Source organism: Stenotrophomonas sp. FR012 (assembly GCF_047520565.2).
GTDB classification, from domain to species: Bacteria; Pseudomonadota; Gammaproteobacteria; order Xanthomonadales; family Xanthomonadaceae; genus Stenotrophomonas; species Stenotrophomonas sepilia.
Genome location: NZ_JAXBQL020000004.1, coordinates 1 through 57,671, shown reverse-complemented (window position 1 = coordinate 57,671; position 57,671 = coordinate 1). Strand labels below are relative to the sequence as shown.

Annotated in this window: 44 protein-coding genes (1 of these 44 running past the window's edge); 27 read left to right on the top strand and 17 right to left on the bottom strand. The window is 65.0% G+C overall.

Annotation, left to right across the window (positions count from 1 at the left end; genetic code table 11):
- Positions 1 to 1,398 carry the 3' portion of a GGDEF domain-containing protein gene (locus tag ACM0O9_RS08465; RefSeq protein WP_235649748.1) on the top strand. The gene continues 18 nt to the left of window position 1, outside the view, so only the last 1,398 of its 1,416 coding nucleotides appear in the window; its start codon lies off the left edge, out of view; it ends in the stop codon at positions 1,396 to 1,398.
- Between the two features lie 95 nt (positions 1,399 to 1,493).
- Here ACM0O9_RS08465 and ACM0O9_RS08460 read toward each other — a convergent pair whose 3' ends face one another.
- A complete protein-coding gene (locus ACM0O9_RS08460) occupies positions 1,494 to 2,714 on the bottom strand; it encodes an MFS transporter (protein ID WP_374083022.1) in 1,221 nt (406 codons plus the stop codon).
- Between the two features lie 75 nt (positions 2,715 to 2,789).
- Between ACM0O9_RS08460 and ACM0O9_RS08455 the strand changes: the two genes are divergently transcribed.
- From ACM0O9_RS08455 to map, 15 genes are all read left to right on the top strand, one after another.
- Positions 2,790 to 3,239: a winged helix-turn-helix transcriptional regulator gene (locus ACM0O9_RS08455; protein ID WP_111202235.1), complete on the top strand. Its 450-nt coding sequence runs from the start codon at positions 2,790 to 2,792 to the stop codon at positions 3,237 to 3,239.
- A gap of 73 nt (positions 3,240 to 3,312) precedes the next feature.
- Positions 3,313 to 4,440 carry a metallophosphoesterase gene (locus ACM0O9_RS08450; protein WP_235649746.1) on the top strand — a complete coding sequence of 376 codons (1,128 nt, stop codon included), beginning with the start codon at positions 3,313 to 3,315 and terminating at the stop codon, positions 4,438 to 4,440.
- 132 nt (positions 4,441 to 4,572) lie between these two features.
- Positions 4,573 to 5,256: a response regulator gene (locus tag ACM0O9_RS08445; protein ID WP_008265770.1), complete on the top strand. Its 684-nt coding sequence runs from the start codon at positions 4,573 to 4,575 to the stop codon at positions 5,254 to 5,256.
- Positions 5,253 to 6,632: a sensor histidine kinase gene (locus ACM0O9_RS08440; protein ID WP_235649745.1), complete on the top strand. Its 1,380-nt coding sequence runs from the start codon at positions 5,253 to 5,255 to the stop codon at positions 6,630 to 6,632. The genes ACM0O9_RS08445 and ACM0O9_RS08440 overlap by 4 nt, the downstream gene beginning before the upstream one ends.
- 80 nt (positions 6,633 to 6,712) lie before the next feature.
- Positions 6,713 to 7,549 carry an alpha/beta hydrolase gene (locus ACM0O9_RS08435; protein WP_005415777.1) on the top strand — a complete coding sequence of 279 codons (837 nt, stop codon included), beginning with the start codon at positions 6,713 to 6,715 and terminating at the stop codon, positions 7,547 to 7,549.
- 1 nt (position 7,550) lies between these two features.
- Entirely contained in the window at positions 7,551 to 7,910 is a 360-nt protein-coding gene (locus ACM0O9_RS08430; RefSeq protein WP_065186714.1) for an EamA family transporter, read from the top strand.
- Complete coding sequence (locus ACM0O9_RS08425) at positions 7,907 to 8,305, top strand: DMT family transporter (protein WP_235649744.1); 399 nt, start codon at positions 7,907 to 7,909, stop codon at positions 8,303 to 8,305. The genes ACM0O9_RS08430 and ACM0O9_RS08425 overlap by 4 nt, the downstream gene beginning before the upstream one ends.
- Before the next feature lie 10 nt (positions 8,306 to 8,315).
- Positions 8,316 to 9,518 carry a DegT/DnrJ/EryC1/StrS family aminotransferase gene (locus ACM0O9_RS08420; RefSeq protein ID WP_065179650.1) on the top strand — a complete coding sequence of 401 codons (1,203 nt, stop codon included), beginning with the start codon at positions 8,316 to 8,318 and terminating at the stop codon, positions 9,516 to 9,518.
- A 174-nt stretch (positions 9,519 to 9,692) separates the two neighbouring features.
- Positions 9,693 to 10,409: an MtnX-like HAD-IB family phosphatase gene (locus ACM0O9_RS08415; protein WP_005415773.1), complete on the top strand. Its 717-nt coding sequence runs from the start codon at positions 9,693 to 9,695 to the stop codon at positions 10,407 to 10,409.
- Positions 10,410 to 10,473: 64 nt separating this feature from the next.
- Complete coding sequence (locus ACM0O9_RS08410; RefSeq protein WP_005408663.1) at positions 10,474 to 11,874, top strand: aspartate aminotransferase family protein; 1,401 nt, start codon at positions 10,474 to 10,476, stop codon at positions 11,872 to 11,874.
- Positions 11,875 to 11,902: 28 nt separating this feature from the next.
- Entirely contained in the window at positions 11,903 to 12,967 is a 1,065-nt protein-coding gene (locus tag ACM0O9_RS08405) for a GNAT family N-acetyltransferase (protein ID WP_065179651.1), read from the top strand.
- 3 nt (positions 12,968 to 12,970) lie between these two features.
- Positions 12,971 to 13,855, top strand: a complete 885-nt coding sequence (locus ACM0O9_RS08400) for an arginase family protein (RefSeq protein WP_065196595.1) — start codon at positions 12,971 to 12,973, stop codon at positions 13,853 to 13,855.
- Positions 13,856 to 13,995: 140 nt separating this feature from the next.
- Positions 13,996 to 14,355 (top strand): bleomycin resistance protein, encoded by a 360-nt coding sequence (locus ACM0O9_RS08395; RefSeq protein ID WP_053498166.1) that lies wholly within the window; start codon positions 13,996 to 13,998, stop codon positions 14,353 to 14,355.
- A gap of 68 nt (positions 14,356 to 14,423) precedes the next feature.
- A complete protein-coding gene (locus ACM0O9_RS08390) occupies positions 14,424 to 14,636 on the top strand; it encodes a ParD-like family protein (RefSeq protein ID WP_005415768.1) in 213 nt (70 codons plus the stop codon).
- Positions 14,637 to 14,646: 10 nt separating this feature from the next.
- A complete protein-coding gene (gene map, locus ACM0O9_RS08385; RefSeq protein WP_170944914.1) occupies positions 14,647 to 15,429 on the top strand; it encodes a type I methionyl aminopeptidase in 783 nt (260 codons plus the stop codon).
- Here the strand turns inward: map and ACM0O9_RS08380 are convergent.
- Complete coding sequence (locus ACM0O9_RS08380) at positions 15,426 to 16,040, bottom strand: LysE/ArgO family amino acid transporter (protein WP_065186715.1); 615 nt, start codon at positions 16,038 to 16,040, stop codon at positions 15,426 to 15,428. The genes map and ACM0O9_RS08380 overlap by 4 nt on opposite strands.
- Positions 16,041 to 16,146: 106 nt before the next feature.
- On the opposite strand from ACM0O9_RS08380, the gene ACM0O9_RS08375 reads away from it, so the two are divergent.
- The 5 genes from ACM0O9_RS08375 to ACM0O9_RS08355 all read left to right on the top strand — a co-directional run bounded on the left by ACM0O9_RS08375 (position 16,147) and on the right by ACM0O9_RS08355 (position 21,827).
- The gene (locus tag ACM0O9_RS08375) at positions 16,147 to 17,040 is read left to right on the top strand and encodes a LysR family transcriptional regulator ArgP (protein WP_065196521.1); all 894 of its coding nucleotides are present in this window, start codon (positions 16,147 to 16,149) and stop codon (positions 17,038 to 17,040) included.
- A gap of 78 nt (positions 17,041 to 17,118) precedes the next feature.
- Complete coding sequence (locus ACM0O9_RS08370; RefSeq protein WP_414603944.1) at positions 17,119 to 18,525, top strand: TolC family protein; 1,407 nt, start codon at positions 17,119 to 17,121, stop codon at positions 18,523 to 18,525.
- Complete coding sequence (locus ACM0O9_RS08365) at positions 18,518 to 19,531, top strand: HlyD family secretion protein (protein WP_414603945.1); 1,014 nt, start codon at positions 18,518 to 18,520, stop codon at positions 19,529 to 19,531. The genes ACM0O9_RS08370 and ACM0O9_RS08365 overlap by 8 nt, the downstream gene beginning before the upstream one ends.
- Entirely contained in the window at positions 19,516 to 20,703 is a 1,188-nt protein-coding gene (locus tag ACM0O9_RS08360; protein ID WP_414603946.1) for an ABC transporter permease, read from the top strand. Before ACM0O9_RS08365 ends, ACM0O9_RS08360 begins: the two co-directional genes overlap by 16 nt.
- On the top strand, positions 20,700 to 21,827 hold the full coding sequence (locus tag ACM0O9_RS08355) for an ABC transporter permease (protein ID WP_235649739.1): 1,128 nt from the start codon (positions 20,700 to 20,702) through the stop codon (positions 21,825 to 21,827). Before ACM0O9_RS08360 ends, ACM0O9_RS08355 begins: the two co-directional genes overlap by 4 nt.
- Positions 21,828 to 21,871: 44 nt before the next feature.
- Here ACM0O9_RS08355 and ACM0O9_RS08350 read toward each other — a convergent pair whose 3' ends face one another.
- The 5 genes from ACM0O9_RS08350 to ACM0O9_RS08330 form a co-directional block, all read right to left on the bottom strand.
- The gene (locus tag ACM0O9_RS08350; protein WP_495495883.1) at positions 21,872 to 23,362 is read right to left on the bottom strand and encodes a hypothetical protein; all 1,491 of its coding nucleotides are present in this window, start codon (positions 23,360 to 23,362) and stop codon (positions 21,872 to 21,874) included.
- Between the two features lie 27 nt (positions 23,363 to 23,389).
- Complete coding sequence (locus ACM0O9_RS08345; RefSeq protein ID WP_005415760.1) at positions 23,390 to 23,758, bottom strand: glycine zipper 2TM domain-containing protein; 369 nt, start codon at positions 23,756 to 23,758, stop codon at positions 23,390 to 23,392.
- Between the two features lie 165 nt (positions 23,759 to 23,923).
- The gene (locus tag ACM0O9_RS08340; protein ID WP_235649737.1) at positions 23,924 to 26,146 is read right to left on the bottom strand and encodes a methyl-accepting chemotaxis protein; all 2,223 of its coding nucleotides are present in this window, start codon (positions 26,144 to 26,146) and stop codon (positions 23,924 to 23,926) included.
- Positions 26,147 to 26,746: 600 nt separating this feature from the next.
- Positions 26,747 to 27,634, bottom strand: a complete 888-nt coding sequence (locus ACM0O9_RS08335) for a hypothetical protein (RefSeq protein WP_414603947.1) — start codon at positions 27,632 to 27,634, stop codon at positions 26,747 to 26,749.
- A 180-nt stretch (positions 27,635 to 27,814) separates the two neighbouring features.
- Positions 27,815 to 28,294 carry a hypothetical protein gene (locus tag ACM0O9_RS08330; RefSeq protein WP_235649735.1) on the bottom strand — a complete coding sequence of 160 codons (480 nt, stop codon included), beginning with the start codon at positions 28,292 to 28,294 and terminating at the stop codon, positions 27,815 to 27,817.
- 29 nt (positions 28,295 to 28,323) lie between these two features.
- Between ACM0O9_RS08330 and ACM0O9_RS08325 the strand changes: the two genes are divergently transcribed.
- Positions 28,324 to 28,515 carry a hypothetical protein gene (locus ACM0O9_RS08325; RefSeq protein WP_065196529.1) on the top strand — a complete coding sequence of 64 codons (192 nt, stop codon included), beginning with the start codon at positions 28,324 to 28,326 and terminating at the stop codon, positions 28,513 to 28,515.
- Between the two features lie 18 nt (positions 28,516 to 28,533).
- On the opposite strand, the gene ACM0O9_RS08320 is transcribed toward ACM0O9_RS08325, so the two are convergent.
- The 8 genes from ACM0O9_RS08320 to ACM0O9_RS08285 all read right to left on the bottom strand — a co-directional run bounded on the left by ACM0O9_RS08320 (position 28,534) and on the right by ACM0O9_RS08285 (position 49,348).
- A complete protein-coding gene (locus ACM0O9_RS08320) occupies positions 28,534 to 28,878 on the bottom strand; it encodes a DUF596 domain-containing protein (RefSeq protein WP_065196596.1) in 345 nt (114 codons plus the stop codon).
- 674 nt (positions 28,879 to 29,552) lie between these two features.
- Positions 29,553 to 29,924, bottom strand: coding sequence for a ribonuclease toxin immunity protein CdiI (gene cdiI, locus ACM0O9_RS08315; protein WP_141239355.1), 372 nt, complete (start codon positions 29,922 to 29,924; stop codon positions 29,553 to 29,555).
- Between the two features lie 471 nt (positions 29,925 to 30,395).
- A complete protein-coding gene (locus ACM0O9_RS08310; protein ID WP_235649734.1) occupies positions 30,396 to 30,800 on the bottom strand; it encodes a Cdi1I family immunity protein in 405 nt (134 codons plus the stop codon).
- A 273-nt stretch (positions 30,801 to 31,073) separates the two neighbouring features.
- Positions 31,074 to 31,322, bottom strand: coding sequence for a hypothetical protein (locus ACM0O9_RS08305; protein WP_134955893.1), 249 nt, complete (start codon positions 31,320 to 31,322; stop codon positions 31,074 to 31,076).
- A 695-nt stretch (positions 31,323 to 32,017) separates the two neighbouring features.
- Positions 32,018 to 34,462: a VENN motif pre-toxin domain-containing protein gene (locus tag ACM0O9_RS08300; protein ID WP_495495882.1), complete on the bottom strand. Its 2,445-nt coding sequence runs from the start codon at positions 34,460 to 34,462 to the stop codon at positions 32,018 to 32,020.
- Positions 34,463 to 34,740: 278 nt separating this feature from the next.
- A complete protein-coding gene (locus ACM0O9_RS08295) occupies positions 34,741 to 35,286 on the bottom strand; it encodes a hypothetical protein (protein ID WP_146257799.1) in 546 nt (181 codons plus the stop codon).
- Positions 35,276 to 47,638: a hemagglutinin repeat-containing protein gene (locus ACM0O9_RS08290; RefSeq protein ID WP_414603949.1), complete on the bottom strand. Its 12,363-nt coding sequence runs from the start codon at positions 47,636 to 47,638 to the stop codon at positions 35,276 to 35,278. Before ACM0O9_RS08290 ends, ACM0O9_RS08295 begins: the two co-directional genes overlap by 11 nt.
- Positions 47,639 to 47,659: 21 nt before the next feature.
- Entirely contained in the window at positions 47,660 to 49,348 is a 1,689-nt protein-coding gene (locus ACM0O9_RS08285; protein WP_414603950.1) for a ShlB/FhaC/HecB family hemolysin secretion/activation protein, read from the bottom strand.
- A 422-nt stretch (positions 49,349 to 49,770) separates the two neighbouring features.
- On the opposite strand from ACM0O9_RS08285, the gene ACM0O9_RS08280 reads away from it, so the two are divergent.
- The 4 genes from ACM0O9_RS08280 (at position 49,771) to ACM0O9_RS08265 (ending at position 55,432) form a co-directional block, all read left to right on the top strand.
- A complete protein-coding gene (locus tag ACM0O9_RS08280; protein WP_053498144.1) occupies positions 49,771 to 50,163 on the top strand; it encodes a barstar family protein in 393 nt (130 codons plus the stop codon).
- A 133-nt stretch (positions 50,164 to 50,296) separates the two neighbouring features.
- Complete coding sequence (mutS, locus tag ACM0O9_RS08275) at positions 50,297 to 52,888, top strand: DNA mismatch repair protein MutS (RefSeq protein WP_206620216.1); 2,592 nt, start codon at positions 50,297 to 50,299, stop codon at positions 52,886 to 52,888.
- Between the two features lie 189 nt (positions 52,889 to 53,077).
- Complete coding sequence (locus ACM0O9_RS08270; protein ID WP_005415744.1) at positions 53,078 to 54,721, top strand: catalase; 1,644 nt, start codon at positions 53,078 to 53,080, stop codon at positions 54,719 to 54,721.
- Positions 54,722 to 54,829: 108 nt separating this feature from the next.
- Positions 54,830 to 55,432 (top strand): DUF937 domain-containing protein, encoded by a 603-nt coding sequence (locus ACM0O9_RS08265; protein ID WP_329841598.1) that lies wholly within the window; start codon positions 54,830 to 54,832, stop codon positions 55,430 to 55,432.
- A 38-nt stretch (positions 55,433 to 55,470) separates the two neighbouring features.
- On the opposite strand, the gene ACM0O9_RS08260 is transcribed toward ACM0O9_RS08265, so the two are convergent.
- On the bottom strand, positions 55,471 to 55,878 hold the full coding sequence (locus ACM0O9_RS08260) for an RNA-binding S4 domain-containing protein (protein ID WP_005415742.1): 408 nt from the start codon (positions 55,876 to 55,878) through the stop codon (positions 55,471 to 55,473).
- A 9-nt stretch (positions 55,879 to 55,887) separates the two neighbouring features.
- On the bottom strand, positions 55,888 to 56,127 hold the full coding sequence (locus ACM0O9_RS08255; protein WP_005415741.1) for a hypothetical protein: 240 nt from the start codon (positions 56,125 to 56,127) through the stop codon (positions 55,888 to 55,890).
- Positions 56,128 to 56,189: 62 nt separating this feature from the next.
- Between ACM0O9_RS08255 and ACM0O9_RS08250 the strand changes: the two genes are divergently transcribed.
- Complete coding sequence (locus tag ACM0O9_RS08250; RefSeq protein ID WP_329888082.1) at positions 56,190 to 57,650, top strand: MATE family efflux transporter; 1,461 nt, start codon at positions 56,190 to 56,192, stop codon at positions 57,648 to 57,650.
- The last annotated feature ends 21 nt before the right edge of the window (positions 57,651 to 57,671 follow it).

Here is a 57,671-nt window from a genome sequence, read left to right as displayed (position 1 = left end):
GACGATGCCAGCCAGCCGCTGGCCGAGGCCTGGCAGCACTGCCTGCAACAGGCCGGCCCTGCCGCCACCGCGCTGCTGCACGCCGCCGCAACCGATGCCCCGCCGGCGCTGGCCCAACGCTTCTACGAAGTGCTGTTGCAGGACGGGCGTGCACGCCGCTTCCTGTCCCACGATCAGGTCAAGCAACGCCTGCAACCGGCCATGCAGCGCTGGCTGGTGCAGCTGCTGACCACCGATGCCGACGGCATTGCCGCCACCGTTGCCTCGCAACGGGTGATCGGCGATGTGCATGCCCGGGTCGGCATTCCGGTCGACCTGGTCACCCGCGGCGCACGCGTACTCAAGCACGAGCTGTTCGTGCGCCTGCGCGACGACGCGCCCGACAGCGCCACCGCGTTCGCCGCCATCGACTGCCTCAGCGCGATCATGGACATCGCCATGGAAGGCATGACCCTGGCCTACACCCATGCACGTGAGCGCTCCACCCGCGCCGATGCTGCCTACCGGTTGTTCTCGCTGGTGCAGAATGTCGGTACTGAACGCGAGCGTCAGCGTGCACTGCTGCTGGACTGGGAGAACGCCCTGCTGTACGCACTCGCCGGCCACGTGCAGGCCAGCGAAAGCGCCAGCCTGGCGACCTCGGAATTCGGCCTGTGGTTCACCCACAAGGGCATCCCCAGCTTCGGCGAGAGCAGCGAAACCCAGCAGGTCGGCCAGCTGATGGCCCGCATCGACGGCAACCTGCAGCGGGCAAGCAATGACACCCCGGCGCAACGACTGGCGGTGCTGCCGGCCATTCGCGAGGACCTGGCCGCCATCCGTACCCTGATGACGCTGTTGTTCGAACGCATCGGTGAACTGGATGCCGGCAGCGATGCCCTGACCAACCTGCTCAACCGCCGCTTCCTGCCTACCGTGCTGCGCAGGGAGATCGAGCTGGCCACGCGCAATCGCACGCCGTTCTCGCTGCTGCTGCTCGACCTGGATCACTTCAAGGCGATCAACGACGGCCACGGCCACGATGCCGGCGACCGCGCGTTGCAGCACGTCGCCGGCCTGCTCGGCCAGCTGACCCGCGGCAGCGACTACCTGTTCCGCTACGGCGGCGAGGAGTTCGTGGTGGTGCTGGTTGCCGCCAGTGAGTCACAGGCCTCGGTGATCGCCGAGAGCCTGCGCCGGCAGATCGCGCAGTCGCCAGTGGCACTGGCCAACGGCCAAGTTCTGTCGCTGACTGCCAGCATCGGCGTGGCCGGCCATGATGGCCACCCGGACTACGAACGGTTGATGGCACGTGCCGACGCGGCGATGTACGAGGCCAAGCGCAGCGGCCGCAACCGCGTGGTGGTGGCCAGCGGGGACCTGCAGGAAGCCCCGGGCCGGCGTGCGTTGCAGCGATGACGACAGGACAGGTAGAGTCGACCGCTGGTCGACTATCGCGCGCAGCGCGGAATTTTTCGCACGCGGGGCGAAGAGCAGTCGACTGACAGTCGACTCTACCGACAGTCGACTTTACCGGTCCGCGCGCCAGCCGATGCATTGAACGCCACCACTCCCCACGCCGCCCACCACAGCAGCGCCAGCAGCGCGATGCCGGCGCCCAGCAGGCACACGGCAGGCCAGCCGTGCCGGGCCTGCACCCAGGGCCCGGCAGCCGCACCGGCACCACTACCCACCGCATAGAAGAGCATGTAAAGCGCCACCAGGCGTCCATGCTGCTCGCCCGGCGCGCGCAGCAGCAGCGCCTGGTTCGAGACATGCAGCGCCTGCCCACCCAGATCGAGCACGATCACGCCCAGCAGCAGCAACGACAGCGACTGCGGCAGGCCCAGCAGCGGCCACCACGCGACCAGCATCAACAGCAGCGCGCCAAGACTGACCCGATCGGCAAAACCGCGGTCCATCCAGTGCCCGACCCGCGACGCCATCAATGCACCTGCCACCCCAGCCAAGCCGAGCGCACCGATGGCCGCAGTGGACCACTGCAGCGGTGGGGCCGACAGCGGCAAGGGGGCCGCCGCCCAGAACACGTTGAGTCCGGCAAACAGCAGCAACGCCAGTGGACCGCGCTCGCGCAGCGTTCGATCCCGGCGCAGCATGCCCAGCATCGAGCCGATCAGGTCGCGCCAACGCGGCGGCACCACGGGTATCGGCACAGCCGGCAGGCGCCGCCACAGCAGTGCGGCCAGGGTCGCCATCAGCGCTGCCGACAGCAGATAGACTGCTTGCCAGCCGGCAATGGCCGCCACCGTGCCGGACAGCACGCGCGCCAGCAGCAACCCGATGAACACCCCGCCCTGCACCACCCCCACCACGCGCCCGCGCTGCGCGGCCGGAGCCATCGCTGCCGTGTAGGCGATCAAGCCTTGGGTCAGCGCGGTGCCCAACAGCCCGGCCAGCAGCAGGCCCGACAACAGCCAACCGGCCGTGCGTGCCGCTGCCAGCCACAGCAGGGCTGCCACCAGTGCCGCCATCTGCAGCCGCAGCAGGTGCCGTCGGTCACCGCGATCAGCCAGCGGCAGCAACCCGAGCAATGCCAGCACGCTGCCGGCCTGGGTCGCGGCCAACACCGCGCCGGCAACCGCCCGCTCCAGCGCGAAGGCGTGTGCAAGCTGATCCAGCAGCGGCTGCGCGTAATAGACGTTGGCAACGCTGGCGCCGGCGGCAACCGCAAGCAGCACCAGCAGGGGGCGTGGAATCGGCATGGCATTCGTCATCTGGTTTCATATTGAAACCAGATGCAGGCTAGCTACTTTGGTTTTAAACTGCAACCACATAGGACGGAGACCGCCATGCACGCAGACAGCCCCTGCCCCGTTGCCCGCAGCGCCGACCTGCTCGGTGATCGCTGGGCACTGCTGGTGATCCGCGATGCCTTCGACGGCGTCAGCCGCTTCGGCGACTTCCAGCGCAGCCTGGGCGCCGCCCGCAACATCCTCAGCGATCGCCTGCGCAGGCTGGTCGAGGCCGGCATCCTGCAACTGCAACCGGCCTCCGACGGCTCGGCCTACCAGGAATACGTGCTCACCGCCGCGGGCCAGGCGCTGTTCCCGGTGCTGGTCGCGCTGCGCCAATGGGGTGAGCGCCATCGCTTCGACGCGGGCGAGGCCCATTCGCAGCTGATCGAGTCCAGCACGCGGCGACCGCTGCCGTACATGCAGCCGCGCGGGCGCGACGGTCGGCCCCTGCAGGCCGCCGCCACCCGTGTGCGCAAGCTCAGGGACGACGGGCACAGCGCCTGACCCGCCCATTCGCGCACACCGCGACCCGGTCGCGCCGGTTAGCATCGGATGTTTCCGCCGCCGGACAACGACGATGTCGCGCTATCGCCCTTCCCTGATGACCGCCCTGCTGCTGCCGTTGCTGGCCTGCAGCGCCGGAACCACGCAGGCCCGCGAGGTTGCCGCACCCGCCGACCACGTGCAGGCCGATGGCCCCTATGTGTTCCGCCAGGGCGACCGGGTGCAGGCCAAGTGGATCTGCGCCGACAAGGTCGAATCGCGCACGTTTGCCTCCGGGGCAACAGGGACCGATATCGCACCGCGCTGCGGCTACGAGCACACCGTGCATGTGGCTGCGCCGAATGCAGCCTCGGTCTCGGTGCTGCCGGCCACACCGCGCATCGTCGCGCTGTCCGACATTCACGGCCAGTACGGGTTGCTGGTGCGCCTGCTGCGTGCCCATCACGTGATCGACGCGGAGGATCGCTGGGCGCTGGGCAAGGACACGCTGGTCATCGCCGGCGACGTGTTCGACCGCGGCCCGCAGGTGACCGAGGCGTTCTGGCTGCTCTACGGCCTGCAGCAGCAGGCGGCCGCCGCCGGTGGCGCCGTGCACTTCGTGCTCGGCAACCACGAAACCATGGTGCTGTACGACGACCTGCGCTACGTCAACCCCAAGTACCTGCGCAGCGCCCAGCTGCTGGGCCGCAGCTACCCGCAGCTGTATGGCGCCGACTCGGTGATCGGGCAGTGGCTGCGCACCCGACCGGTACTGCTGAAGATCGGCGATACCCTGTTCCTGCACGGCGGCATCTCGCCCGAGGCGGTGCAGCTGGCGCTGGACCCGGCACGCACCAACGCGGCCTACCAGGCCTCGCTGGGCCTGCCCAAGGCCGAAGTGAAGGCCGACCCGGCCACCGCACCGCTGTATGACGGCAAGACCAGCCCGATCTGGTACCGCGGCTATTTTGATGGCCGCCTTGACACCGCGGGTGTGCAGGCCGTGCTCGACCGCCTGCAGCTCAAGCGCATCGTGGTCGGCCATACGTCGATGCCACACGTCAGCAGCTTCCACGGCGACCGCGTGATCGCCATCGACAGCAGCATCAAGAACGGCGAGAACGGCGAACTGCTGTTCATCGAGGAGGGCAAGCTCAGCCGTGGCCTGCTGGATGGCTCCCGGATGCCGCTGGCGCTGGGTGAGCCGGGGCTGCAGGACTGAATGGAGGGAGAGCGTGACGGCGCCGGGAGGTGCCGGCGCGCTCCACCTTCACCCGGTTTGCGGCTACCCTTCGGCAGCCGAGAGGCCCGCCCCGTCCAGCCGGTGGGCCTGACCGTTACAGGAGCCCCGCGCATGCGCGTTCTGATTGCTGAAGACGACCCGGACATCGCCTCCGGCCTGTGCGCCTCGCTGCGCCGGCAGGGGCACGTGGTCGACCACGTCGACAACGGTGCGCACGCCGATGCAGCACTGGGCTCGACCCAGTATGCACTGCTGGTGCTGGACCTGGGGCTGCCGCAACTGGATGGCCGCGACGTGCTGCAACGACTGCGCCAGCGCGGCGATGGCCTGGCGGTGCTGGTGGTGACCGCGCGTGACGGCCTGGCCGAGCGGGTGCGCGTGCTCGACCTCGGTGCCGACGACTACCTGGTCAAGCCGTTCGCACTGGACGAATTCGAAGCCCGCGTGCGTGCACAGCTGCGGCGGGTCACCAGCAATGGCAATCCGGACCTGCGCATCGGCCGCTTGCGCCTGGACCTGGCCGGGCACCGTGTATGGATCGACGACCAATCACTTGAACTGACCGCACGCGAGTTCGGGCTGCTGTCGGCGCTGGCGGTACGCGCCGAGCGCATCGTGTCACGCGCGCAACTGGTGGAAGCGCTGTGCGACTGGGGCCAGGACCTGACCGACAACGGCCTGGACATCGCCCTGCACCGCCTGCGCCGCAAGCTGCAGCCGGGCGGCATGGGCATCCGCACCGTGCGCGGGCTGGGCTACATGCTGGAAGACGCGCAGGACGACAGCGCCCCGTGATCAGTGGACCGCCCAGCCTGCGCCGGCGCCTGCTCGCCTTCCTGGCGTTGCCGATGCTGGGCCTGCTCACCTTCAATACGATCCTGGCCTATTACGTTGCGCTGGACTATTCCAACCGCATCCACGACCGCAACCTGATCGACGACACTCACTCGTTCGCGCAGATGCTGAGCACCATGCCGGTGACCAGCGACCTGTCTCCGCAGGCGCGCTTCCTGATCGAGTACGAGCCCGACGGCCATCGCTATTTCAACGTCGACAGCAGCCGCCAGGGGACGCTCAGCGGCAATGCGGATTTCAGTGCCTACGCGCCTTCGCAGGAATGCACCGGCGTGGACCCCACCCTGTACGAGGGCATTCTCAACGGCCAGCCGGTGCGCATGGCCACCGTCTGCACGCGGGCGATGAACGATCCGCAGGACCAGCTGGCGGTGACGGTGGCCGAAAGCATGGCCGAACGACGCCAGCGCGCGAGAGAGATCCTGATGATCATCATCCCGCTGATGACCATGCTGGCGCTGGGCACTGCCGCGCTGGTCTGGTTCGGCGTGACCCATGGCCTGCGCATCCTGACCCCGCTGAGGACCCGCCTGGCACAGCGCCGCGGCGAACTGGCGCCGATCTCCGACGCCGACGTACCGGAGGAAATCCAGCCACTGATCAGCACCATCGACGATCTGTTTGCCCGCCAGGCGGAAATGATCACCCTGCAGAACCGTTTCATCGCCGACGCCGCGCACCAGCTGCGCTCGCCATTGGCCGGCATGGCCCTGCACGTGGACCAGGCACTGGCGCATGGCGACCCGGACACGGTGCGCGAGGCACTGCAGCACATCCGCCGGCTCAACCAGCGCACCGCGCGGGTCAGCACCCAGCTGCTGGCGCTGAGCCGGGCCCAGACCGTGCCGGAGACGGTGGAGGCACTGGACCTGTGCGAACGGGTGCCGCAGTGGGTCGGTACACGCGTGCCTGAAGCGATCCGCGACGGCATCGATCTGGGTTACCGCGGCAGCCCCCAGCCGCTGCGCGTGCTCGGCAACGGTGCCCAGCTGCAGGAAGCACTGGACAACCTGATCGACAATGCGCTGCGCTATGCCGGCCGCGATGCGACCGTCACCGTCGGCGTGCACGCGCTGGATGACAATGACGTCGAACTGTACGTGGAGGACAACGGGCCCGGCGTACCCGAGGACGTGATGCCGCGGCTGGGTGAGCGCTTCTTCCGCGCCCCCGGCACCACCGCCAGCGGCACCGGCCTGGGCCTGGCCATCGCCCACGAGGCGGTGGAGCACTTCGGCGGGCGCCTGACCTTCCTCAACCGCCCCGGCGGCGGACTCAAGGTCGCCATCACACTGCCGCTGCTGAAGGCCCCCTGACCCGGACCGGGGCGCTGAAAGGCTGGCGAAAATCGCGGTTGCGATCCTGACCCTCCCCACTGCCGTCCCGGAGCCGCCAGGTGACCGACTCGCACGACTTCTTCCTCCCCGGTGGCCCGCAGGGCGTGCTGCTGGTTCACGGCCTGACCGGTACCCCGGCGGAAATGCGCATGCTGGGCAAAGGGCTGAACAACGCCGGCTTCACCGTACACGGCGTGCAGCTGCCCGGCCATTGTGGCACCGTGGATGACCTGCTGGCGACCACCTGGGAACAGTGGTACCAGGGCGTGGAAGATGCGGCGGCAAGCCTGCGCGGCAAGGTCGACCAGCTGTTCGTCGGTGGCCTGTCGATGGGCGCGGTGCTGTCGCTGGCACTTGCTGCTCGACGACCGGACTGGGTGTCCGGCGTCGGCGTGTATGGCGCCACGTTCCGCTACGACGGCTGGAACATACCCGCTGTCGCCCGCCTCTCGTTCCTGCTGCCGTGGTTCAAGCGCTTCAATATCGGCCGCGACCGCATGTTCATGGAAGAACCGCCGTACGGCCTGCGCGACGAGCGCCTGCGTGCGCAGGTCAGCGCCGCCATGCTGTCCGGCGACAGCGCGGCGGCAGGCCTTCCGGGCAATCCCTGGCACGCGCTGGCCGAGATGCGTGCGCTGAGCAACTGGACCCGCCGCCACCTGCACCAGGTCACCGCCCCGTGCCTGGTGATGCACGCGCGCGAAGACGACGTGGCCAGCATGGGCAATGCCGAACTGGTGATGTCGCGGGTCAGTGGCCCGAAGGAACTGGTGGTGCTGGAGGACAGCTACCACATGATCACGATCGACCGCGAACGCCGCGAGGTGATCCGCCGCAGCGCGCGCTTCTTCACCGGGATCGGTGAACGCAGCGGCGTCCTCAAGGCGGTGGCCTGAGATGGGGGCACTTGCCACGCTGCTGTGGCTGACCAATGTCGTGCTCGATACCGGTGGCCAGCTCGCCTTCAAGGCCGCCGCCAGCGACCCGCAGGAGGGCGAGGGACTGCAGCGCTGGAAGCACATGCTCAGCCGCCCCTGGCTGTGGATCGGCATCGCCTGTTACGTGCTTGAGTTCGTCGCCTGGATCGCCTTCCTGTCACTGGTTCCGCTGTCCAAGGGCGTGCTGCTGGGCTCGATCAACATCGTGGCGCTGATGATCGCCGGCCGCATCCTGTTCCGCGAGAAGCTCACGCCATTGCGGGTGACCGGGATGCTGCTGGTCACAGCAGGCGTGGCGGTGGTGGGGGCCGGCTCATGAGGCGCCTGTATGTGATCGGCTTCCCCCTGCTGATGGCCTTCGACACCCTGGCCCAGCTGTGCTTCAAGTACGCCGGCGATGCTGCGCTGCCGGTCGAGGCCAACACCACCTGGCTGCTGCGCGTGCTGTCGCAACCATGGGTGTACGGCGCCATCCTCGGCTACGTGGGTGCGTTCTTCACCTGGATGAGCCTGCTGCGGCATGCGCCGATCGGCCCGGCATTCGCGGCCTCGCACCTGGAAGTGATCAGTGTGCTGCTGCTGTCGGCCTGGCTGCTGAACGAGCCGCTCACCCTGCACCACCTGGTTGGTGCGGTACTGATCGTGGCCGGCATCGTCTGCCTCGGCCGCGCGGAAGCGGACGACCCGCACAGCCCCGCCGAAAGCACCTCGTGAGCGGGCTGCGATGAGCCTGTTCGCGCGCGAACTGCCACCGACCGCCGGCCTGCCGATGCAGGCCAGCGACTTCCTTCCCGGTGGTGGTGACCTGCGCGGGATCCTGGCCAACCAGCTGGGCACGCCGCCGCTGCAGCTGACCTGTTCCGGCACGCACGCGCTGCTGATCGCCCTGCGCACCTTGCGCAAGCGCGCACCCAGGCGCGACACAGTGATCATGCCGGCCTACACCTGCCCGCTGGTGCCGATCGCGGTGCACAGCCTCGGCCTGCGCGTGCAGCTGTGCGATACCCGGCGCGGCCACTTCGACTTCGATCCCGGCCAACTCGAACGGTTGGCCGATGCGCGTACGTTGGCCATCCTGCCAACCCACCTCGGCGGTCGCATCGCCGATGTCGAACGGGCCTGCGACATCGCCCGCAGCGCCGGCGCCTGGGTCATCGAAGATGCCGCACAGGCGCTGGGCGCACGGGTGGGCAACAGCAGTGTCGGCCTGCGTGGCGACATCGGATTCTTCAGCCTGGCCGCCGGCAAGGGGCTGAGCCTGCACGAAGGCGGCCTGCTGGTCAGCCGCGATGACGAACTGCGCGCCGAACTGGCCGAGCATGCCGCCGAACAGGTGCGCTTCAACCTGCGCTGGGAGCTGCTTCGCAGTGTGCAGCTGCTTGGCCTTGCCGCCTGCTATCGCCCCTCGCTGCTGTCGCTGGTGTACGGCAATCCGCTGCGCAGCGCACTGCAGCGTGGCGATCTGGAAGACGCGGTCGGTGACATTTTCCCGCTGGACATACCGCAGCACCGGGTCAGTCGATGGCGACAGAACATCGGTGCCCATGCCGCGCGGCGATTGCCGGCGTTCCTGCAGGCCGGGCGCCTGCGCGCACTGCAGTTGCGCGTGCAGCTGGCACAACTGCCAGCGGTGGAGGTGGTCGATGGCCTGGCCGGCACCGGCGGCACCTGGCCGATGCTGATGCTGCTGCTGCCCAGCCAGCGCGCGCGCGATGCCGCGCTGGACGACCTGTGGCCGCGCGGCCTCGGTGCCAGCCGCATGTTCATCCATGCCCTGCCCGACTACGCCTACCTGCGTGGCATCGTGCCGCAGGAGGACGTGCCCAATGCACGTGACTTCGCCGCACGCATGCTCACCCTTGGCAACAGCGCCTGGCAGACCCGTGAGGAAACGGGCGAAATACTGCAGGTCCTAGCCCACGCCTGACCCGCACGTGCATGCGTGGCCTGCGCTCCGCGCATTCATCCATGTACTTTCCTGAACGCTTTCCCAGCCCGTCAAAAGCGCCGTTCAACAGGAAAGGAACGAGAAAGGCGGCCTGCCTACATTGAGCCTGCCCCGGCAATGTGCCGGACGCCTTTCTCATCGACGGACCTGCCCATGCACTGGAGCATCCTGTGTGACTTCGACGGCACCATCAGCCTCGAAGATGTCATCGACTCGCTGCTGGAAAAGTACGGCCAACCGGGCTGGCAGGAACTGGAAGACCAGTGGAAGGCGGGAAAGATCGGCTCGCGTGAATGCATGCAGGGCCAGGTGCGGCTGCTGGAACTGGATCCGGCCACGCTTGATGCCCATCTGGACCAGGTGCAGATCGATCCAGGTTTCGTCGCCTTCGTCGCTCGCACCGAGCAGCTGGGCCTGCCACTGCGCATCGTCAGCGACGGCCTGGACTATGCGATCCATCGCATCCTCGCCAACCACGGCCTGGCGCAGCTGCCGGTGGTGGCCAACCACCTGCGCTGGTGCGATGACCACTGGGAACTGGAATCGCCCTACCAGGCCGAAGGCTGCCGCAGTGGCACCTGCAAATGCGCCTGCGCCGCGCAGGCGCGCGCCAACGAAGCACCGCGCGTGCTGATGATCGGCGACGGCAGCTCGGACTTCTGCGTGTCCGAAGACGCCGACTTCGTGTTCGCCAAGCGCCGCCTGATTACCCATTGCACGAATGCCGGCATCGAGCATGCCGCCATCGACACCTTCCACGATGCAATCGCACTGCTGCCGCGCTTGCTCGATGGCAGCCTGCTGCAGCCACGTCGCCTCGACGCCAGCCCGCAGCCCGCCGCACTGCCCCTGCTGCTTGCCACCGCCTGAGCACTCCCTTCCAGGCGCGCTCCCCTGTTACCCCTTTCGAACGTCCTTCACGGAACCGAACTGCATGAATATTTTTGACAAGAACGCCGACGCCGCTGCCTCCGATGCGCAGCTGCTGGCCGACGAAGCCCGCTACAGCTCCTTCGGCGACACCGTCCACTACGTCGATCCGCCGAAGATCTTCCAGCGCGGCGAAGGCAGTTACATGTTCGACGGCGCGGGCGTGCCCTACCTCGACCTGCAGATGTGGTACTCGGCGTGCAACTTCGGCTACAGCAACAAGCGCCTGAACGATGCACTGAAGGACCAGATCGACACCCTGCCGCAGGTCGCCAGCCAGTACCTGCACCCGACCCGCGTGCAGCTGGCCAAGACCATTGCCGTGGACATGCACGAGAAGTTCGGCCTCGACGGCCGCGTGCACTTCAACGTCGGCGGTGCGCAGGCCATTGAAGACTCGCTGAAGATCGTGCGCAACGCGCGCGGCGGCAAGAGCCTGATGTTCGCCTTCGAGGGCGGCTACCACGGCCGCACCCTGGGTGCGTCGTCGATCACCTCCAGCTACCGCTACCGCCGCCGCTACGGCCACTTCGGCGAGCGCGCGATGTTCATCCCGTTTCCGTACCCCTTCCGTCGCCCGAAGGGCATGACCCCGGACGAGTACTCCGACCACTGCGTGTGGCAGTTCGAGCGCCTGTTCGAAAGCGAGTACAACGGCGTGTGGGATCCCAAGGTCGGCCAGGCCGAGTACGCCGCGTTCTACGTCGAGCCGATCCAGGGCACCGGTGGCTACGTCATCCCGCCGCGCAACTTCTTCACCGGCCTCAAGCGCGTGCTGGACAAGTACGGCATCCTGATGGTCGTCGATGAAATCCAGATGGGCTTCTGGCGCACCGGCAAGCTGTGGTCGATCGAGCACTTCGGCGTGACCCCGGACGTGCTGGTGTTCGGCAAGGCGCTGACCAACGGCCTGAACCCGCTGTCGGGCCTGTGGGCGCGCGAAGAGCTGATCAACCCGACCGTGTTCCCGCCGGGCTCCACCCACTCCACCTTCAATTCCAACCCACTGGGCACCCGCCTGGGCCTGGAAGTGCTGAAGCTGGGCAAGGAAATGGATTACGAGCGCACCGTGCCGGAAAAGGGCGCGTACTTCCTCGACGGCCTGCGCGGCCTGCAGAAGCGCCACCCGGAAATCGGCGACGTCGACGGCCTGGGCCTGGCGCTGCGTGCGGAAATCTGCCAGGCCGACGGCTACACCCCGAACAAGGAGCTGCTGGACCGCATGGTCGACATCGGCCTGGCCGGTGACCTGCTGCACGACGGCAAGCGCATGGGCCTCGTGCTCGACGTGGGTGGCTGGTACAAGAACGTGATCACCTTCGCGCCGTCGCTGGACATCAGCTACGAAGAAATCGACCTGGCGATCACCCTGCTCGACCAGGCGCTGACCAAGGCCAAGGGCTGAGGTCGATGCGCTGCCGGTTCCCGTGCCGATGGAGATGACGTCACGCCCCTCCAGCACCGCGCTGGAACCGACCGCGCTGCTGGAGGGCTTCCTGGCCCACCCGCCGCTCGGATTCGAGGCAGGCCGCCTTCCCAGCGGCCTGCCGACCTTCCGTGCGCCGCTGGACCTGACCACCACGATGGATGACGAACTGCGCAGCAGGCTACTCGGCCTGCCGCTGTCGCGCCTGTGGCGGCCGTGGATCACCTGGAAGACGCGCTTCGTCGGTGCCACCAGCACCGAGTACACCCCGCTGCCGGCACACGTTGCCCCGGAGGCGCTGGCTGAGGACGTGACGCGTCACGCGATCGGCGATACCCGGCTACTGGTGGTGAAGGACCTGGCAGTCGAATCACCGCTGCTGGACGACGCGGCCAACGCACACAGCGGCGCCTTCCTGCAGGCGCTGCTGGCACGCGGCTTCGTCGAACTGGAAGGCATGCCGCTGGCCTGGGTGGCGATCGATTTCGATTCGCTCGACGACTATCTCGGCCGCCTGTCGTCCTCGCGCCGCAAGAACATCCGTCGCAAGTTGCGTTCGCGCGATGACCTGCAGATCGACTGCATCGCCACCGGCAACCCGGCCCTGGCCGACCCGCAACTGCAGGCCGAACTGTACGCGCTGTACCTGGACGTATACGCGCAGAGCGCGGTGCATTTCGACCAGCTCGACCTGCCCTATTTCCAGTACCTGCTGGCCGACAGCCAGGGCCAGGGACGGATGTTCCTGTACCGCCACCAGGGCCGGTTGATCGGCTGGAACCTGTGCTACGTGCATGCCGGCAAGCTGGTGGACAAGTACATCGGCCTGGCCTATCCGCAGTCGCGCGAGCACAACCTGTACGCGGTCAGCTGGATGCACAACCTCGAGTACGCGCTGCGGCACGGCCTGAGCCACTACGTGGCCGGCTGGACCGACTCGCGCATCAAGGCCGAACTGGGTGCGCGCTTCACCTCCACCCGGCACGCGATCCACGCACGCTCCCCGCTGCTGCGCGCTGCGCTGCGCAGGCTGGCACCCTATCTGCAGGGCGAACCTGATGGAGGCGGTTGAATGATGCCGTTGCGTTCCCCGCTGATCCTGGACCTGGACGGTGGCGTGCTGCCGCTGCCACAGGCGCAGACCCTGGCCCTGCCGCAGTGGCATGACCCGCTGCGCTTTGCCTGCAGCAATGCCACCCTGGACCGTTTCGCCGCTGACGTGCTGGCACCACTGCCGGCCCAGCTCGGAACCGTCATGCTCGGCAGTGGCGACTTCCACCACCTCAGCCTGCCACTGCTGCGCCGCATGCGCGGGCAGGCCCCGTTCCAGCTGGTGGTGCTGGACAACCATCCGGACAACATGCGGTTCCCGCTCGGCATGCACTGCGGCTCGTGGGTGAACGCCGCCAGCAAGCTGCCGCAGATCTCGCACATCCATGTGCTCGGCATCACTTCCAGCGATATCGGCCTCGGTCATGCCTGGGAGAACCACTGGCGACCGCTGATGGGTGGACGCCTGACGTACTGGTGCATGGACGTGGACGTGGGCTGGGGCCACCGCCTCGGCATGGGCCGTGCGTTCCGACGCTTCGAGCACCCGGAGGCACTGGTCGCCGCGTTCGCCGCCGAGCAGGCCACATCCCCGCAGCCCACCTACCTGTCGATCGACAAGGATGTATTCGCCGAGGACGTTGCGCGCAGCAACTGGGACCAGGGCCGCTTCCAGCTGGAACACGCACTGGTGGTGATCGAAGCACTGCGCGCCGGTGGCCTGGTCGGCAGTGACATCACCGGCGAAGTTTCGCTGGCCAGCTACCAGAGCCGCTTCAAGCGCTGGCTGTCGTCGCTGGATGGCCAACCGGACATCAGGGCCGATGATCTTCCCGTCTGGCAGGCGCGTCACCAGAAGGTGAACCGCGAACTGCTGGCGGCAATCGCCGCCGCACCGACGGCCTGCTGACCGCGTCGGCAATGCCGGCCGTTGGCCGGCGTGGCTTCGGTAGTGCCGGCCGCTGGCCGGCAACCTCGTTGTTCCCGGGCTCACAGGAATGCCGGCCAGCGGCCGGCACTACACTGGACTCCCGACCCGGAGCCCTCGCCATGCCCCAGACCGTCATCCCGCAACTGCGCATGCGCCATGCCGATACCACCCTGCCGTTCTACGTGCAGGGGCTGGGTTTCGTGGTCGACTGGGAACACCGCTTCGAAGCCGGTTTGCCGTTGTTCGCCCAGCTCACCCGCGATGGCCAGACGATCTTCCTCACCGAGCACAGCGGTGACTGCGAGGTCGGCGGCGCGGTGTACTTCATCGTCGACGACGTCGACAGCCTGTACCGCGCCTTCAGCGCCGCCAACGTGCCGATCGAGCAGCCACCGCATGACACCGACTGGGGCAGCCGCGAGATGCTGCTGCGCGACCCCGACGGCAACCGCCTGCGTTTTGCCACCCACCTGGACTGAACAATGCGGACTTGAGGCATATATACGAAACATATATGCTTCGTATATCAACTCCGCCAGGACCGCCCATGGGCATCGTCAACATCGATGACACCCTGCACGACCAGCTGCGCCGTGCCTGCACTGTCTCCAGCCGTTCGATCAACGCCCAGGCCAACTTCTGGATCCGGGTCGGCATGCTGTGCGAAATGAATCCCACGCTGAGCTTCCAGGACATCGTCGCCAGCGAACTGCGGGCTGCCGGCGTGCAGCCGCCGCTGCTGGCACCGGGACAGGTCTGAGCAGATGGCGATCATCAAGCGCCCCGACGAGATCGCGCTGATGGCCGAATCCGGGCGCCTGCTTGCGCAGGTGTTCGCCGCGCTCGACCGGCTGCCACTGCAGGGCCGCAGCACGATGGAGATCAACGATTTCGTCGAACGCATGATCGTTGACGAGCTGCAGGCGCGGCCGGCCAGCAAGGGCCAGTACGGCTTCCCGTACGTGCTCAACGCCTCGATCGACAACGTGATCTGCCACGGCGTACCCAGCACCACCGACGTGCTGCGTAACGGCCAGATCGTCAACCTCGACATCACCCTGGAGAAGAACGGCTACATCGCCGACTCCAGCACCACCTACCTGGTGGGCGAGGTCGACTACGCCGCGCGCAGGCTGGTGCGGACCGCCTACCAGGCGATGTGGAAAGGCATCGCTGCGGTGCGCCCCGGTGCACGCCTGGGCGACATCGGCCACGCCATCGCCCGCCACGCGCGCAGCCACGGCTACAGCGTGGTGAAGGAATACTGCGGCCATGGCATCGGCCAGGAAATGCACGAGGAACCGCAGATCCTGCACTACGGCCATCCCAACACCGGCAGGGTGCTGGAGGAGGGCATGGTGTTCACCATCGAGCCGATGCTCAACCAGGGCAAGCCGGCCATCCGCCAGCAGCCGGACCAATGGCCGGTCTACACCCGCGACGGCAAGCTGTCGGCGCAGTTCGAGCACACGGTGGCGGTCACCCGCAACGGTGTGCGCGTACTGACCCTGCGCCCCGGCGAAGCGCCATTGTGCGCGGTGGATGCGGCCTAGAGCGGACGCAACAGAAGCACCGTTGCCAGGCAGAACATGAAGATCGCGACGCCCCCATCCAGCACCCGCCAGGCGTCCGGCCTGCGGAACACCGGCTGCAACAGGCGCGCGCCATAGCCCAGCGTGCAGAACCAGGCCACGCTGGCGGCGCACGCACCGGCGGCGAACGCCCAGCGCAGGTCACCCGGGTAACGCGTGGACAGGCTGCCCAGCAGCACCACCGTATCCAGATAGACATGCGGGTTGAGCAGGGTGAACGCCAGGCAGGTCAGCAGCACCTGCCGTCCGCTGCCGCCCTGCGCCTCGGTGGCGGCCAGTACGCCACCACCGCGCCACGCACGCAGTCCCGCCTGCACGCCATACCAGAGCAGGAACGCCGCACCACCGAAGCGCAGCACCTGCAGCAGCAACGGCCACTGCAGCACCAGCGCGCCCATGCCACCGACGCCGGCCAGGATCAACGCGATGTCCGCGCCGGCGCAGGCCAGCACCACCCTGCCCACATGCCGCTGCTGCAGGCCCTGGCGCAGCACGAAGGCATTCTGTGCGCCGATGGCGATGATCAGGCCGGCACCTGCGAACAGGCCGGCGGCGGTAGCGGCGATCCACATCAGGACAGGCCAGGCAGCGAGGGGACACGCAGGGTGAGGCCAATGGCGATGTTTAGACAATCTGATTTTTCTTTATCCTGTGCAGGAAAACTGAAGGGGCACCGGCATGGATCTGGTACATCCACAATTGGCCGCATTCGCTGCGGTGCTGGAAGAAGGCAGCTTCGAGGCTGCGGCACGCCGCCTGTCGATCAGCCCATCAGCACTGTCGCAACGGATCAAGGCGCTGGAAGACAGGCTCGGGCAGGTCCTGGTGGTGCGCCAGGCACCCTGCCGACCGACTGCTGCGGGGGAAGCGCTGCTGCGCCGGGTACGCCCGATGCAGGCACTGGAAGCCGAGGCGCTGGCCGAGCTGCTACCCGAGCGTGGCAACGACGCTACGCGTACGCCCATCCCCCTGGCGGTCAACGACGACTCGCTTGATACCTGGTTCGTGCCCGCCATCGCTGACCTGCACCAGCGCCATGGCTACCTGTTCGACCTGCGCATGGACGACCAGGACCACACCCTGCAGTTGCTGCGCGATGGCAGCGTGCTCGGCGCAGTGACCGCCGAAAGCCAGCCGGTGAAGGGCTGCAACGTGCACCCGCTCGGCGCCATGCGTTACCACGCGATCGCTTCGCCCGGCTTCGCCCGCCAATACTTCAACGATGGCATGCAGGCCGCGGCCCTGGCGCGCGCACCGATGCTGGTGTTCAACCGCAAGGATGAACTGCAATGGCGCTTCGTGCGGCGCCTGACCCGCGCGCGACTGCAGCCGCCGCTACACTACCTGCCCTCTTCCACCGGTTTCGTCGAAGCCGCCGCGTGCGGACTCGGTTGGGGCATGGCCCCGGAAACCCTGGTCGCGCCCGCCGTGCGCGCCGGCCGCGTGGTGGTACTGGAACCCCGCCGCTGGCTGGATGTGCCGCTGTACTGGCAACATGCCGCCGTGCGCTCAAGCACGCTGCAGCACATCACCCAGGCGCTGCGCACTGCAGCCAGCGGCACCCTTCGTTGAGGACAATCCGATGACCGCAGACTCGGGCTTCACGCCGCGCGCACTACCGTTTGCGCACTTCTTTACCACTGGGACGGCATGCGCGTGATCGGCCGACGTACAAGGATGCACCGCGCGAAGGCCGCGCTGGCGCTGGTGCTGGCGACCTGCCTGCCAACCGCTGCGTCCGCGCAGAACAGCAACGACACCCCCGCATTGGACTGGGAACAGGCACGCCAACGCCTGGAGCAGGTCTCCGATGCGCTGGCGGCGGCTGATGCAGCGGTACGCAACAAGCAGGACCTGCAGGACGCCACGCGCCTGCTGCGCCTGCCGGAGATCACCGGCGAAGTACGCCGCCTGCAGTTCCAGAAGACCCTGACCCTGCCACTGGGTTCGCTGGCGCCCGTGGCTGAAGCCTTCGGTATCGATTCGCCGCTGTCGTTCACCGAGCGCGACTGGCGTACACGCCCGGTAGTGACCGCGATGCTGCCGCTGTACACCGGCGGCGTGATCCCGGCCGCGCAACGTGCGGCCAGCGCCGCCCATGAGCAGGCCAACGCCGAGCGCGAGGCACAGCGCCAATCATTGACCGTGCAGCTGGCCCAGGCCTACTTCGGCCAGCGCCTGGCCGAGCAGGCGGTGGACGTGCGCCGCGACGTACGCGACGGCCTCAACCGCCACCTGTCCGATGCAGAAAAGCTGGAGCGCGAGGGCTTCGCCACCCGCGCCCAGCGCCTGCAGGCCACCGTGGCCCGCGACAAGGCCGAGCGTGAGTACCAGAAGACAGTGAACGACCTGGCCACGCTGAAGGCCGCGCTGGCCACGCTGCTGCGCAGTGGTGGCGAGGTGCAGCCGGTGTCGCCGCTGTTCGTGCAGCGCGTGCCGATGGAACCGGTGGCCAGCTTCGAGCGCACGGCGCAGGCGCGCCAGCCGCAGATCGCGCGCTTGCGCGCGATGGTGGCGCAGGCCGAACAGGGCGTGCGCGTGCAGCAGGCCAAGCTGAAGCCGCAGATCTTCGCCTTCGGCCAGTACGACTTCCGTCGCCGCGACGAGATGCTGACCGACCCGGACTGGGCGTTCGGCATCGGCCTGAAGTACACCTTCCTGTCGCCGAACTCGCGGCCGGCGCAGATCAGCGCCGCGCGTGCGCAGCAGGACCAGGCCGAAGCGGGCCTGCGCGAGGCCGAGAACCAGGTCGCACTGGGCGTGCGCAAGGCCTGGAACGAACTTGAGACCGCGCGCCAGCAGTTCGTGCTGCTCGACAGCAGCATCGCCCAGGCACAGGAAAACCTGCGCCTGCAGGAGCTGGCATTCCGCGAAGGCCAGGCCACCTCGCTGGATGTGATCGATGCGCGGCTCGGCCTGGGCGGCGCCCGTGTCGAGCGCGCACAGGCCGCCTACCAATACGACATTGCGCTGGCACAGTTGCTGGAGATCAGTGGACAGATGGACCGTTTCGAAGAATTCCGGCGGCGTGCGGACGAGGTGATCGACCATGAGTGATGTGCTGCACGACGATGCGACGACGCCCCCCGGCAAGCGACGGCTGGGACCGATCCTGCTGGTGGTCCTGCTGGTCGCGGTGGTGCTCGGCCTGTGGCTGGCCTGGCGCAGCCCGGCCGACCAGATCCAGGGCATGGCCGATGCGGACACGATCAACGTGGCCGCCAAGATCACCGCGCGCGTGGCCGAGCTGAAGGTGCGCGAGGGCGATCGCGTGCAGCCCGCGCAGGTGCTGTTCCTGCTCGACAGTCCCGAAGTGGCCGCCAAGGAACAGCAGGCGCACGGTGCATTGGCCGCTGCGCAGGCGGTGGCCGACAAGGCCGATGAAGGCGCGCGCAGCGAAGACATCCGTGCCGCCGAAGCGAACTGGAAGCGGGCCGAAGCCGGCGCGACGCTGGCCGAAGCGACCTACCAGCGCGTGCAGAACCTGTTCAACGAAGGGGTGATGACCCGGCAGAAGCGCGATGAAGCGCATGCCCAGGCCACCAGTTCGCGCGAACTGGCCCGCGCCGCCCGCGCGCAGTACGACATGGCATTGGCGGGCGCCCGAGAGCAGGACAAGCGCGCCGCGCAGGGCCAGGTACAGCAGGCGCAGGGCGCGGTGGCCGAGGTCAACGCCGCGCGAGCAGAAGTGGAAGGACGCGCGCCGGTGGCGGGCGAGATCAACAAGCGCATGGCCGATCCGGGCGAGCTGGTGCCAGCCGGCTATCCGGTGTTCACCCTGGTCGACATCGACCGCATGTGGGTGGCGATGAACCTGCGCGAATCGCAGATGCAGGGCCTGAAGGTCGGCAGCAAACTGCAGGGCAGCGTGCCGGCGCTGCGCCTGGATGGTGAGTTCGAGGTCTACTTCATCAATCCGGCCGGCGACTACGCAACCTGGCGTACCACCCGCCAGTCGTCCGGCTATGACGTCCGCAGCTTCGAGGTGCGGGTGCGCCCGGTACGCCGCATCGAGGGCTTCCGCCCCGGCATGAGCGTGCTGTTCGCATGGCCCCAGCACTGAGCCCGGACCGCAACGGCTTCGCCGCTTCGTGGCGGCGCGAGCTGCAGTCGCTGCGCAGCAACCGTGCCGACCTGCTGCTGGTCACCTTGCTGCCACTACTGATGCTGGTCGTGATGGCATGGATGTTCACGCCGTCGGTGATGCGCGATATCCCGATTGCTGTGGTCGACCTTGACCACAGCAGTGACAGCCGCCTGCTGATGCGCATGCTCGACGCAAGTCCCGGCGTACGCGTCGCCAGCCAGCCAGCGGACCTGGAGGACGCACGCTCGCAGTTGCGCCGCCTGGACGTGTTCGCCATCGTGCTGGTACCGCGCGATGTCACCCGCCAGGCGTTGCGTGGACGCCAGGGCACGGTGTTCGCCTATTACAACGCCACCTACATGACCACCGGCCAGTCCGCGGCGCGCGATATCGGCGACGCGGTTTCCGCATGGAACGCACGCCTGCTGCGCGAGCGCATCGGCCTGCAGGTCGGCCCGGGCAAGCTGCGCGCGGCGCCGATCGCGGTGCAGTCGGACATCCTCTACAACCCGGCGCGCAGCTACGAATTGTTCCTGCTGCCACTGATCTTCCCGGCGGTGCTGTCACTGGTACTGGCACTTGCGGTGGCCGGCAGCCTCGGCCGCGAGATCCGAGATGGCACCCTGCCCGCCTGGTTGGCTCGCACGCCGTGGTCGGCGATCGCCGGCAAGGTCGCGCCGCACCTCCTGCTGTTCTCGCTGTATGGCGCGCTCGGCATCGGCTACCTGGCCTGGCTGCGCGGCGATGGTGTGGCCGGCAGCGTACTCCTGCTGCTGCTCGCACAGCCGTTGTTCTACCTGGCCACGGCCGCCTACGCGCTGTTCTTCGTCGGCGTCACCCGCGACATGGGCACCGCGTTGTCTGCGGTCGGTCTGAGCATCGGCACCGCACTGGCGTTCTCCAGCGCTACTTTCCCGGTACTGGACGGGCCGTTGTTTACCCGCGTCTGGCACCAGCTGCTGCCATTGAGCGCCTACATCAAGCTGCAGACCCAGCAGCAGTTCATCGGCGCGCCGCTGCAGGTTTCGGCATGGCCGCTGGCTACGCTGCTGTTGATGACGGTGGTGGCCGGTGGCATCGGCGGCCTGCGCCTGATCGCCTTTGCACGCACGCCCGCCGCCGCACAATCCGCAGGGGCTGACGCATGAGCATGCTCTGGCGCAGCCTGCGGCAGACCCTGATGGCGGTGCTGTGCGACCGCTACGCGATCGTGGTGATGGTCGGTGCGGTGATCCTGTATTCGTTCTTCTATCCAGCCGCCTATCGGCACCAGGTGGCCGGCAACCTGCCGGTGCTGGTGGTGGACGATGACCACAGCGCGACCAGCCGCGAGCTGCTGCGCAAGCTCGACGCACTGCGCGTTGCGCGCGTGGTCGGGCAACCGGCGGACGTCGACAGCGCACGCCAGCAGCTCGAAGCCGGCCACGCCGAAGGCATCGTCGTGATCCCGGCCAACCTGGAGCGCGACATCCTGCGCGGCCATCCGGCCAAGCTGGTATTGCTTGGCAACGGTGCCTACCTGGGCCGCGCCAGCTGGGTGCTGGGCAGCGTAGCTGATGCGCTGGGTGCGTTCGGGCGTGATGCGGTGGTCGGCCAGGCCGCCTTCATGGGTGCGCCGCAGGCACCGCCGGTCATCCTGGTGCAGCGCCCGCTGTACAACACGCAGGAAGGCTATGGCAGCGCCATCGTGCCCGGCGTGGCCGAGCTGATCGTGCACCAGACGCTGTTGATGGGCATCGGTGTTCTGCTCGGCGGCCGCCGCCTCGCACTGGGCCGGCGCCTGCGCTTCGACCTGCCGGCGCTGGCCGGCATGGCGTTGGGCTTCGGCCTGATCGGCCTGTTCGGCCTGTTCTGGTACGCCGGTTTCACTGCCTGGGTGCAGGACTATCCACGCGGCGGCAACCCGATGGGCCAGCTGCTGGGCGGCACCTTGTTCATCGCCACCACCGTGGCCTTCGGCCTGTTCGTCGGCAGCTTCTTCCGCACCCGCGAGCGCGCCTTCCAGTACATCATCGCCACCTCCATCCCGCTGTTTTTCCTGGCCAACCTGTCATGGCCGGCGGTGATGACGCCGCAACCGCTGGTCTGGCTGGCACAGCTGCTGCCGACCACCTCGGGCATCAATCTGATGGTGCGCCTGAACCAGATGGACGCCCGCCTGGCCGACGTCAGCCACGAACTGATCACCCTCACCGTCCTGCTGCTGCTCTACGGCAGCCTCGCCTCCTGGCGCCTCCTCGCCAAAAAGGGGACGGAGGGAATTAAGTCGTAAGCGGCCAGTTCAAGCGGCGCGGCATGGCCGCTTTGATCCATCGTTTATGGATCCGGGGCATACCAGAACGGGATGCGGAACGCGCGGCGCCGTCCGGCCCCCCGCTCGCCGCCTGCAGCATTCCACACCAGTTCCAGGTCATGGCGTCCGGGTGCGAGCCCCCGGGTAGGCAGGTACCCCACCAGGCCGCGCATATCCAGGTCACGCCGCTCCATGGGCACGAAGCCATGCAGGTCGACCGGGGTGCCGTCCAGCTTGACCTGCCAGAGCCGGGAAAGGCACTCCACTGCGGCATTGGCGGCCTGTTGCCCGGTGGCCTCATTGCGCGCGTCCGGAAGTGCGGTGCAATGCTGGCGCGCCAGCGGATTGTCGCGTTGAGGGCGATGCGGAATGAACAAACGAAGCTGCGCACCGCTGAACGTGTCCGACGGGATCATCGGGTACGGCAGCAGCTGGTCATGCGCCGAACGCATCGATTCGTAATGCGCACTCAGCATGCCGTGCTCAACCGCCGCTTCGGTGACGATCTGGTAACGGTTGAACAGCGAGAACTTCAACGACGCCATCACCTGCACGGCCGCCAGCAGCATCGCTACCAGCACCGCGAACAGGTAGGCCGCCATGAACGAACGCGAGCGCAGGTTGCTCTGCATGGTCAGCTGCATGGTCTGCATCAGGCGCAACAGCGGAACCCGTTGCAGTGCCGCCAGCATGCCCTGCAGCAGTCGCTGCGGTCGCTCATGGGGCTGCCCGCGCTCCTGCCGCCGCGCCACGATCTTCTCCAGGATCCCGGGGGTAACAGCCAGCGCCAACATTGCGGCCAGCACGGTGCACAGGGCGAGCATGGCGACATGATCGGCGCCGCCGGACAGCGCGCCGATCACCATCGACACACCAAGCGTCAGGACGGCCAATACCAGAGTGCCCGCCAATGTCTGTACGGCAAGCAGGGTGGTCGAGAACAGCATCGTCGCCAGCCGGTCGGCACGTTCGATGCTGCCATCGAGGCCTCCGTCCCGGGCCTGCAGGAAGGCGCGCGTGACCGCCCCCATTCTTGGCAGGCGGTCCCAGTCAATGCCATCGGGGAAATGCGACCTGAGGCCGATCAGCCCGATCCAGTAGCCGCGCACCGTGAGGTGGATGATCAAGGCCACTGCCAGCACATAGCACATGCCGACACTGATGCTGAAACCGAACCAGAGCATCTGGAAGTACATGCCTTCGGTGTGCAGGCTGCTGCGCGCCCAGGCGTCGAACAGATAACCCGGCACGGCCAGCAGCGCGAACGCCAGCAGGCCCGAAATGAAGAGCTCGAGTTCATCGGTGCGATCACGCACCCGATGGGGATGGGCAGTCGCTTCCGGTATCGGGTCATGCCTTGCGAGCGGTGCCGGTTGGGGAGCTGGAGCCGATTCGTTCACTGGACATTCATCCGTTGAGTCGGCGCAGTATAGGCACGACGCCGGAGTCAGCGATACAGGTCCGGAACGAAGAACGCCGGCGCGGGGCCGGCGTTCGAGTACTGCGATGTGCAAGGGGGGACGGGCGCTGTCGGCAACCGATCAACGATAGACGCGCTCGCAACGGCGCTCGACCACGCGGTCGCCGTTCTTCTGCTGGCTGTTGCCCTGGATCTGGCGACCGGCCGCACCACCGGCCACAGCACCGGCCACGGTAGCGAGCTTCTTGCCATTGCCGCCGCCCACCTGGTTGCCCAGCAGGCCGCCGATCACCGCGCCGGTGGCCGTACCGGCGATGCGGTTCGGATCGCGCGAGTTGCGCTGCACTTCCACGTTCTTGCAGACCACGCGGCTGCCGTCGTTGAACTTGCGTCCCTCATCGCGCGGCCCATACGTCTGCGCGCCGGCCACCGACGAAGCCGCCAGCAGGGTGCCCAGCACAAGCAATCGGGTCGAGGTCTTCATGGCCATCTCCTGAGTTCCGGTATGGCGCAAGTGTCCTCCCGCGGTTGGCAACCCAAGGTGAAATGCGCGTGTCCGCCACCTCATCGGCCATCGCGCGTTCAGGAAGAAAATCCGCGCCCATCACGATCAGCCATCGTGATGGGCGCCGTCTCCCTACCGGCGTGCCACGTTCTAGAACTCTTCCCAACCACCGGCATTGGCCGCCAGTGTCGGTTCGATGCGGGGTGAAAGCGCAGCGGGCCGGCGTACCGGGGTGACCGTCGCAGCTACCGCTGCCAATGCGGGGCGTACCACCGCCGCTGCCGTCGCCGCACCCGTGCGGAACACCGAAACCGCCTCAGCCAGCAGGTTGGCCTGCTCTTCCATCGAGCGTGCCGCTGCACTGGCCTCTTCCACCAGCGCCGCATTCTGCTGCGTGGTCTCATCCATCTGCACCACAGCCTGGTTCACCTGCTCGATGCCCGAGCTCTGCTCCTGCGATGCGGCGGAGATATCAGCCATGATGTCGGTCACGCGCTGCACCGACGCCACGATCTCGCCCATCGTGGTGCCTGCCTGGCGGACCAGCGCCGATCCATCGGCGACCTTGCCGACCGAGTCCTCGATCAGGCCCTTGATCTCCTTGGCCGCACCGGCCGAGCGCTGTGCCAGCGTGCGCACCTCACTGGCCACCACCGCAAAGCCCCTGCCCTGCTCGCCTGCACGCGCGGCTTCCACCGCCGCGTTCAAGGCCAGGATGTTGGTCTGGAAGGCGATGCCGTCGATGACACTGATGATCTCGGCGATCTTCTTCGACGAGGCTTCGATGGCCGACATCGTGGTGACCACCTGGCCGACCACCTCGCCGCCCTGCGAGGCGACACCGTGCGCGCCGATGGCGAGCTGATTGGCCTGGCGTGCATGCTCGGCGTTCTGCTTCACGGTGGAGGTCAGTTCCTCCATCGATGCTGCGGTCTCTTCCAGGTTTGCCGCCTGCTGTTCGGTACGCCGCGACAGATCGGTGTTGCCCGAGGCAATCTCGCCTGCTGCCAGGTTGATGCTGGACGCACTGGACTGGATGCGGCCGACAATCTGCTTGAGCTGATCGACGGTGGCATTGCAGTCATCGCGCATGCGGGCGAACACGCCGTGGAAATCACCTTGCATGCGTACGGTGAGGTCACCGCGCGAAATCGCCTGCAGCAGCGTCGACACCTGCACCAGGTTCTCGTCCGTGGTCTGCATCAGGCGATTGAGTCCAGCCACCATGTCGCGGAAATCGTAGGCGAAGCGATCTTCATCGCCGCGCAGGCTGAAGTCGCCCGCCGCCGCGGCCGTCGCCAGCCGGCGGATCTCGCCGTTGATCGCCGACAGGCTGGTCTTGGTCTCGTCCATTGCCTGGGTGATCGCCGCCTTCTCGCCCGGCAGCGGATCCATGTCCACCGACAGGTCGCCACGGGCGTAATGCTTCATCACTTCGATCAGCCGGTTCTGCACTTGCACGTGCGAGCCGACCAGCGCATTCGTCTCGTGCACCATGCGCCCGTAGTCGCCGGGGAAGGCACTCTCGTCCATGCGATAGCTGAGGCTGCCGGCATCGTGCTGACGGGCCAACTCGCCCTGCGCCGCCATCACCGACTGCAACTGCGCCTGCATGCGCTGCATCGACCTGAGCAGCTGCGTCACCTCATCGTTGCCGGACGCGTCGATGCTGTTGTCCAGCCGCCCGTTGGCGATGCCGTCGGCCAGCTTCACCGCACCTTCCAGCGGGCGGGTCAGGCTGCGAGTGATGGCCCACGCGGCCAGCGAGCCCAGTATCAGGCTCAGCACGCCGAACACGATCGACAGCGTGCCGGTCCAGGATTCGGTTGAACGGTATTCCTCGCGGCTGCGCGCGGTCAGTGTCTCCTGATGCCGCAGCAGGGTCGAGATCGTCTCATTCCATGCGGTCGCCAGGCCGTGCTCGGCGAGCAGTTCCTTGGCCGCACCTTCGAAATCACCGGCCTTCATGCGCTCGTGCAGATGCTGGGTGGAGGCGTCGGTGGCCTTGCGTGCCGCGTCGATTTTCGCAACCAGGCTATCGCCGGTGGCGTCGCGCGGAATCTTGATGTACTTGGCCCAGATACCGTCGTAGGTCTGCGACAGCTCCTGCGCCTTCTGATAATCCTTGTCGAAATCCTCGCCGCGCTTGATCACCATCAGCCGGCGATGCATCAGCACCGCGTTGTTGGTATCCAGCATCTCGTTCAACAGCCGCATCTTCACCATATTTACGTCCACCACTTTCGAGAACTGGGCAGACTTCAGATGGTTTCCGTACAGCGCCAGGCCGACGATGGCCACGATGAACAGCAGCAGCAAACCGAACCCGGCCCCCAGCCGGGATCCCACACGGAGGTTGCGTAAGGCGAGCATCTCAATTCCCTTGATCATGGCCGTACGATCGATGGCGGCGCAGGCAGGGGAAACTTTATGGGTCGATATTATTATATCGATCTAAAACTCTGGAACTGTGCAGACAGGTGTGAAATAGGACGACTCACGAGGGCTTTCTATCCATAAGGTATATCGCCACGGGTAGCGAGATGGGATCAGACAGGGACCTGCCAGCCCGTTGCGCGGCATTACGGGGTAGCTGGCCCCGGGAAGACCAGATCCTTCCCGAGCCTTGCCGCATAGACGCTCTCGAACTGGAAAGAGAGCACAAACCGGAACTCGCACGCCGCGGCGTAACGCTTGATGAAGTGGCAGATTTCCTCCCAGGCGCTTTCAAACCTGCACGCGCGGAAATGGAACGAACCCAGCAGGCCCACCTGCCACGAGGCCTAATCCCTTCCGCTACGACAGCTTCCGGCGGGTCGACGATGCCGAACCCGAAGCCGGTGTTGGATGCTGGAAGATATCCACGCAGACCGTCAGTACCGTCGGAGTACTCGGCCTGGATCGAATCCAGAGCGTGCAGCACGGCAGCCAGATCTGCACCGGCTTCGACTTCGAGAAACAGCGAAATGCTCATTACCTGCGCAAGCCGATGAGGGTATGCCTGTTGAAGAACCGCATCTTCCCCTCGATCGTGAAGTCCGTGCGCCTGATCTCGCCCAGCATCATCTCGCGCTGCTCCTCGCTCAACGTGCACGGCTCCAAAACATTGGCCTCCAGCACTCGCCCCGGGGGCGCCAGTCGCAGCTCGACAATGCAGGCATTGCCCTCGATGGGGACACCTGCTGGCCACGCCGTCATTGTGATCGCACGCATTTGCTCCTGGTACGCCACCCGCTCTGCTTCCTCCATCTGCGGGTCCGGCAGATACGGCGGGTTCGCCGCCACGTGCACAGCAGACTGCGTGGGCGTTGGCTCTGATATCGAACCAACGATCAGTTTGATCAGGGTGTTCTGTGAGGCCGTTACCGCCAAGGCGATCACCAGAGTGGTGTAGCTGACACCACCAGCCTTCTGCAGCTCAAGGTGCCGCCGATGTGCCCCGCGATGCTCGGCATCAACCTTGCGGACAATCCTTCGGCAATGCGCTAGGTACAGCGGATTCGCCAGGATTCCTGCAAGTACGCGAAACACCACGAAGGAGAGCAAGGACAACCATGGCAGCCCCAGCAGCACGAAGGTGGTCATCAGCAACGGCGAAAGGATGAACCAGATCGCGCCCCACGCATGCATGCGCCGGAAGAAGAACCAGAGCGACGAGAACAGGAATGCCGGCCAGTTCCAGCGCCTTGGCGCCCCGCCGCTTGCTTCGTACAGCCTCCAGTGACGGAGATAGGCGCGGAACCTGTCACCTACCACGATCGCCAGTGCTTCCTTCTCGCTCAACCCATCTGAGGTTGCATCTGTGCTCTGCACCGCTTCACCGACGGCGCTGCCGAAGGTGGGTTCAATCCTTACTTTCATTATCCTCTATCCAAACTCGCCACGAAACTAAACCTTGCTCCAGGCAGGCTCCTCTGTCACCTCAACATGAGGCCTACTGCGGCCGGCAAGAATCTCGACTTCGAATTCACAACCGAATTCAAGATCCTCTTGCATCGCCCGCCCCACCCCATTCAATCGCTATTGCCATCAGAGAAGCCGCTACCCAAACCCCTGCGACCTAACCTTTCCAACCGACTCCATCCACTCAACCCAGACAGCGGCATCATTCAGGCAACTGGAATCATTTAAAGGCGACGTGAGACGCCCAATAACTTCGAACAGTGGAAGACCCTCACCGGATCGATCAAAAATCGCCTCGAGGAATACCAGCATTACTGAGAACGAATTCAGCAACGTCAAACACCCACCCGATGAACTCATTCGTGCGACACAGAATTCAGCATTAAGTGCGCCCCCAGCGGTGTTGACCTCTGCAAACGCGTCGCGCCAGTCATCCCACATTACCGGATCGTTGGGCAGGTCATCTGCCCACAAAAAAGAGCGCGCCGAAGATAATAGATCAACAAGAGCGTCCTGATTACTACCCCTATCCAAATAATTTTGCAGGAAAACGCACATCAACACATATGCAGCCTGAACAGAAATTTCTTTGAAATCTCCCATATCACCAACACTCATCCCGCCCCCTCTCTTCTGAACCGGCTCACATGCGCACTGCAAACACCATTGGCAATCAGCTGGCTGGTGGCCGTCACCGTACCTGCGGCAGCCGCCGTCGCCTGCCTGTCCATCAGCAAAGTGCTTGCATCAGCAATGCCTTCACCGCGCGCTGCGCTGGTATCGATGTTGACGCCCAGCTCAGCCGCCAACATCTGTTTGCCATCGATGGTGAGGTGTGATCGATTTGGACTGGAATGCTACGTCCAATGCTCACGGCCATCTGCGCCAATCCAAACCAAGCCCGCCGGAGCATCGATCAAGAACCAAAGGCCGAATCCATCAATATCATCTTCGCCAGGACTCTCAAGCCATGCCTTTGAGATGAACAACAATTGTTCCCGCCAGTCACCCTCCAAGGTCCTCCCGTCCGATGCGAGTTTTACTTTCCGCTCTCTCAGCAAACGCCCCATCAACTCGAAGAACGCGCCCCTCCTTCCAGAAATCCCAACATCCCCCATCTCCATCGTCATGTGCTGCCAGACGGCACCAAGAGACAACCCAAACGAAGAATTCATCACTGCAGAATAGACTTCATCCCTCATTCTAGCCTCACCCCTACTTGCCCCCATTACCTATCGACTTGTCCCGCACATCAGTCGCCCAACTCGCACCAGATTGCGCTCGCCTGATCCCCTGCGTGGAAGTTGTTCTCAAACAAGTTCCTGGCAATCCTCACATTCAACACGGTCCCCGCCAGATCCTGCCCGACAACCCACCCGCCAGCGCTCCCACCGCTTTAGAGAGCGCCAGAACCGCCTCCGTTTGAATCATCGAACAGTCCAAGCTCTCCGGGCCACGAACCCATACTTGTACGAAACAGCCGCATTCACAAACGCCTGACACGCAGGGCTCGCCGAGTTCGCTGTACAAACCGAGAGCAGCTCACAGTCCATTCGCTCCGACAGTTGCTTGGCAACGTCACGCACCATCTTTTGGCATGACGTGTCGCTGCCATACTCGTCGAGTTGCTGCTTCATTACTCGAGCTTGATCCTCAGCAAGGAAGTTATTCTCAACCGAGTTCTTGGCAATCCCCGCATTCAACGCGATCCCGGCCAAATCCTACCCTAAAGCACCCAATAAGTTTCTGGCGATGGCACAGGCACAGCGAGCTCGCCAGTAATGCGTAAGCAGACGGCTCATCAGCGATGGCAACAGCGCCAGCCACAGCGCCCGCATCAACGATGCTGCAATCATCAGCAGGGCCGCAGTCTGGATTAGCCATTTCCCAGCTCATTCCGGCACAGCATTGAGCGAACGTACTCAGCCGATCCCGGAGTTCTTTCTATATACTTGAGACATGCCATACCCAGGTATCGACTAAACTCTTCATCACTAACAATCACAACGTCCGGGTCATACTTGAGCCCATATGAAAATTCCACCCCAGAAAAGTGATCATCCACGTCGAAGCTACTATTATCTGGGAATCTACAGTCAACATCATCGGTGCCAAAACCCCAGCCCCTTGATAAACACTCGAGCATCTGAATAAACACTCCCGAAGAATAAATCCAATCAAAGTAAGCAAAAACCACCCAATCAGAATCCCTCTTATCCATCCAAGATCCAAACAACTGATCACTCATACCAACCTCACTTAGGGTGGAAATTTTTAACTACACCGGCATCATCGATGTACACAACGAAAGAGACGCCTCCCGCATTGGACTCATATATCCTCTTCCCCGCAGCAACAGCGTCCTTGTAACCCTTCACAGCAGCTTCCTGGCCGAGCACCAAAACCTTCCTATCTGACATTATAGGATGCGATCATCGGTCGCCGTGGCACCACGCAACGCGGTATCGCCCCCGGCGTTCATCGAGATGTTATTGCGCGCCCCGCATCTTCTGCAGGCGATCATTGGGATTTCGAGCCGCGTCGACGTTGATGATCGGATCGATCAACCGGGACTTCGCCCCCCCACCCGTAGAACCGATCCCACTCAGCTTCACGTAGTACCCAACCCTTGTGAATCACCCTTGCCGCAATCGCCAGTGGTTGAAATCCCCTAAGAGATCAAGCCTAAGCCCTCACGGAGCGGCGATTCCCTTCCAGATCAGACAATGGAACTCCCCAAAGGGCCGCGCGCATCATCAGTGAAAAATCTAGTGTCCAGATCCTGCGCCGGCTCCATCCCTCCAAACACAGTGCGCGCTTCACTTAGCAACTTCAATTGCTGGAAATGCCTATGGAGTATGGGCATGGCCACGGCAACATCCGACCAATCCATCTCGAATGAGAAATCTATACTTACCGTTCTGTCGAATCTAAAGACGCGAATCAGCAACGCAGGAATATGAACGGCGAATTCCAGCCTAAAACCATTGATCTCCTGGATCATGCAAGAACTGCACGGGAAGTCATCGACATTTCCCGCAAGCCAGTCGCCAACCGCTATCGGCTCGCCATCCAGCTCGGTCCGCGAGACGGACTCAGCCGTGCGACCGATCGATTCCAGCACCTAGGACTCGTTGACCCACGGGACGACCTCCATGGCAATCTCAAACGAGTCACTCATCAATAAACCCTCTCCGATTCCGTCAGCGACCGACTGGGTTAAGACCCTCGTCCATGTTTCGGATTCATTTTTCTTCGATCCGCCCCCCAGCAGCACTTAGATCTACGGACTGAAATAGCTACCATCTTCCAGCTTCCAGACAAAACCGCCAGGAACCCAGCCATATCCAGGCTTGGCAACCCAGAACATGTCCGGATCTCAGTCCAACTCAGGCGGTCAAGCCGCCATGAAACGCTCAATCTGCTCATTAACGGCACCGCCCCAAAAACCATTCACATCTTCGAGCCTAGCCCTCCCTTCACTTAAAACAGCACCCGACCCCCATCGGAAGAACTGCCTCCTCTCTTCAAGCGAAAGACCGGGAAGATAGTCAAAACAATTCCACCAGATCACATCAACATCAAGAAGCCCCACACTACCAATAAATCCCCTTACATCAAGACCATCCAACCAATCATTAATCACTTTAACTTAATCTACACTTTCTCAGTCTAACGCTCATTTGGTGAAATTTTATCCACGGTCCACTTCGCGCCAGTGACATTACTCAAGCTAGAACGATTTATTAAGCCCATACTCACACCATCCTTTCTAATGAGATTACTGCAGATACACTCAAAGATGACAGGAATCGCATGCAATCTACAGCTAAGAAATCCCGAAAGACTCAAGCTCCTTCAATGTAATGAATCGAAGCCTTTCACCTCTCAAAGCCGAACCATTCAAGAATTCGCCATAGCCGCATACATCACACTGAAATGCGGGCGTAGAACTGATCAACCCCATATATGCCCGCATATACGCCTCCCCGCAGCGGGAACACACCCTGTCAATCTCGACGGCGACCAACTCCTCCATCAGATCTCTGACAAACTGCGCGACACCGTCATCACTTGCGTTTCTCAACTGGGTCGCACGCGAATGCACGCGCCCAACATCCGCTTCCCCGATCTCCGCGAATGGATATTCATCCAATCGACCATCCATATTCACAATCAAGTCAAAGCCATAGCTTAGGAATGGTTCTCTGCGAACCTCGCCCTCGCATTCCATAACCCATTGGATCAGTGCCTCAACAACACCCCTCGCACCCGAATTATTATTTACGCTCGAAAGACCTGAAATCAGTCTATTCCTCAAAATTCCCGACAAGCGAGCCATTACTCTCCACCCTTTATTGGAAACGTTGTAATCAAGTTTCCCGCCTTATCTGTAAACACTTTGATGACGGAGGTTGGCTGCCCCCCATCCTTCAGTGAAGATATCCCAATCGGCCTTCCAACATCAACAATACGAACGTATTGTCCTCCAGGAATTTCATAGACAGGAGAGCGAACAACAACCGCGCTTTGTAGAACCACCTTGAGCTCATCCGGATTAATACTGAAGATGGATCTATTTCCAGTTGGTGACTTTCCAAAGTGCCCATCTAGAACATGCTGAAAGCCCGCAGAAACCGGAGCCCCTGAGTCGCGCAAAGGCGTTGTTCGTGTCCGTCCGTTGGCCAGATTGACTCGCGAAAGCACTACACCACGCTGAACTGGATTTCCTGGAGCACTGAAACCCCCACCGTCATTGGTTACCTGTAACTTTGGCGGATTGGAATTTTCCGGACGAGAGAAGCCCTTCTCGTACCCAGCCGGCACGGAATTCGTTGTCGACGCCTCATCAGTTGGTCTGAGCGCTCGTGGCCGCGTTACACCAAGACCGCCCGTCTGAGGCAAAAGCCCAGTCCTGTTCACAAATCTCACTGCTCCGATGTTGGCCAAGGCCCCCATCGTCAACGTCAGCGCTCGTCGATTCTCTTCGCTCGCGCCACCCAACGTTGCGGCAATGAACGCGGCACTGGCGATAGCACTTGAAGCTTGAGCGTCATGTACAGCGAAGAAGTTCCTAAGCTGCATTGCTGAGGGAAGCAAGTCTTCGGAACGAGTTATTTCAAGCCCAGACTGCTTCAACGCAGCATCGTACAGGCGCTCGTTTGTCCCTTTGCCACGATAGATTAAATCTTCAAACCACGAATAGTTTGCATCCTTGTATGCCTTCTGGTCAGCCCCCAAACCGACATAGGGTCGCCCATAGGACTGCGACGGGTTGATTCCCTGCAATTCGCCAGGATTCAGAGAACCACTATTGGCGAGGAACTGCTTCTGTAGCTCCGGAAGGTCTAGCGGACCGTTTTGCAGTTCGTAACGATTGATATAAGTCGCGAGATCTGCGGCTTGAACCTCAGTCAGGGTCTCTCCTGCCAACGCCTTCCGGAGCAACCCCGCACTCATCTGGTCCGCAGCATCAAGCAGAACCAGTTCCAAGGATTCCTGTTTATCCAGCCCCCCCTGCCGCTTGGCCTTCTCGCGGAGATGCACCATCCGAGCATGATCGTCATTGCCAAGGAAATTGTTCTCAACCGAATTCTTGGCAATCCCCGCATCCAACGCAATCCCAGCCAGATCCTGCCCTGACAACCCACTCGCCAGTGCTCCCACCGCCTGCGACAACGCCAGCACCATCTCCTTCTGCTCCGGGCTCAGCCTGGAAGGATCTCCCCCGGTCAACGTATTAGTCAGCACCTTCGCGGCCAACTCGCCGCCAGCCGCAGAGACCGCTCCGGTTCCCGCATTGCCACCATTGGCTTCCGCCAGCAGTGCACCCAATACCGCGTGCGACAGCAATTGCAGAGTCGCATTGGGATCGCTGCCGTGGTTCGAGTCAAGCTTGCTGCCGATGAAGTAAGCGGCATAGGGCGCCAGCGCATTGGACGCGACCTGACCGGCGCCCTGGCCGGCTACGCCCCCTACCACAGCCGTCGTCACTGCGCTCAGGGCACGGCTGTACTCACCGCCATCACCCCACTTCTTCGCATCGTTATAAGCTTGGCTGTTTGCGGTCAGCACCTTATCGCGTTGCGCTGCGCTAAGCGCGTTGAACGCCTTTTTATCATCGGTTGACAGGCCATCGTAGTACGCCTGGGTTGCCTTCTTGCTCTGATAGGCTTGAACGTCCCATGCAATCTGCTGGCTGGTGGCCATCACCGTCCCCGCCGCAGCCGCCATCGCCTGCTGGTCTGCCAGCAGCTTGCTCGCATCCGGCAATGCCTCCAGCGCACGATGCGCTCCACTGGCGTCGGTGTTGATGCCCAGCTCGGCCGCCGACGTCTGCTTGCCACCGATGGTGATGTTGCCCTCGGTCAAGGTGGCAAGGGTGGAGCTGCTGTCGCTGCCCTTCTCCATCATCGGCAGGCCCGGAGCACCTCGCGGTGCGGCCGTTCCCGGCTTGGGCGCCCAGCCATCCATCTGCCCGCCCGCACCACCACTGATGCTGCCGGAGCTGGCCGTGTAGTCCATGTGGTTCTGCAGGTCAGTGAACGTCAGCGAGCCCGCAGTCAGTTCACTGTTGCCCGCATGGGTGCTGGCAATCGCACCGCCCACCAGATTCACGTGGCCGGCATCGACGTGGTAGCCGCCGTTGCCGGCAAACAGGCCGCTCTGCTGGCCGACACCCTGATAGCTGCCGCTGGCCTTGCCTGCGCTGGCATACCCGTCGGCATTCCACGCGGTACCGAACGACACCTGCACGCGGCCACCCACCTGGCTGTTCCTGGACATGCTCTCGGCGATGTCCTGCAGCGACTCGATCGTCAGCGTACCGCCGGTCTTAACGTCGATACGGTCGGCGGTCGCGGTCGCGGTCGCGGTCGCGGTCGCACCACAGCGTGGTATCGCTCGCGGCCTTCATCGAGATGTTCTTGCGCCGCCATGCCTCGCATGTTCGGCAGGCGATCATTGGAATTTCGCATCGCGTCGACGTTGTTGATCGGATCGATCAACGGCGAATTAACCCGCGCGAAGGCACCGAAGATAACGCGACCATCAACCATTAAAATTCAATCATCATAGGCTGCCAAGAAAGCTCTTGCGACCTTCTCAAGGTCGCCTCCATCCACGGCCCATGCATGCAAATCACGAACCGAGATCAATCCCTCACCAAGACTCGAGATGAACTCATGTGCCTGGATCGAATCTCTAACTGCAAGGACACCCAGCTCCTCGCAAACACTTTCAAAGCCAATCCAACGCCCCTCCAGATCCCCAAAGATAACCGGGTATCCTAAGTCCATCAAATTATCTTCATAAGCATCAGCGACCGAATCAAATGCCCGCTCAACGCAAGAACTATCAACCACCAAAACTGAATCCAAATCAGGCGATCGAGAGAATTTTACAAAAACACCCGAACCAAAAGTTCTTGATGAACTCTCAATTAGATTTGACATAACTTCATCATCCAACAAAACGGGTCTTTCAAAGAACCTGAAGCACCAACCACCCCCCCTAAAAACCATTTGCGGAAGATCCATCTCGAGATCAACTAGACGAGAAACGAACCCCACCACCTTTTCTTTTATTTCAAGCAGATAATCATTTTCCATTTTCACTCCCGACGAAACGAATCTTCAGAACAGGCTTCTTCTGGCCAGAGATGGTAAGCGATGCAGACGGGACCCCATCGGAAGAAGACTTCGGATAGAACCTGTAGATATTACCCCCTTTCTGCAAAACGGTCACACTCCCATCCTTGGAAACGGTTCTGGAATATCCATTACTCTCAAGAGTTCGGATCGCATCACCAACGGAAATGTTTGTTTGCGTCTGATCCGCACTATACCTGGTCTGACCCTTTGAGAATTTGACATCGGTCAGAAGTGGATTTTCCCACAATGCCATAACCTTAGGCTGAGGAACGCCCCCCTCCACTGCTGCTGGGTCCTTTGTCACCCCACTTCGAGAGCTTGTTGATTTCGGGCCGAAGGCGACCGCAACTCCAGCCACATCCCATGCAATGGATCCAATTTGATTGGTTAAGGAAATTGTCTCCGGACTTGCGCCCCCGAGCGTAGAAAGCACACTGGGCATTGCAAAGACAGGACCCAACACCGCCATTTCCAGACGATTCCTGTCTGCAAGACGCATGCCCCCCGGCATTCCGCCAGCCAAGGCGCCAACCCAATCGTTCTCTCTCAGAAGCGATACGTCCCGAGCGAAAATCGAACCATAGTCTGGCGATTTTCCACTCTCACGAATAACTGCTAGAGCAACGATCTCATCATACGCGGCGGTTCCGGGCTTCAGATTAAACAGCACAGATCTCTCATCTTCAGACAGATACGAGAGATAGCGATCTTTCATTTCCCGACTTTGACCTTGACTGACATCCGCCCAACGATCCTCAACCTCACGGCGGCAGACATCATCCTTGCCGCACTTCGCCCCTTCAGTATCTTTGGCAGTTCGTTGCTCAAATGAAAGGTAGTTATTCTCAACCGAATTCTTGGCAATCCCCGCATTCAGCGCAATCCCAGCCAGATCCTGCCCTGACAACCCACTCGCCAGTGCACCCACCGCCTGCGATAACGCCAGCACCATCTCCTTCTGCTCCGGGCTCAGCCTGGAAGGATCTCCCCCGGTCAACGTATTGGTCAGCACCTTCGCGGCCAACTCGCCGCCAGCCGCGGAGACCGCTCCGGTTCCGGCACTGCCACCATTGGCTTCTGCCAGCAGCGCACCCAACACCGCATGCGACAGCAATTGCAGAGTCGCATTGGGATCGCTGCCGTGGTTCGAGTCCAGCTTGCTGCCGATGAAGTAAGCGGCATAGGGCGCCAGCGCATTGGACGCGACCTGACCGGCGCCCTGGCCACCTACGCCCCCTACCACAGCCGTCGTCACTGCGCTCAGGGCACGACTGTACTCACCGCCATCACCCCACTTCTTCGCATCGTTATATGCCTGGCTGTTTGCCGTCAGCACCGCATCGCGCTGTTCCGCGCTGAGCGCGTTGAACACCTTTTTATCGTCGGTTGACAGGCCATCGTAGTACGCCTGGGTTGCCTTCTTGCTCTGATAGGCTTGAACGTCCCAGGCAATCTGCTGGCTGGTGGCCATCACCGTCCCCGCCGCAGCCGCCATCGCCTGCTGATCCGCCAGCAGCTTGCTCGCATCCGGCAATGCATCCAGAGCACGATGCGCTCCACTGGCGTCGGTGTTGATGCCCAGCTCCGCCGCCGACGTCTGCTTGCCACCGATGGTGATGTTGCCCTCGGTCAAGGTGGCAAGGGTGGAGCTGCTGTCGCTGCCCTTTTCCATCATCGGCAGGCCCGGACCACCTCGCGGTGCGGCCGTTCCCGGCTTGGGCGCCCAGCCATTCATCTGCCCGCCCGCACCACCACTGATGCTGCCGGAGCTGGCTGCATAGTCCATGTGGTTCTGCAGGTCAGTGAACGTCAGCGAGCCCGCAGTCAGTTCACTGTTGCCCGCATGGGTGCTGGCAATCGCGCCGCCCACCAGATTCACGTGGCCGGCGTCGACGTGGTACCCGCCATTGCCGGCAAACAGGCCGCTCTGCTGGCCAACACCCTGATAGCTGCCGCTGGCCTTGCCTGCACTGGCGTAACCGTCGGCATTCCACGCGGTACCGAACGACACCTGCACGCGGCCACCCACCTGGCTGTTCCTGGACATGCTCTCGGCGATGTCCTGCAGCGACTCGATCGTCAGCGTGCCGCCGGTCTTGACGTCGATGCGATCAGCGGTCGCCGTGGCGCCACGCAGCGTGGTATCGCCCTCGGCCTTCATCGAGATGTTCTTGCCGGTCAGCGTGGTGTTCTGCCAGGTCCTGCTCTCGGCATTGGCCTTGCTGCTGCCAACACTCGCTTCGGCGTACACGTACACGCCGGTCTGCGCCCCTACCGAGACGCCCACGCCGACTTCGGCGCCGGCATTGCTGCTCTTGCTGCGGTCGGCCACATGCGCCTTGCCTGCTTCCAGCAGGATGTCGCCGGCCGAATCCAGGCTGAGCGTGTTGCCTGCACTCAGATTGCCCTGCACCACATGGATGTCGCCCTGGGTGCTGGTCAGGTTGACGTTGCCGCCGCCCTGGATGGTGGAACCACGCGACACGCTGCTGCTGCCATCGGCACTGCTGTTGGCGGTCTTGAAGCCGATGCCTGCTTCAGCACGGAACAGTTCGCCACTGCCGCCACGGCCGGACAGTGCCGAGATCGCACTGGCTGCCTGGTACGCGTTGGCGCCCGCCGCCATGCCCTGCATCTTCTGCAGGCGATCGTCTGACTGACGCGCCGCGTCCACGTTGTTAATCAGGTCGATCAACGGCGACTTCACCCGCGCGAACACGCCGATCTTCAGGTCCTTGTCGCTCTGCGAGTAGTGGCCGCTCTCATCGGCGGTCAGCAGCTCGATTTCGGCAGCGGTGATGTTCACGTCCTTGGCGGCCACCACGTTGCTGGCCGTCTGCGTGTACTTGCCCCCGGCGGTCAGGTTCACGCTGCCGCCCAGACTGCCGATGCTGCTGGCCACCTGTGACACCTGCGCGCTGTCGTCCTGGTGCTGCTCGCGGTGCCAGCCGGAGAACTTCTCTGTATCCGATATCTGTACCGTGCCGATCGCCTTGCTGTCGGACGTATTGGCGTTGCTGACCGTATCCTGCCCGCTGCGGACCAGCAGATCACCGGCCGCACGGATGCTGACATCCTTCTCGGCCGCGATGTTGGCTGCGGTCAGGCTGATGTTGCCCTCGGTGGTGGCCATGCGCACGCCGCCACCGACCGACAACTGCGTGCCAGTGATGGTGTCACTGCTGCCGCTGCCCTCGCTCTGCGAGTTGTTGGTACCGAACGGCAGGCCGCTGGTGTTGTTGGCAAAGCCCCAGCCCTTGCCGCGGCTGCTGCTGTCGCTGCGCTCGGTGTTGTGGGCCACGTCGAACACGATGTCCTGGGTGGCCAGCAGCACAGCGTTACCCTCGGCCGACATCTGCGTGCCCTGGCTGAGGATCGAGCCGCCGTTGGCAATCAACGTGAGATCGCCGCCTGCAGCCAACTGGCTGACGCGGGCATCACTGGTCGAATGGCTCTGCTCGCTGTTGGCGCGCTGGCTGCCGGCAGTCACCACGGTCGACGTGGTGGCCGCACGCAGGCCGGAGGCTGCGCCTTCAGCGGTGCGGGTGATCCGCCCCATCGCCGAACCACTGTCGGCCATGCCGTCGGTGGTCGAATCGCGGGCGCTACGGTAGGCCTTGGTCGGGTCGTAGGTCACGCCCACGGAGAAGCCGCTGGACTTGCTGGCCTGGCTGGAGTGGCTGTCCGTGGTGTCCTGTCGCGCCAGCAACGCAATGTCCTTGCCCACCAGTGTCAGGTTTTCGCCTGCGGCGACGTCCGAGGCCTCGATCGTCAGCGTGTTGCCAGCATTGATCAGCACATTGCCGTCGCGCGAGGCGATCGCCGATCCCACCTGGGTGGTGGACTGCTCGGCGTGGGTGCTGCTGTTCTTCGCGCTGCTATAGCCCACCGATGCGACGCCGTTGCCGAAGCCCCCGGTAACGCCGGATTTCTTCTTGCTTTCGTTGGACTCACTGCTGTGATGGTCCTCGGCGGCAGTGATCAGCACATTGTTGCCAGCCCCCAGAATCACGTTGCCGGTGGCATCGACCACCGCACCTACCGCAGTCAGATCGCGTCCAGCCGTGATGTTGATACGCTCGCCCTGGATCGCCGTGCCGATGGCATAGCTGTCGCTGGCGTCGACGCTGCGCGTGGTGGTGGTACTGGAGAGCGTCTTCTTTTTCTTGTCGTAGCTGTCCAGGCTGTAGTCGTGCGTCTCGTTGGCCGAGAGCAGGTTCACGTCGCGGCCTGCGGCCACGCTTACCGCGCCGTCATTGCTGTCGACCAACGCGGCTGTAAGGCTCACGTCCCGGCCCGCGTTCAGCAGCAGATTGTCCCCGGCCTGCAACATGCTGCCCCGCACCGTCTCATCACGCTGGCTGACCTGCAGCGAGCTGCGCTTGCCTGCATTGGCAAAATCCCGGCTCTCACTGTCCACCAGCGCCTGGCTGTTGATGTCACCGCCGGCCTGCAATGCCAGGCCACCACCAGCATTGATCTGCGCTGCAGCAAGGTTGATGTCCTTGCCAGCGGCCAGCACCACATCGCCAGCGCCCTGCACCGATGTGGCAGCGTGTGTCGTCTTGGCGCTGCGCTGATGGTTGCGTTCATCGAAGGTGGCGTCGCGGCGTTCCTCCAGCGCAATCGCGCCAACATCCAGAGTGCCGCCTGCGGCCAGCTGGGTCAGGCCGTCGGCGCCGGCGTTGCGGATCTGTGCGGCCTGCAGGCTGATGTCACCACCGGCCACCACCGACAGCATGCCGTCGCCACTGGGGTTGGTCACATACAGGCCGGCGACCCGATCGATGCGGTTGGTCTCGTACTGGTAGGTGCCACCGCCCTGCTGTGTCTCCACCGTGGAGGCCACCGTGACATTGCCCGCAGCCTTGACCGACAGCGCATCGGTGGCCGTCACGGCGGCACCCACAACACGGATGTCCTTGTCCGACGACAGCCCGACGTACTGGCCGGAAATGCTGCCGCCCAGATGCTCGATGTTGCCGGCATCGATGGTCACCAGCTTGCGCCCGGCGATGTTGCCGGTGTTGACCAGGCCATTGCCCAGTTTGATATCGACATTGGCGCCTGCCAGCAGTGCGCCGTTGCCGTCGAGGTCGCCCGGGCGCAGGCGCAGGTAGACCTGCGGCACCAGCGCGGTGGTGGTGCTGCCATCGGCCAGGGTGACGGTCTGCTCGACCAGCCAGACGATGTCACTGGTCAGCTGTGCCATCTGCGCTTCGGTCAGCGCCACGCCGGGGCGAAGGCCCCATTCGCTGGCCACCGTGGCACCGGCCTCCAGCAGCGCGCGGTACTGCGCCTCGTCACTGGCGTAGCCGTCCAGGAAGCGGCGACCGGTCAGCTGGCCGATCTGCTCGCGCACCAGCTTCTGCTCGTAGTAGCCATCACCCAGCCGCTTCTGCACGGTATCGGGCGAGTAGCCCATCTGGCCCAGCAGGTGGTCCGAGCTCAGCCAGGTCTTGTGGTCGGTAAAGCGCGGATCGGTCTCGACCAGGTAGTGGCCACCGTTGGGATTGACGTTGAACAGGCTGGCGCTCGGCGCGCGCGCGTCCGGTGCGCCCATCGCGATGCGGTCCGGCGATCCGCCACTGGCCGCGACCACGCGCGGCCCGGACGTGCCGGTGTTGCCGCTCACGCCGCCGACGCTGCTCCCTTGCTGGGTACTGGCGCCATCGGCCGCCTGCGCCAGCGCGCGTTCGGCACCGGTGCCGGTGGACTGGCCAGGCCCCTGCGCACCGCCATGGCCCGGCCCATCCGGCAGCGCTTTGGGACCCTGCACGTTGAGGTTGGCCATCGCCGAACCGTTCTGCACGTTCGGCGCGTTTCGCCCCTGGTTGAGGTTGCTCAGGTCACCGACGTCGATGACCAGCGTACCGCCGCTGGTGATGCTGCCACCGATCCTGCCGATCTCCTCGGAGACCGTTTCGTTGCTCCAGGTGACCCGTTCATTGCTGTAGGTGTGGCCCACGTTGTTGAATTCATGGGTGCGGAACAGCGTCTGCGCCAGATTCTCCACCTTCGCCGTTGCGGTCAGCCCCACGATGCTCAGGTTGCCCCCTGCGGCGATGCTGCCGTAGTGGTTCTTCAGGTTGTCGGTACCGATGCGCATCGCGCCGCCGGAGCGGATCACCGCATCGGCGCCTACTCCGGCGCCGAGCACATCTTCGGTCACCGTCCGGGTGGCGATGCGGTACTGCTCGTTGCTGCTGACGTTGTTGCCACCCGAGCCGCGCGGATTGGTCAGCGTATGATCCGGATCGTTGTAATCCTTGTAGGTCCACAACTGCACGCAGTTGGTGGTGCAGGTTCCGTAGTTGCTGGAATAGGTCAGCTTGTCGTCGACATAGCGGAATGCCGGCGCATCGGGATGCAGGGTGCTCAGCTCGGCGAACGGGTCATCCGCGCCGACGCGCACCTGGTCCGGATTGACCTGGTTGTCTTGGCGGCCGACGTAGTACATCACCACGGTGCCATCCTGCACGTTCAGGCGCGCGCGTTCGCCCAGGCCGGCATACAGGCCACCGCGCCCGAAGAAGTAGGCACTGGTCTTCGAGCTCAGGCGCACCACCGCGCGATGCACGGTGAAGCCATCAGGCGTGATGTGCGGCGTGTCTTCGAGGATGTCGGCCGGGTCGAGGTAGTACACCTCGTGCGCGGAGTAATGGCTGGTACTGCGGATGTCCTCGGTGCCGTTCTTGCCGTTGCGCCACCATGCCGGGCGATCCAGCCGCACCGGATCCATCACGGTCCTGGTCTGCGAAACGACCACGTTCTCGCGGATGTTGTTGACCTCCTGCGCATCGATGGACAGGTTGCCGCTCACATCGATGACCGAGCTGATGTTGTCGATCCGGCCTGCAATGCCGCTGGCGATCCGGTCGGCACTCAGCGTGCCGCCGATGGCAGCATCACCGCCGCTGTAGATCAGGCCCTTGCCGGTGTTCTGCAGCTCGCGCACGCCCAGGTCCAGGCGCTCGCGTGCGGCCACGGTGCCGACGCGGGTGGCACCACCGGCCTCTTCGGCGCGGTTCTTCAGCACGCCGGTGGAGATCGCCACGCGATCACCATAGATGCGCCCAGTACCGAGATTGTCAATTTCGCCGGCCTCCAGGAGGGTCAGCGCGCCATCGATCAGGCCCCGGTTGGTCAGCTGGCCACGGGCATTGAGGTGGGTCGTGCCCTGGCTGGAGATCTCACCCGAAGCCGCATTGGTGATGTTCTGGGCGTTGAGGTCGAGGTTGCCACCGCGCACCACGCCCTGGTTGTCGAGGTCGCCGGACAGGTTCAGCGACAGCGTGCCGTTGGCGATCCATTCGCCACGATGGCGCATGCCCTGCTGCAGGGTGAGGCCAAGATCCCGCTGCGCCTGCACCTGGCCGTCTTCGCTGAGCGCACGAGCGACCAGGGTCTGGCTGCCATCGGCGCGCAGCAGGCCACCGCTGTTGGCGACGTTGTCCGCCTGGCTGTCCAGATTGCCGCCGGTGCTGATCACGCCGCCGGTGTTCTGCAGCTGGCCGTTGATCTGCAGCCGCGCACCGCCATCGGTGACGACCTGGCCCTGGCTGTTGTCCAGCCACTGGGCGCCGAACTGCAGCTGGCCCGCCTGCAGGCCACGCGTGCCGTCGCCGCCACGGGTGTTGCGGTTGTCCACGCTGGCGGCCGTGAGGGTCAGCAGCTGGCCGGCCGCGATCGCGCCGGCGGCGTTATCCAGGTGCCCGCCCAGGGTCAGGTCGAGGTTGCGCCCGGCCTGCACGCGACCACTGGCATTGGCCAGGCTCGCCGCCTGCAGCGACAGATTCGCGGCGCTGGCAAGTGTTCCACCGCCACTGTTGTCGACGCGGGCCAGCAGCAAGCGCGCATCGCCTTGTGCATTGACTGCGCCGCCACGGTTGTCCAGCACGCCACCATCCAGCTGCAGCTTCCCGGCCGCCAGCAATCCACCGCTGCCGGCGGTGGCGCGGTTGTCGATGTCCTGCCCCGCGGTATCGATGTGCAGATCGGCAGCCGACTGCACGCGGCCGCCCTGGTTGTCCAACGCGCCACTGCGAACGTTCAGGTCGCCCTTCTGGGTGCCCAGCGTGCCGGCGCGGTTGTCCAGCCGCTGGCCGCGGGTATCGATGTCCAGCTGGCCGCCCAGCAGCGTGCCGCGCTGGTTGACCAGGCCGTTGCCCTGCAACTGCAGCCGTTCGCCGGCCTGCATCGCGCCGTCGCTGTTGTCTACGCCTGCCGCCGTGGTCGCGCTCAGGTCCTTGCCAGCGACCAGGGTGCCGCGGCGGTTGTCGAGGCTGTCGGCATCCACAGTCATCGTACCGGTGCTGGACAGCAGGCCCTGCTCGCCATTGTCGAGGCGACCGTCAACACCCAGCACCAGCGTGCTGCCGCCCGCATGCACGGTGCCGCCCTGGTTGCCGAGGCTGGCCGCGGTGACCGTGCCGGCACCGCCGAGAAGGATGCGGCCCTTCTGGTTGTCCAGCGCCTGGCCGATCACCAGCGTGGAGTGACCCGCGCCTGCACCCTGCAGCGTGCCCTGTGCATTGATCAGCTGCTGCGCGGTGACAGCCAGCGCGCCATTGCTGGCCAGCGAACCGCCGCGATTGTCCAGCACACCCTGTACGCGCAGGCGCAGCGCATCTTCACCGGTTGCAGTGAGCGTGCCACCGGCGGTGGTCAGGCTGTCGGCGGTGATGTCGACGCGGCGCGCCGAGGTGGTTGCCGCGGTCAGATCGAGGTTGGCGCCATCCAGCGCGAAGCTGCCATTGCTGAGCACGCTGCCGCCGTTGCCCAGCAGGGTCTTCGCCGAGACCTGCAGCTGGCCGCCCCCCGCGTGCTGGATCCTGCCTGCACGGTTGTCCAGCGCCTGTGCCAGCAGGGCCAGGTCGCCATTGCTGGCCAGCGTGCCACCGGCATTGCCCAGCGTCGTGGCCTTGATGCGACTGGCGCCTTCGCCGCTGGCGATGATGCGGCCACCGGCGTTGTCGAGCGTGGTGGCCTCAAGGTCGAGGCGATCGGCGCCCAGCGTCGCGTCACGATGATCCACGTCGCCAGCACGCAGGGTCAGCGTGGCCGAGGAGACCAGCGTGCCCTTGCTGCCGTCCAGGCGGCCGGTGGTGATATCCAGGCCCAGGTTGCCGGCCTGGCGGATGCTGCCGCCTCTGTTGTCCAGCCGTGCGGAAGTGACCGTCAGGCGGTTGGCATTGCTGGCGATCGTGCCTTCGTGATTGTCCAGCGCTCCGGCGATCTGCAGCGTGCCGTCAGCCGTTCCGGCACCGCTGAGCGTGCCCTTGCGGTTGATCAGTTCACCGGCCTGCACATCCAGCGCGCCGTTGCCGGCGATCGTACCGCCACTGTTGTCCACGCGCTGCGCCACGTGCAGCCGTAGCATGTCGCTGCCGGTCGCGCTGAGGTTGCCGCCGGCATTGTCCAGGTGCTGCGCATCGATGGCGATGCGCTCGGCCTGGGTAATGCTGCCGGCCCCCAGCTGCAGTTGGCCGCCCTCAAGCATCAGCGACGACTGGCTGAGGATGCGGCCGCCCGCGCCCTGCAGGCCGTCGGCGTGGATCTGCAAGATGCCGCCGCCGGCGTGTTCGATCGCCCCACTGCGGTTGTCCAGCCGTACCGCCTGCAACCGCAGATCGCCAGTACCGGCCAGGCGACCACCGTTGCTGTTGTCCAGCAGCGCGCGGGCCTGCACCTGCAGCGCATCACTGCCTGCGGCCAGCACCTTGCCGCCCTGGTTGACCAGGCTGCCGACCTGCAGCTGCACCTGGCCGTTGCCGGAGATGCCACCACCACTGTTGTCCAGCGTGTCGCGCACTGTCAGCGCCACGCCCTGCGTACCGGCCGACTGCAGCGTGCCCTGCTGGTTGTCGATGCCACCGGCGTCGATGCGCAGGCCGCCGTTGCCGACGATCTGGCCGCCCTGATTGTCGAGCGCATCGCGCAGGTCCAGCGCCAGCTCCGAGACACCCTGCGAAACGATCTGGCCCTGGCGGTTGCGCAGTGCCCCGGCGTGGATCTGCACACTCTGCGCCGATGTCGTACCACCACTCACGTCCAGCTCGCCGCCGGACAACACCAGCGCGCCGTTGCTGAGCAGGCGCCCTCCGCTGCCACGCAACGTATCGGCCTGCACGCTCAGGGTGCCGGTGCCAGCCTGCTGAACCAGGCCGTTGCTGTTGTCCAGCGTGGTCGCGACCAGTGCCAGATCGCCGTTGCCGGCCAACGTGCCGCGGGCACTGTTGTCCAGCGTCGTGGCCTTCACCGAACTGGCCCCGGTACCGAGCGACAGCAGGCTGCCGCCGCGGTTGTCCAGCGTCGCGGCGAGGATGTCGAACGCCGCCGCACTGAGCGAACCGTTGCGCAGATCGGCGTTGCCGGTCGACCATTGCAGGCGGCCCAGGGTACTCAGTCGCCCACCGCTGCCGGCCCAGTCGCCCGTATCCAACGCGAGACCACCGCCACCGGCGTGTTCGATGCGGCCACCGGCATTGCCGACCTGGCCCGCGCGCAAGGCCAGCTGCGTGGCATTGGTGGCCAGCAGGCCACCGTCGTTGTTGAACAGGCCCTGCACCGTCCACGACGATGCCGCCTTGCCGGCGTGGCGCAGTTCACCACCGCGGTTGTCGAGCGCCTGCGCATCCAGCGACAGGTCGCCGGCCACGCTCAGCGCACCCTTCTGGTTCGACAACAGGCCCACCTGCAGCGCGGCATCGCCATGTACCTGCAGCGTGCCGCCATCATTGCGCAGATCGCCCCCGGCCTGCAGCGCACTCACCCCCAGGCGACCGCCACTGTTGTCGAGACCGTTGCGTGCAACCAGTGACACCACGCCGCCGTTGCTGATGCTGCCGCCGTCATTGTCCAGCGTGCCGGTGATGGCGATCAGGCCCTCGGCCAGGGGCAGCTCCGGCGACGTCGGCGTGCCCGCCGAGCCCCCATTGCCGCCTCCGGTTCCCGGCGTTCCCGGCGTGCCGGTTCCGGGTGTTCCACCGCCATTGCCGGGCGACGCGCCGCTGCCAGCGCTGCTCCCGTTACCACCTGATGCCATGGCATCCAGTGCACCCAACAGGCCATTGCTACGGTTGCTGGCTGCGTCGGCCTTGAGTGCCAGCGCTTGCACACCGGTCTGTTCAATGGCGCCGCCACGGTTGCGCAACCCCTGCGCCTGCAGCTGCAGGCGCTGCGCATTGAGCGTGCCGCCGCTGTTGTCCAGCGTGCCGCCGGTGGTGATCGCAACTTCGCGCGTGGCGGCGATGGTGCCGCCATTGGCAAGATCGCCACCGGCCTGCACGCGCACGTTCTGCCGCGACTGCAGGGCGCCGGTGTTTTCCAGCCGGCCATCCACCGTCACCACCAGCTCGCCGGCCTGTGCGCCAATGCTGCCGGCATTGCGCACGCCCACGCCGTGCTCATTGCCGACCAGCCAGATCTTGTTGGCGAACATGCCGCCCAGCGCGCCCACGTCCAGCGCGAAGGCCGGCGCCTCGCCGCTGGCTGCGGTCGCACTGGCCTGGCTGTGGTCGGCACTGACCACGTTGTTGCCCAGCGTCGCCTGCAACTGATTGGCCCAGATGCCGGCGTTGACCTGCAACGAACGGGTGATCAGGTCGGTGTAATCGGCACGGCTGGTGTCCAGGCCATCGCCATCGATCTGGATCGCGCCCCCTGTGACGCGGTAGCCCTCAAGTGCGCCTGCACCCGTGAACATCGGCGTGCCGGTGGTCAGGGTCACCCGGCTGGCATTGAGGAAACCGCCGCCATTGACCTGGATGCCGGCCGGGTTGGCAATGATCACCTCGGCGCGCTGCCCGGCCACTTCCACATAGCCGTTGAGCCGGCTGGCCGGACCATTCACTTCATTGAGGATGACCCGTGCACTGCCGGTGGCAAGCCACGGGTTGCCCTGCACCCAGCCGCCCAGCTGCGTCTGCACCTGGCCGCGGGCGTTGTTGAGGATGACGCCATCGCGGCCCACGTCGAACTGCGAATAGCGGTTGCGCGACACACCCGTTGCCGACGGCGTGGTGATGTTCACCATCGGCACGCCATTGGGTGCCGTCACCATCGTCGGCCGTTCACGGCCCGGCGCATTTGGATCGGAAATGATGCGCGCATCGGACTGCGCCAGCGCAGGCGTTCCCAGGCTGACCCAGCCCAGTGAGCACATCAGTGCGAAGCCCAGCGGCGACAGGGCAGCGCTCTGCCGGCCCGGCACGTGGCCGACCAGGCCGCCGCCGCCCTTCACCAGCTCCGAAGCCACCTGCCAGACGCGCAGCGCGCGGTTGAAAACCAGACGATAGATAGTGTTCATGTCACGTGTCCTTGTGGCAGATCAGTAGCGCCAGGCCAGGCTGAAGCCGAATGTGGTGTAGTCGGTGGGGAAATGGGCGGGTTTGCGCAGCGCCGAACCCACGAAGCCATCCCAGGAAAGCTGCTGCCAGCCGCCGCGCAGGCCCAGTGCCATGCCGGCCAGGTCATGGCCGGACTGCCACTGCGCGGATGGGCCGCCGATGCGGCCGTAGTCGGCAGCCACGTAGAACTCCTGGCCGCCACCGATACCGAGCGAAAGATCGTTGCGCAGCGACCAGCCACGCTCGCCGCTGAGCGAGCTTTCACCGTCGAAACCGCGCACGGTATAGCGGCCACCGATGGCGAAGCGGTCCTGCGGCGAGAGTGGCGTGCGGTTCCACTGCGCCCGCCATGCGGCGGTGTAGCGCAGGCGCTGCCTGCCCAGCTGGAACGGCACGCTGAACTGCGCGTCGGCGGTGATCAGCTTCATCCGCGAGGTGCCTTCCAGCGGCAACGTCGGGTCCCACAATTGCGCCATCTCTTCCGGCGAACGCAGTGCGTGGAAGGCGCCCGTGCCACGCCGGTAGGCCACGCTGGCATCGAGCGTGGCAGTGCCGATGAACTGCTTGTGGGTCAGGCCCAGTTCCCAGCCAGCGGTGCGGCGGCGCTGCACTTCGATCTCGGTATCGTCGATGTAGTTCTTCGACTCGCGCTGCCAGCCGCGTGCGTAGGCACTGAACTTGATCTTGGCATTGCGCAGCAGCAGCCGGTCCACCCGCGCTTCGGCGTTGCGGCTGCGGCCACTGTACTCGTAGCGTTCAAAGGCACCGACCACGTTCTGGCTGTAGTCGTAGGCGCTGGCAGTAGCACCGAACAGCCAGTAGCCGTAGGGCACGTCGTAGTGCGCGGTCCAGCTGTCGGTGTCCTTGCCGCGGCCGTTGAACACACCGCGGCCAGCACTGACGTAGAACAGCTCGTTCAGGCCCAGCGGATTGTCCAGCGACAGCGTCGCGTTGGCCTGCAGCTTGCCGGTCCCGCGGCTGCCGGCATCGTCCAGGGTAACGCTGGCGCGTACCGGTGAACGCTGCTTCCAGTCGATCTGCAGGTCGCTCTGGCCCGGCGCCGCGCCCTCGCCGTCGGCCGGCGCGATCTTGATGTCGGCGCTGACGGTGGGCACGCGCTGCAGGTTCTCCAGGCCCTGCTCGATGTCACGCAGGTTGAGCAGGCCGCCACTGCGGATCGGTAGTGCATTGGCGAGGGCCGGATGCCGTCCCTGCGGATCGGAGAACGCGGCCTCGCGGAACCGGCCCGGCACCACCGACAACGCCAGCGTGCCCTGGTTGAGGTCCTGCGGTGCGGACAGCACGCGCGTGGTGACATAGCCACGGGCGATGATCGCGTTCTGCACACGCTTCATCACCACGTTGATGCCTTCGGTTCCCAGGCAACGGCCAGTGGCCGGATCGTCCGTCGGGTCGGCCGCCGCCAGTGCCCAACCGAAGCGCTGGCTGTCTTCGCCTTCCAGCACGATGCGATCGATGCGTACGCACGGGTGCTCCTGCGCCGGCAGGCGGTCGCTCTCCTTCTGCGCGTCCCGCTCCAGGCGGACGTCGGGGCGTTGTTCCTGCTGCTCGCGCAGCACGCGTTCGCGCTCCTGCTGCCGCAGCAGTTCCTGCGCGGCGGGATCACCGGCCTGCTGGGCGGTCGCCGGCCATGCGGCAACGGCGAGCATCAACGACCAACCACGATGGAGCCTCGGCCCCGGGTGCTTCTTCCCTGTTTCCACGCTACGTTCCATTCGAAATCGTCCTGCCAGCCGCGGTGCTGCAGGAACGTGAACCGAGGCTGCGCCACCATGGACAGCCACGGCATCGCGCGACAGGCGCAATGCCGCAGTACAGATCGGCCGGCGCGGGAGTTTCTGAAGGATGAATTTCCGCAGGGCGCGCGTCAGCCCGGCGCAAGGGCTAGCGGCAAAGCGTTGGCAGGTTGCGGAACGAGCGTTCGCCTCGTACCTGCAAAGCGGCACATGCGGCTGCACGACAGCCGTGCAGCGAAGTGCAGCCGCCAAGTATGCGGTGCACGGCCCACGCCCGCAAAGCGAATCCGTTCAGCCGCACACACCCTGCGCGCGGGTCACGCTACAGTCGGCGCATGACCATCGTCCTACAGATTGAAGGCGCCGCCATCGATGACATCGCCAGCCTGTACGCGGAGATCAACCGCGTGTTCATGGCTGGCGAGGCGTGGCAGCTCGGGCCAAGCCTTGATGCGCTGGACGACCTGCTGCATGGCAGTTATGGCGCGTTGGCCGGCCAGGCGCAGGCCACGCTGATCTGGCGCGATATTGCCCACAGCCGCACGGCCCTGGGCATGGAGACCACCCGCCAATGGCTGCAGGCAAAGCTGGACACACCGGGCAGCTTCAACACGCAGGCCATTGCCCACCAGCTGCAGGCCCTGCAACGGGGCGAAGGCCCGACCTACTTCGAGATCGTCATGGAGATTTTCACCAGCCACCGGCAGATCACGCTGGTCCCGGCCTGACTCCTTTACGTGCCGTACCGGCCTGCCACCGGTGGCGGCAGCCCTGCGCCCCAGCAGTTACCATGGACGGCCCTGTACCCGCTTCGCTGCGGCCGCCCTCCGGCGCGGCCGGATGCCCAGATCCACGAGTCCCATGTCCAAAGACAAGTCCGCCGAACACACCCCGCTGATGAAGCAATTCTTCGCAGCCAAGTCCGAGTACCCGGACCTGCTGCTGTTCTTCCGCATGGGCGACTTCTACGAGCTGTTCTACGACGATGCGCGCAAGGCCGCGCGCCTGCTCGACATCACCCTGACCCAGCGTGGCAGCTCCGGCGGCGCACCGATTCCGATGGCCGGCGTGCCGGTGCATGCCTACGAGGGCTACCTGGCACGGCTGGTGGCGCTGGGCGAGTCAGTGGCGATCTGCGAGCAGATCGGTGACCCGGCGCTGGCCAAGGGCCTGGTCGAACGCAAGGTGGTGCGCATCGTCACCCCCGGAACCGTCACCGACGAAGCGCTGCTGGACGAGCGCCGTGACACCCTGCTGATGGCGCTGTCGCGCACGAAGCAGGGCTACGGCCTGGCCTGGGCCGACCTGGCCGGTGGCCGCTTCCTGGTCAACGAAGTGGAAACCGACGATGCGCTGGAAGCCGAACTGGCCCGACTGGAGCCGGCCGAGCTGCTGGTGCCCGACGAAGAGAACTGGCCGGAATTCCTGCGCCAGCGCACCGGCGTGCGCCGTCGCGCCCCCTGGTTGTTCGATGCCGACAGTGGCCGCCGCCAGCTGCTGAACTTCTTCAAGCTGCATGACCTGAGCGGCTTCGGCATCGATGACAAGCCACGTGCGACCGCTGCCGCAGGTGCCCTGCTCGGCTATGTCGAGGAAACCCAGAAGCAGCGCCTGCCGCACCTGACCTCGATCGCCATGGAAACCGCCGGCGAGGCGATCGCGATGAATGCCGCCACCCGTCGCCACCTGGAACTGGATACGCGCGTCGACGGCGATACCCGCAATACCCTGCTGGGCGTGCTCGACAGCACGGTGACGCCGATGGGCGGCCGCCTGCTGCGGCGCTGGCTGCACCGCCCGCTGCGCCTGCGCGAGGTGCTGGTGCAGCGCCACCATGCGGTGGAAACCCTGATCGATCGCGGCAGCGACGCCGACATCCGCGAACAGTTCCGCCGCCTGGGCGACCTGGAACGCATCCTCACCCGCGTCGCGCTGCGCTCGGCGCGCCCGCGCGATTTTTCCACCCTGCGTGATGGCCTGGGGCTGCTGCCCGCCGTGCGCGAGGTGCTGGCGCCACTGGACTCGCCGCGCCTGCAGGCCCTGCACGCCGCGCTGGGCGAGCATGACGCGTGCGCGCAGCTGCTGGCCAGCGCCATTGCCGAAATGCCGCCACTGAAGCTGAGCGACGGCGGCGTGCTGGCCGACGGCTTCGATGAAGAGCTGGACGAGCTGCGCCGCCTGTCCACCCATGCTGACCAGTTCCTGGTCGATCTGGAACAGCGCGAACGCGAAAGCAGCGGCATTCCCACCCTGAAGGTGGGCTACAACCGCGTGCACGGCTACTACATCGAGATCAGCAAGGGCCAGTCCGACCGTGCGCCGGTGCACTACACCCGCCGCCAGACGCTGACCAATGCCGAGCGCTACATCACCGAAGAACTGAAGGCGTTCGAAGACAAGGTGCTGTCCGCGCGCGACCGTTCGTTGTCGCGCGAGAAATACCTGTACGAGCAGCTGCTGGACACCCTCGGCGAACAGCTGGAACCGTTGAAGCAGTGCGCCGCTGCGCTGAGCGAACTCGACGTGCTGGCCGCCTTCGCCGAGCGCGCGCAGGCGCTGGACTGGTCGCGGCCGGAACTGGAAACGGCACCGTGCCTGAAGATCGAGCGTGGCCGCCATCCGGTGGTCGAAGCGGTGCGTGAGCAGCCGTTCGAACCGAACGACCTGGACCTGCATCCCGACCGTCGCATGCTGGTCATCACCGGCCCGAACATGGGCGGTAAATCGACCTACATGCGGCAGAACGCGCTGATCGTGCTGCTGGCCCACATCGGCAGCTTCGTGCCGGCCAGCCGTGCGGTTATCGGTCCGATCGACCGCATCCTGACCCGCATCGGCGCCGGTGACGACCTCGCCCGCGGGCAGTCGACCTTCATGGTCGAGATGGCCGAAACCAGCTACATCCTGCATCACGCCACCGCCCATTCGCTGGTGCTGATGGACGAGATCGGCCGCGGCACCTCCACCTACGACGGCCTGGCGCTGGCCGATGCGGTCGCACGCCACCTGGCCTACCAGAATCGCTGCTACACGCTGTTCGCCACCCATTACTTCGAACTGACCGCGCTGGCCGACGAACAGCATGAGGGCGGCCGCAGCGGCATTGCCAACGTGCACCTGGATGCCGTCGAGCACGGTGAAGCGCTGGTGTTCATGCACGCGGTGAAGGACGGTCCGGCCAACCGCAGCTTCGGCCTACAGGTGGCCGCGCTGGCCGGCCTGCCGCGCACTACCGTGGCTCAGGCACGGCGGCGCCTGGCCGAGCTGGAGCAGCGCGGCGGTGAAAGCCATGCCGCCGAGCTGGCGCCGCAGGCATTGGATGCGCCTCAGCAGTTCGGCCTGTTCAGCGCCCCGGCCAGCAAGGCGCAGGAAGCCCTGGCGGCGATCGAACCGGACGAACTGACGCCCAAGCAGGCGCTGGAAGCCCTGTACCGGTTGAAGGCGCTGCTGTAACTGCAACGCATAGAGACGGCCTCCGGCTGCCATGCAGGAGGCCTCTTGAAAGTCTCTGCAAATCCGATTCTGCGTTTCAATTGACAGAATCTATCAATCTGAACGGATCATTCGATTATTCATTTCATCTGGCCCTAGCTAAAGTCGGGTGAAGATGTTCCACCCCGTCTTCACCCGCAGGAGCCAGCCATGAGCCAGTCCGATAACAACAGTCCCAAGTGCCCGTATCACACCGCTCCCTCGCCGGCAGAAGGCGCCCAGCAGCAGCGTGAGCTGAGCACGACGCCGAAGCAGAAGCACGGCGACGATCCGGTCACGCCGATGACCACGGCCTTCGGCGCACCGGTGGTGGACAACCAGAACAGCAAGACCGCTGGCCCGCGCGGCCCGCTGCTGATGGAAGACGTGTGGCTGCTGGAAAAGCTGGCCAACCTCAACCGCGAGATCATTCCCGAGCGCCGCATGCATGCCAAGGGATCGGGTGCGTTCGGTACCTTCACCGTCACCCACGACATCAGCAAGTACACCCGCGCCAAACTGTTCGAGAAGGTGGGCAAGCAGACCGAGATGTTCGCGCGCTTCACCACGGTGGCCGGCGAGCGTGGTGCCGCCGACGCCGAGCGTGACATCCGCGGCTTCGCACTGAAGTTCTACACCGAAGAAGGCAACTGGGACCTGGTCGGCAACAACACGCCGGTGTTCTTCCTGCGCGACCCGCGCAAGTTCGCCGACCTCAACAAAGCGGTCAAGCGCGACCCGCACACCAACCTGCGAAGCGCGCGCAACAACTGGGACTTCTGGACGCTGCTGCCCGAAGCCCTGCTGCAAGTGACCGTGGTGATGAGCGACCGCGGCATTCCGCGCAGCTTCCGCCACATGCATGGTTTCGGCTCGCACACCTACAGCTTCACCAACGCCGACAGCGAGCGCTTCTGGGTCAAGTTCCACTTTGTCAGCCAGCAGGGCATCGAATCGCTGACCGACGCGCAGGCGCAGATCCTGGTCGGCCATGACCGCGAAAGCCACGGCCGCGACCTGTTCGACGCGATCGAGAAGGGCGACTTCCCGAAGTGGAAGCTGTTCATCCAGGTCATGCCGGAGCTGGAGGCGGAAACCTACCGCATCCATCCGTTCGACCTGACCAAGGTTTGGCCGAAGAGCGACTACCCGCTGATCGAAGTGGGCCAGTTCGAACTGAACCGCAACCCGGTCAACTGGTACCAGGACGTGGAGCAGTCGGCGTTCGCACCGAGCAACCTGGTGCCGGGCATCGGCCCGTCGCCGGACAAGATGCTGCAGGCACGCCTGTTCGCCTATTCCGATGCGCAGCGCTACCGGCTGGGCGTGAACCACCACCAGATTCCGGTGAACGCCGCACGCTGCCCGGTGCACAGCAATCACCGCGATGGTGCGATGCGCGTGGATGGCAACTACGGCGGCCTGCCGCATTACGAACCGAACAGCTACGGCCAGTGGCAGGAACAGCCGCAGTACCGCGAACCGCCGATGAAGATCCGCGGCGACGCCGACTTCTGGAACTTCCGTGAGGACGACGCCGACTACTTCAGCCAGCCCGGTGCGCTGTTCCGCAGCTACAACCAGGCACAGAAGGACCGCCTGTTCGCCAACACCGCCCGCGCCCTGGGCGATGCACCGGACTTCATCAAGCAGCGCCACATCGACAACTGCAGCAAGGCCGACCCGGCCTACGGTGCCGGCGTCGCCGCAGCCCTCAAGGCGCTGGCCAGCCAGCCATCGGATCCGTTCAAGCCGGCGCAACCGGAAGCGGACTTCCCTACTGCGACCCCGGGCGCGGAAGACATCGAGCTCTGATCGCCCTCCCCGTGTACGGCACGCCGCCCCCCCTGTGAGGCGGCGTCGCCGTTTTAACGGTCCGCGTCGTACCTTCTGCACGCCCCACCCCAATCAAGGAATCCGCAGATGAGCCTGACCGATGAACTTCTCGCCAAACTGCAGGGCGCGCCGCTGCAGCAGGTCTCCCAGCAGCTCGGCATCAGCGATACCCAGGCCTCCGGTGCGATCAGCGCCGCACTGCCGGTGCTGATGGGCGCGCTGGGCAACAACGCCTCGCAGCCACAGGGCGCACAGGCGCTGCTCGGCGCACTGCAGAACAACCACAGCGGCCTGGACCTGGGCAGCGTGCTCGGCTCGGTACTGGGTGGCGGTGGCGGTGGTGCCGCCAGCGATGGCGCCGGCATCCTCGGCCACATCTTCGGCGGCAGCCAGCAGAAGGTCGAAAGCGGGCTGGCGCAGGCTACCCAGCTGGACAGCGGCCGCACCAGCCAGTTGCTGCAGATCCTCGCACCGATCGTGATGGCCTTCCTCGCCCAGCGTCTCGGTGGCGGCCAGGCCGATGCCGGCTCGCTCAGCCAGGCGCTTGGCCAGGAAAAGCAGCACGTGCAGCAACAGGGTGGTCCTGCCGGTGGCCTGCTCGGCAGTCTGCTGGACCAGGACGGTGACGGCCAGCTCGGTGTGGGCGATCTGCTGAAGATCGGCGGCAGCCTGCTCGGCGGCAAGCGCTGACGCCTGCGGGCGCCGGACCTGGTCCGGCGCCGCATCATTTACAGCGCGTCAATATCGCCCAGCGCGCGGATCAACCGGCGCGCGCGCTTGTCCGGCTTGTGCTCCGGCGGCTGGAACCCATCGCGCGCGGCGATGCGCAGCGCACGCTGTTCGGCACGACGCGCCTTGGAGGCCTCGCTCTCGGCATACAGCTGCTGCGCTGTCGCTGCGGGCCCGCGCTGATCGCTCAGGCCGAGCACCTGGACCTCGAAATGCTCTTCACCACGGTCGACCTGAAGCTGCTCGCCCACGCGCACCGCGCGTGAGGATTTCGGACGCTGCCCGGCAACGCTGACCTTGCCGGTCTCGATCGCCTGCTTGGCCAGGCTGCGGGTCTTGAAGAAACGGGCCGCCCACAACCAGATGTCCAGGCGGACACTGGGTGACAGCGGGGAAAGCTCGGGCATGGGGGCAGGCTACTCCAGTGGCTTGTTGAGGGGACGCGGGTTGTCCGGGTCGGCCCGGCAGCCGGTGCCGCCGATCAATGGCCGCACTCCTGAGGCCAGGTCCTGGCGCTGGCTGCCGACCAGACACTCGGGACGGTCGGTTGGCCGGATCTGGGTATCACCCAGCCGGTCGTCCATCGAACATGCGGCCAATCCGACGCTGATCAAGGCCAGCGCCAGCCTCCGCTCCACCTGCAGTCGTTGATGCATTGCCACATCCCGCAAACCGGCTTGGTGCTAGTGTGCGCCTCCCGGGATTCGATCACCACTCCATGGCCAAGGCACCGCTTGACCTGACCTCCGGCCCGATCGGGCGCAATCTCCTGTTGTTCTCCCTGCCGATCCTGGCGGGCAACATCGCGCAGTCGCTGAACGGCTCGGTGAACGCGGTCTGGGTCGGGCGGTTCCTCGGCGAGGCGGCGCTGACCGCCACCGCGAACGCCAACAACATCATGTTCTTCCTGATCGGCTCGGTGTTCGGTTTCGGCATGGCCTCCACCATCCTGATCGGCCAGGCGATCGGCGCGCGCGACCTCGTGCAGGCGCGGCGCGTGGTCGGCACCAGCGCCACCTTCTTCATCGGCCTGTCGGTGATCATCGCCCTCGCCGGCTGGTTCATGGCCCATCCGCTGCTGGCGGCGATGGGCACGCCGGCCGCTTCGCTGCCATTGGCCGAGGCCTACCTGCAGATCATCTTCCTGGCGATGCCGACGCTGTACGCGTTCGCCTTCCTCACCGCCGCGCTGCGCGGTGCCGGTGATTCGCGCACGCCGTTCCGCTTCCTGATGGTGTCGGTGGCGCTGGACATCGTGCTGAACCCGGTACTGATCTTCGGCATGGGGCCGTTTCCCGCGCTGGGTATCGCCGGCTCGGCGTGGGCCACGCTGGTCGCGCAGACGCTGTCGCTGGCCGGCCTGCTGCTGTACATGCGGCACAAGCGCCACACCCTGTGGCTGGGCCGCGCCGACATGCGCCTGTTCAAGCTCGACATGACCATCCTCAAGGCGCTGGTGGTCAAGGGCGTGCCGATGGGCCTGCAGATGGTGCTGATCTCGCTGTCGGTGATCCTGCTGATGACCATGGTCAACCAGTACGGGACCGACACCGGCGCGGGCTACGGCGCTGCCCTGCAACTGTGGAACTACCTGCAGATGCCAGCGATGGCGATCGGTGCAGCGTGCTCTTCGATGGCCGCACAGAACGTGGGGGCGCAGCGCTGGGATCGCGTGCGCGGCACCGCGCGCCAGGGCGTGCTGTTCAACTTCCTGCTGACCGGCGCGTTGATCCTGCCGCTGGTGGTGTTCGATCGCCAGCTGCTGGCGCTGTTCCTGCCACCGGCCAGCCAGGCGCTGGAGATCGCGCGCCACCTCAACCACGTAGTGATCGGCTCGTTCCTGTTCTTCGGCGTCAGCTTCGTGATCTCCGGCGTAGTGCGCTCCACCGGCGCGGTGATTCCGCCGCTGCTGATCCTGGCTGGCTCGCTGTGGGGCGTGCGCGTGCCGTTCGCCGAACTGCTGCAGCCGTACTGGGGCGCCGATGCGATCTGGTGGAGCTTCCCGGTCAGCTCGCTGGTGTCGATGCTGCTGTCGCTGGCGTATTACCGCTGGGGTGGCTGGCGCAAGGCGAAGATGATGGGCAAGCCCTCGCATGCCGAAGCGCTGGCCACGCCCTCTGAGATTCCCGCCTGCCCACCCTCGCCGGTGGCCGACCCGGATGCCGCACCGCTGCGGTAGTGCCGGCCGCTGGCCGGCAAC

Bases quoted from the DNA above. Each gene is read 5' to 3' on its own strand.
- cdiI (WP_141239355.1), bottom strand. From the start codon at position 29,924: ATGAGTGATCAGTTGTTTGGATCTTGGATGGATAAGAGGGATTCTGAT.
- ACM0O9_RS08370 (WP_414603944.1), top strand. From the start codon at position 17,119: ATGCGCGTGATCGGCCGACGTACAAGGATGCACCGCGCGAAGGCCGCG.
- ACM0O9_RS08265 (WP_329841598.1), top strand. From the start codon at position 54,830: ATGAGCCTGACCGATGAACTTCTCGCCAAACTGCAGGGCGCGCCGCTG.
- ACM0O9_RS08320 (WP_065196596.1), bottom strand. From the start codon at position 28,878: ATGAGGGATGAAGTCTATTCTGCAGTGATGAATTCTTCGTTTGGGTTG.
- ACM0O9_RS08300 (WP_495495882.1), bottom strand. From the start codon at position 34,462: ATGTCCAGGAACAGCCAGGTGGGTGGCCGCGTGCAGGTGTCGTTCGGT.
- ACM0O9_RS08395 (WP_053498166.1), top strand. From the start codon at position 13,996: ATGCCCCAGACCGTCATCCCGCAACTGCGCATGCGCCATGCCGATACC.
- ACM0O9_RS08285 (WP_414603950.1), bottom strand. From the start codon at position 49,348: ATGCTCGCCGTTGCCGCATGGCCGGCGACCGCCCAGCAGGCCGGTGAT.
- ACM0O9_RS08430 (WP_065186714.1), top strand. From the start codon at position 7,551: ATGGGGGCACTTGCCACGCTGCTGTGGCTGACCAATGTCGTGCTCGAT.
- ACM0O9_RS08280 (WP_053498144.1), top strand. From the start codon at position 49,771: ATGACCATCGTCCTACAGATTGAAGGCGCCGCCATCGATGACATCGCC.
- ACM0O9_RS08295 (WP_146257799.1), bottom strand. From the start codon at position 35,286: ATGGAAAATGATTATCTGCTTGAAATAAAAGAAAAGGTGGTGGGGTTC.
- ACM0O9_RS08405 (WP_065179651.1), top strand. From the start codon at position 11,903: ATGGAGATGACGTCACGCCCCTCCAGCACCGCGCTGGAACCGACCGCG.
- ACM0O9_RS08445 (WP_008265770.1), top strand. From the start codon at position 4,573: ATGCGCGTTCTGATTGCTGAAGACGACCCGGACATCGCCTCCGGCCTG.
- ACM0O9_RS08250 (WP_329888082.1), top strand. From the start codon at position 56,190: ATGGCCAAGGCACCGCTTGACCTGACCTCCGGCCCGATCGGGCGCAAT.
- ACM0O9_RS08455 (WP_111202235.1), top strand. From the start codon at position 2,790: ATGCACGCAGACAGCCCCTGCCCCGTTGCCCGCAGCGCCGACCTGCTC.
- ACM0O9_RS08360 (WP_414603946.1), top strand. From the start codon at position 19,516: ATGGCCCCAGCACTGAGCCCGGACCGCAACGGCTTCGCCGCTTCGTGG.
- ACM0O9_RS08450 (WP_235649746.1), top strand. From the start codon at position 3,313: ATGTCGCGCTATCGCCCTTCCCTGATGACCGCCCTGCTGCTGCCGTTG.
- ACM0O9_RS08270 (WP_005415744.1), top strand. From the start codon at position 53,078: ATGAGCCAGTCCGATAACAACAGTCCCAAGTGCCCGTATCACACCGCT.
- ACM0O9_RS08410 (WP_005408663.1), top strand. From the start codon at position 10,474: ATGAATATTTTTGACAAGAACGCCGACGCCGCTGCCTCCGATGCGCAG.
- ACM0O9_RS08365 (WP_414603945.1), top strand. From the start codon at position 18,518: ATGAGTGATGTGCTGCACGACGATGCGACGACGCCCCCCGGCAAGCGA.
- ACM0O9_RS08375 (WP_065196521.1), top strand. From the start codon at position 16,147: ATGGATCTGGTACATCCACAATTGGCCGCATTCGCTGCGGTGCTGGAA.
- ACM0O9_RS08355 (WP_235649739.1), top strand. From the start codon at position 20,700: ATGAGCATGCTCTGGCGCAGCCTGCGGCAGACCCTGATGGCGGTGCTG.
- ACM0O9_RS08390 (WP_005415768.1), top strand. From the start codon at position 14,424: ATGGGCATCGTCAACATCGATGACACCCTGCACGACCAGCTGCGCCGT.
- ACM0O9_RS08345 (WP_005415760.1), bottom strand. From the start codon at position 23,758: ATGGCCATGAAGACCTCGACCCGATTGCTTGTGCTGGGCACCCTGCTG.
- ACM0O9_RS08330 (WP_235649735.1), bottom strand. From the start codon at position 28,294: ATGAGTGTTGGTGATATGGGAGATTTCAAAGAAATTTCTGTTCAGGCT.
- ACM0O9_RS08415 (WP_005415773.1), top strand. From the start codon at position 9,693: ATGCACTGGAGCATCCTGTGTGACTTCGACGGCACCATCAGCCTCGAA.
- ACM0O9_RS08400 (WP_065196595.1), top strand. From the start codon at position 12,971: ATGCCGTTGCGTTCCCCGCTGATCCTGGACCTGGACGGTGGCGTGCTG.
- ACM0O9_RS08340 (WP_235649737.1), bottom strand. From the start codon at position 26,146: ATGCTCGCCTTACGCAACCTCCGTGTGGGATCCCGGCTGGGGGCCGGG.
- ACM0O9_RS08460 (WP_374083022.1), bottom strand. From the start codon at position 2,714: ATGACGAATGCCATGCCGATTCCACGCCCCCTGCTGGTGCTGCTTGCG.
- ACM0O9_RS08420 (WP_065179650.1), top strand. From the start codon at position 8,316: ATGAGCCTGTTCGCGCGCGAACTGCCACCGACCGCCGGCCTGCCGATG.
- ACM0O9_RS08325 (WP_065196529.1), top strand. From the start codon at position 28,324: ATGCGCACTGCAAACACCATTGGCAATCAGCTGGCTGGTGGCCGTCAC.
- ACM0O9_RS08335 (WP_414603947.1), bottom strand. From the start codon at position 27,634: ATGAAAGTAAGGATTGAACCCACCTTCGGCAGCGCCGTCGGTGAAGCG.
- ACM0O9_RS08260 (WP_005415742.1), bottom strand. From the start codon at position 55,878: ATGCCCGAGCTTTCCCCGCTGTCACCCAGTGTCCGCCTGGACATCTGG.
- ACM0O9_RS08255 (WP_005415741.1), bottom strand. From the start codon at position 56,127: ATGCATCAACGACTGCAGGTGGAGCGGAGGCTGGCGCTGGCCTTGATC.
- ACM0O9_RS08380 (WP_065186715.1), bottom strand. From the start codon at position 16,040: ATGTGGATCGCCGCTACCGCCGCCGGCCTGTTCGCAGGTGCCGGCCTG.
- mutS (WP_206620216.1), top strand. From the start codon at position 50,297: ATGTCCAAAGACAAGTCCGCCGAACACACCCCGCTGATGAAGCAATTC.
- ACM0O9_RS08290 (WP_414603949.1), bottom strand. From the start codon at position 47,638: ATGAACACTATCTATCGTCTGGTTTTCAACCGCGCGCTGCGCGTCTGG.
- ACM0O9_RS08425 (WP_235649744.1), top strand. From the start codon at position 7,907: ATGAGGCGCCTGTATGTGATCGGCTTCCCCCTGCTGATGGCCTTCGAC.